This is a genomic window from Sphingomonas yabuuchiae (assembly GCF_001477495.1).
Lineage (GTDB): Bacteria > Pseudomonadota > Alphaproteobacteria > Sphingomonadales > Sphingomonadaceae > Sphingomonas > Sphingomonas yabuuchiae_A.
Window position 1 is genome coordinate 1 of record NZ_LDTF01000031.1, and the last position, 40,753, is coordinate 40,753.

The window sequence follows — 40,753 nt, forward strand, 5'->3', positions numbered from 1 at the left end:
CGCTTGCACCTTCATCGGCATGGCCAGACCAAGGACGATCGCCGTCCATGCCGCGCCCGCGTGCAGGCGCGCCCTCCCCTTGAAACGCATCGTCAAGCCACTCCCATCGCCGACGTGAAGATTTATGAATACTGTGGCGATGATGTCACAATTAAGGCTGAAAACCGGACGAGTTGCCATGTTGGCGGGATAACCGCATGTTTCGTGTTCAGCCGTCGGCAAAGAAGGCATCGACCTCAATAGCTTGGCCCCCGACCATAATGTTGCGGATGCGGATCGATTTAAGGATCCTTCGCCGGGGCCGTATAGGTCGGTATGACGTCGGCCCTTTCCCCGCTGCCGACTGCCTCGCTGCGGTCGCAATCAACCTCGCTCGCGCTGCCCAAGCCCGAGGGACTGGCCGCGCCCGATGCGCCGCAGGATGCGGACGGTGTGGCGATGCGTGCGAAGAACGACGCGACGGTCCGGGCGAAATCGCGCAATCCTCAGGGCGACATGCCCGGCGGGGGCAGGGGCGGCCTGGACGGCCGTCACGTTGTCGACGAGCGCGTGATCGAGAGCGGTGACATGCGGATCACCGTCATTTCGTATAGCGACGGATCGGTCGACCGGCTGAGCGCGATGAAGAACGCAGGCACCGCTCCGCCCCCGGCTCTCACACCGGCCGAGCCCAGTGGCGCCAAGGGCTGGGGCAACAGGGGCATGATGGTCGACCGCATCGGCTGACGCCCGATCAGAGAATCGGTAGCGGCTGTTCACTGATGAGCAGCGCGGCCGACGCCGTAGCGCGTGCCTCGGCCCGACGGCTCAGCACACTGCGCATCAGCCGGACATAATGATCCGCGCCATGCTCGATGGTGAAGCGCCGTGCCTGGTGCAGCGTGCGCTGCGCATTCTGCGTCTGGGGCCGGGCGGCCGCGATCGCGGCGGCAAAGCCCGCTTCGTCGCCGACCGGGACCAGCGTGCCCAGCGTGCCCTGCTGCAACAACGCGCCCATCGAGCGGCTGCAATCGGTGGCGACGATGCCGATATTGGCGGCCAGCCCCTCCAGGATGACGGCGGGCACCCCCTCATAATGCGAGGACAGGAGGAGCGTATCATATCCCGACAGGAGCCCCGCCGGATTGGCGACATAGCCCCGGAAATCGACGCGATCGGCGATCCCCAGCGACGCCGCCAGGGCCTCCAGCGCCGCGCGCTCCGGCCCGTCGCCGAACAGGGTCAGCGTGTCGTCGGGTGCGCTGCCGCGGGCGAAACCGCGCAGCATCAGTGCGAGATTCTTCTGCGCGGCCAGCCGGGCGATGGTGACGAAGCGGCGGCCCGGCGTCTTCGGGCGCTCCGTGGAAGGCTCGCGCAGGGACAGGATCTGCGCCTCGGACAGGGCCGGGTCGGGGATGATCGCCACGCGGGAAGGGGACACGCCGACGCATTGCACGATCTCGGCGCGCATCGGCTTTTCCATGCCGACGAAATGGTCGATCGCCAGCCCCTGGATACGCAGCCAGATCCGGTAGAAGACCCGGTAGAACCAGGACGCATCGGCGCGGTCGAGATTGTTGCTGATCTTGGCGATGATCGGCGGACAGTCGCGACCCAGTATCAGCTTCAGCATCACCGCGACGACGGCATAGGTGTTGCCCGCGCAGAACAATATGTCGGGCCGCAGCGTCCGCACCGCGCGTGGCAGGGTGGCGATCATCCAGATCGTCTCCCAATGCGCGATGCCCGGCCAGCGGCGTTTCGGGGTCACGAAGTCCAGATCGGCGCCGACATCCTCGGCCATCGCGCCGTCGGTGCGCCCCAGGAACAGCGGCGCATCGACCCCGGTCGCGCGCCAGCGCCGGACGAGGCGCAACGCGATCCGTTCGACCCCGCCGGGCTCGAAGCTGTGCAGGAAGGTCAGGACGCGCAAAAAGCCGCACGCCCTGTACGAAACCGATATCGCCCGGAATTCCCGCCCATAATCTGCCCCCGATAGCATGACCGGCGGGGGAAACGATACCCCATCGTGACGTATTGGTCAGGCCTTGGGCGGCGGGGATCGTGACGGGGCCGCCTCCTTGATGTCCAGTGCCTACGGCCCCGTCAAGAAACAGGTCACGCGGTCCATGCCTTGCTCGGCCAGGACGGCCGTTTCCCGCTTCCAAGGTCCAGAAAACGGTTCGGTATAAGCCGGTTGACGTGGCTTGCGGTACCGTCCTTTTGCCGTCCGTCCTCTTGTTTCGATCTTCGGTCAAGAAACGTTCGGCATCACCCCGCCGCAAGAACAGTTTCAGCGGTATCGTACAGCATTTTTACGTCTCAGATCATCAACACAAACCGTATTTCGACAGCGCATGATCCGATCCGATACAATCTATGGCTAATAATGGATGATTTTGAACTATGCGACCAAGCATATCCCCCGTAAGTCGGCCGCTCAGGGCCATTTTTACGGGGGATTAACATATGTCGAGAATGAAGAATATTGTATGTGCAGGAAGTATATCGTTGGCCGTCCTACTAGGGGCATGCGGAGGCGGCGGAAGTTCTGACAGCGGGACCGTACCGGTGATTACGGCGCCGAATCCCACGCCTACCCCGACCGCCACATCGACCCCGACGCCGACCAACACGGCTCCGGTCGCCAATCCCGGCCCCAATCAGAATGTCCTGACCAAGACGTCCGTCACGCTGGACGCCAGCGCCAGCATCGATGCCAATGGCGACGCGCTGACGTACAAATGGGCACTCAAGGCGCGGCCATCGGGTAGTGCGGCCGCCTTGTCGTCCACCACGGACGCGAAGCCGACCTTCACGGCCGATGTCGCCGGCACCTACGTCGCGACCCTGATCGTCAATGACGGCAAGGTCGACAGCGCACCCGTCGACGTCACGATCATCGCTGCGGTCGCCAATGCGGCCCCCGTCGCCAATGCCGGACCGGATCAGAACGTCAAGAACGGTGCGCTCGTGACGCTCGACGGCAGCGCCAGCAGCGATGCTAATGGCGATGCGCTCACCTATCAGTGGACGATGGATGCGCGTCCTTCGGGCAGCACGGCCGCCTTGTCGTCCGCCACGGTCGCAAAGCCGACCTTCACGGCCGATGTTGCCGGAAACTATGTCCTGTCGCTGATCGTCAGCGACGGTGCGCTGAAGAGCGTGGCCGACAGCGTGACGATCACCGCGGCCCGGGCCAATGCCGCGCCCGTCGCCAATGCGGGCAAGGACCAGAATGTCCTGACCGGGGCGACCGTCACGCTGGACGGACGCGGCAGCAGCGACGCCAATGGCGACACGCTGAAATATGACTGGAATCTGACGTCGAAGCCCGCCGGAAGCAGCGCGGCCCTGTCGACGAACGCGCAAGCGGTCACCAACTTCGTCGCCGACAAGGCGGGGACCTATGTCGCCACGCTGGTCGTCAACGACGGCACGGTCGACAGCGCTCCCGTCACGGTGGCGATCACCGCGGTGGCGCCGAGCCTGTCCCTGTACCGCGTCGGCAGCTTTTCCAACGATCTGCTGAAGCTGCCCTTCACGACCTCGTCGTCGATGCAGACGTCGCAGAGCTGCGTGGGATCGGGCTGCCCGACCATCGTTTCGGTCGACAAATTCCGGTTTGTTGCCAGTGGCGGCAGCTTCACCATTCAGAATCTGACGGCGGTCAATCTGACGACCGGCTCGAAGGTTGCGGCCACCTTCAACGGTCTGGCCAACGGCACGGTGATCGCCAATGGGCAGACGGTCAATTTCAGCCTCGAGTCCGACTTCACGCGGGGTCAGAGCGTCAACCTGCGCTATGAATTCACCATCAAGGAGACGGGTGACAAATTCTCCTACACGGTCGAGCTGAAGACCAACTGATCGCCGCCAGGTGATCGGATCAGGGCGGGGTTTTTCCCCGCCGTGACTTTATACGCGGCATCGAATTCAGTCCGCGTGGGCGTCTTCCCCCTTGCCTTTGCCCACAAAGCGACCCACCCGCGCGTCCCATGGACAGGACACAGGCGCAGGACAGGGGGATCAACCAGAGCCGCGTGTTTTTACTGCTGGCGCTGGTCGCGCTGGTGGTGCGGGCGCGGACGTTCGGGAATCCGGTGATCGGGTTCGACGAGCAATTCTACCTGCTGGTCGGCGAGCACATGCTGCATGGCGCCTGGCCCTATGTCGACATCTTCGACCGCAAGCCGATCGGGTTGTTCCTGCTCTATGCGGGCGTGCGGCTGCTGGGGGGCGACGGGTTCCTCGCCTATAAGCTGCTCGCGACCGGCTTCGTCATCGCCACCGCCTTCGGCATCCAGCGGGTCGCGCGGTGCTTCGCCGGGGCGGGGGCGGGCCTCGTGGCGGCGATCCTCTATATCCTCTGGCTGAATGTGATGGAGGGGGAGGGGGGCCAGTCCCCGGTCTTCTACAATGCGCTGATGCTGGTCGCAGGCGCCGCGACCTTGCGCGTCGTCGAGCGGCGGGGGCGGTTGCTCCCCTGCGGCGCGGTGGCGATGGGCGCGGTCGGCGTCGCGCTCCAGATCAAATATTCGGTGCTGCCCGAAGGGTTCGTGTTTGGCTGTGTGCTGTTGTGGCAGGGCTGGCGCGCGCGGGTGCCGCTGGGGCGGTTGGCGGGCATGGCGCTGGTCTGGGTCGCGCTGGCGCTGCTGCCGACACTGGTGGCGTTCGGGGTCTATGCCGCTGCCGGGCAGGGGCAAGCGTGGCTCTTCGCCAATTTCCTCTCGGTCGGCGGACAGGCGGCGCGGCCGTTCGCCGACGAGCTGGAGGGGCTGGCGACCTGTCTCGGCATCCTGTCACCGCTGTTGCTGGTCATCGGGTTCGGGCGGCCCTGGAGACATTTGAGACGCGACGTTCCCGCCGAGCGGCGCGCGGGGTTTCGGTTCCTCCTCATCTGGCTGGCGGCCGCGGGGGCGGCGGTGCTGTTCTACGGCCGGTTCGGCAGCCCGCATTATGCGCTGCCCATCGTCTTGCCCGCCGTGCTGGTCGCCGCGCCCGCGCTGGCCCGCTGGCGGCGGGGCGGGACGGTGGCGTTCGTGCTGGCGATCTTCGCGGCGGGGCAGATCGTGCTGGTCTTGAGCGAGCGGACCAAGGGTGGCGCGGCCGAGGCGCGCGCAGTGGCGCAGGCGGCGAGACCGGCGCGCGGCTGCCTCTATGTCTATGACGGTTATCCGGCGCTGTACCTGCTGACGCAAAGCTGCCTGTCGTCGAAATGGGTGTTCCCCGGCCATCTCAATACGCAGGACGAAGCCAGCGCCGAGGCGATCGGCGTCGATCCGGTCTCCGAAATCCGCCGCGTCCTGGCGACGCGGCCGGGCGCGATCGTCGACGATTATCCGCGTTTCGCCTTCGGCAACCGTGCGACGCGGGCCGCGCTGCAAGAGGTGCTGGCGCGCGACTATCACCTTGCCGCCTGCGTGCCCACGGGGCCGAGCCGGGTGCGTCTGGTCTATCGACCGGGGCCGGGGCCGGTTCCGGCGGGGTGCCCGAGCGCCGAGGCGCTGGCCGCGATCCCATAAAAAATCCCCGCCGGCATCGCCGACGGGGACAGGCATTCCATCGCGTCTCGGATCAGAAGTTCGTCGTGACCGAGAACTGGATGTAGCGGCCGTAGATGTCGTAGAAATTGACCGGCGAATTCTGCCAGCCGTTGATCGAATAGGTGTTGTTGCCACCCCGCGCCGGGATGATCGGCGGATCCTTGTCCAGCAGGTTGTTGATCGTCACGCCCAGCGTCATCCGCTTGGCGATGTTCACATTCGCCGCCAGATCGAAATAGCTGTAATTCGGGATGCGTGCGAACGTGTTCTGCACCGTCCGGCGCAGCGTGCCGCTCTGCGTAGCCGAGATGTAGCGCCAGTTCAGCGAGAGCTGAACCAGGCCCTCCGCCCCGGTGAACGTGCCGCGCAGATTGTGCCGCCACTTTGGAATGGGATTGCCCACGCCGTCACCGAAGTAACCGACGCTGCCCGACTGGTTGGAGATCGACGCGGCGCTGGTCACGAGACCGCCGTTGAAGTCGGTGGCGAAGGTGCCGCTGCCGACCGGCAGGTCATAATGCGCCTGGAAGTCATAGCCGGTCGTGCCGATCTGATTGGGCACGTTGAGCACCAGCGAGCTGACATAGCCCGAGCTCGGATTGTTGATGTTGCCGAACAGCGTACCGTTACCGTTGCGCACGAACTGCTGGCACGAAATCCGGTTCAGTTCGGTCGGATCGGTCGCGTAGTTGACGCAGTTGTTGACGATCGTGTCCTGATCCAACCCGACGATCTGGTTGGTGTAGCGGATCTCGTAATGATCCACCGAGAAGCTGAAGCGCGGCAGGAAGCTGGGCGTCAGCACCAGGCCATAGGTCAGCGTGTTGGCGGTCTGCGGCCCCAGGGCCGGATCGACCGCGCCGTTGCGATAGATACAACCCGCTTCGGGGCAACGGATGGTCGTGCTGCCATAGCTGGCCGGGTTGAAGCCGGGCTGCAGCTGGCACGCGGCCAGGCTGGCGAGCGGGGCGCCGCCCGCTGCGGTGGACGCGCCGCAGATGTCGACGAAGTTCAGGCTGCGGGCGAAGTTGATGTTCTCCGTCGCCTCGAACACGTTCGGCGCCCGCGAGGCGAAGTTGCGCGCTACGCGGAAGCGGATGTCGCGGACGGGTGCCCAGGTGCCCTCCAGCTTCCAGGTGCTGAAGAAGGTCCGTGACGACGTGTCGTAGTTGGACGCACGATAGCCCCCGCTGAAGCCAAGCAGGTGGGTCCAGGACTGGTCCTGTATCAACGGCACCTGGATTTCGGTCGCCAGTTCCTTGGCGGTCTGGGTGCCGCGCGCGAAGGAGGACGGGTTCGGCGTTCCCTGGATGATCGTGTTATAGTCAGCGCTGGTGAAGTTGTTCGCGATGTCGCGACGCAGTTCGGCACCGAAGCTCACCTGCACGCCGTCGGTCGCCAGCGGCGAACGCACGCCATATTTACCGAGATCGCCGCTGATATTGGCCTGCACGTCGAAGAAATAGCCGACATTGCGACGCGGCCCGTTGGGGCCATAAGCAAAGATATAGTTATAGGCGGCGGGATCGTTCGAGTCCCCGCGGAAGATGTCCAGCGGCACGCAGTTCGGATCGGTGCCGTTGACCTTGGCCACGCAGGTCGGCACGCCGTTGACGTTGACGACATTCAACGCGCGCGCGATGTTGGTGCCCGACGGAGCCCAGTTGCGGTTGATCGCGCTCTTGGTCAGGTTGTTGGCCCAGACGCCCCCGACATCATAATGCCAGGCGCCAGCGAAATCGCCGCGCACGCCCAGCGCCGCACGGTGATAGACCTGCTCATAGTCGATCGTACGGGTCGGGTAATGCTGGAAGCGATAGCCAAAATCGATCGGCACGGTCGCCCCGGTACCCGCCAGGGTTCCGCACAGCACCTGCGCCTGCTGCGCCGACATCAGCGGGTTGTTGCAGTTCAGCTGGTAACCACCCGCGCCATTGGTCTGCTCGCCGATCGTGGCGGGCAGGTACGTCCCCTGGCTGGTGTTGTGGGTGTACATGTAGCTGCCGTAGATTTCGGCCCAGTCGGTCGCCTTGAACGACAGGAAGCCGCCCGCATTGTACCGCTCATTGGCGCGCAGCATCTGATAGCTGTCGTCCATGCGGTTCTGGCGATCGGTGGTCGCGTCCTGCGTGTTGCGATAGGGGCGGAACACGCGGCTGCCGTCGGCGGCATTGATCTGCGGCGTCCCCGGCGTACCGTTGTTCAGCCGATAGATATAGCCGTAACGCGAATAGAGCGTGCTGTCGCAGCTGAGCGGACCGTCGATCCCGTTCTGCAACAGGTGGCACGCCTGGGTCGAACGCGAATTGTACGGCAGGTTGTCGGTCTGGCGATAGCTGAAATAGCCCGACAGCGACAGCCGGTCGTCGAACAGCTGGGTGCCCGCCGTCACGTTGATCGTCGCGCGCGCGCCGTCATTGGTCCAGCCCAGCGGGGTCGGGAAGCCGCGCGACTTGGCGGTGTCGGTGACGATGTTGGCGCGGTTCAGGTGATTGAAGAACCCGTAATTGGCGTCGACCTGCACGCCCTTGAAGTTCTTCTTCAGGATGAAGTTGACCACACCGGTCAGCGCGTCGGGGCCATAGACGGCCGCGGCACCGCCGGTCAGCACGTCGACCCGCTGGACGAGCGCGGGCGGGATGGAGTTGATGTCGGCCGCCACCTGACCGCCCAGGCGCATACCGTCGAGCAGGATCAGCGCCGCGCCGCCCGAACCACCGATGTTGCGCAGGTTGATGCGCCCGGTGCCGTTGCCTTCGTCATCGGCCTGGGGCGCGTAGGGCACGACCTGCGGCAGGCGGTTGAGCACGTCCTCGATATTGACGGCGCCGCTCAGCTTGATCTCCTGCGCGGAGACGGCCTGGATCGGCGCGGCCGAGGCGAGGTTCGGATTGACGATGCGCGAGCCGGTGACGACGACGTCACCCGATGCCGTATCGGCACTCTCGGTGCGGTCGGCGGTGTTCAGCCGGGCGTCTGCGCGCTCGGCCGCCTTCTGGCTTTCGGATTTGGCGGTTCCGGAAACGGCGTCAGCGGACGTATTGGTCGCCTCGTTCGTCGGCTGCATCGTCTGCGCAGCGGCCGGTGCCGCGACAATCGCCAGAACGGCGCTCGTGGCCAACAAGAATCCCGTGTTCTTCATATACTCCCCCCTTTTTTTCAGGCGATGATTCGGCCCCCGCCATCCGTCCGACCTGTCCGGCTCGCGATCGCCCGCGACCCATACCCCTTGGACGTAAACCCTTGCGTGGGACGGATTTTCCGCCTCCCCGCTTGGGATGACAAAGACCTTATTTGGTATCTTTACGCTGATGCCAATGGTTACAGAGCAGTCATATTTTTTCAATACTCGACGACCACTGCATGACTGCGGGCGTGGGACTGTCTTGAATAAACCTATGAAAGTCATGGATTTCCCAATATAAAAAAATAGGTTTGGGATATTCAGGGCGGATTGATCACAAATTGGTATCACCAGTGCCAATACCTTCGACGGCGGAACGGCATTTCTGTCGCCCGTCCCGCCCGGGCGGGACCTCCCACCATAAGCCTTGGCCGCACCGTCCCGCTCCCAGCCAAGACGGTATACGATATCGACAAGTAGCCGGGTTGCGATCAGGATGAGGCCATGACCCCGCTGATCGTCCTCGCCGCGCAGCTCGCCTCCGAAACCGTCCATAGCCGGGGCAATCCGATCCTGGCCGACGGGCGCTATTACTCGACCGATCCCGCGCCGCTGGTCGATGGCGACACGCTCTGGATCCTGGCGGGGCGTGACGAAGCGCCGGATGGGGTGAACGACTTCATCATGAACGAGTGGCAGCTGCTCTCGACCCGAAACCCGGCGAGCGGTGTATGGCGGCATTACCCCGCCATCGCCCGGCCGGAGGCAGTCTTTGCCTGGGCCGAGCCGGGCCGCGCCTATGCCGGGCAGATCGTGAAGGGGCGGGACGGGCGTTTCTATCTCTATGCGCCGGTGCTTCAGCGGGACGGCGACGCGAAGGACAAGTTCGCGATCGGCGTGGCGGTGGCCGACCGGCCGACGGGGCCCTGGCGCGATGCGCATCCGGCGGGGCCGATCATCTCGCAGCGCGTGCCGGAGCCCAACGATATCCAGAATATCGACCCGACCGTGCTGATCGATGATGACGGCCGGGTATATATCTATTGGGGCACGTTCGGGCGGCTGCGCGCGATGGAACTGGCCCCCGACATGGTCACGCCCAAAGGTCCCGAGCAGGTCGTGAGCGGCGCGACCGGCTTTTTTGAGGCGCCGTGGCTCCTGAAGCGACGCGGCACCTATTATCTGCTCTACGCCGCTAACAATACGGGACCCGACAGCCCGTGCACCCCGACGCTCTATCATGCCTGTCAGGCCTATGCCTCCGCGCCTTCGCCGATGGGGCCGTGGACCTATCGCGGCGTGGTACTGCGCCCGGTGTCGTCGACCACCTCGCACGCAGGCGCGGTGGAGTTTAAGGGACGCTGGTATCTGACCTATCACACGGCGGATGCGAAGGGCGGGGGGCATTTCCGCCGCTCGGTCGCGATCGATCCGATGACCTGGGACGACAGCGTCTCGCCCCCCGCCATCCGCCCCGTGCAGCCGACCAAGGCGCCCACGCCGCCCCCCGCGCCGACCCGCAATGTCGCGCTCAGCGCCTGGGCCACCGCCTCCAACGCGCCCGGTCCGGTGCAATATTGGATCGCCGCGCTGAACGATGGCGTGGTGCGCACGAGCCCGCTGCCGCCCGACATGTGGGGCAACTGGACCAAAGCGAACCCGGCCAGCGCCTGGATCGAATATCGCTGGCCCCGGCCCGTCACGCTGAACGGCGCCCGCATCCGATTCTTCGCCGACCACCCCGCGGGCGCGGACGAAGGCGTCGCCCCGCCCGCTGCCTGGCATCTGGAATATTGGGGGCAGGGACGCTGGCGGCGGATCGCGGCCACCTATCCGACCGGGGTCGACGGGTTTCAGACGGTGCGCTTCGCCCCCATCACCACGCGCTGTCTGCGCGCGGTGATGGACGCATCGGGGACCGGGGAGCGCCATGCGGGCCTTGCGGTCGAGGAATGGGAAGCTCTGTCGCCGACCCCCGCGCCGGTAAGCCCGCGCCCCGTCGCAGCCCCGGCCGGATGCGCGGGCGACAGAGCCGCAACATTATAATCGGACATTTCGACATGCGTCCGTTCCGCGTGCGGCCCGTCCCCCATGCCCTCCACGACATGACCAATTTGTCATTTGTCTAACAATATAAAATTGCCGCATTCGTCCCCCAAGCCAACGCGATTGGTACGAGAGGGGAGAGATGATGAAAGCATATTACGCCCAAATCCTGTGTGGTGCCTCGGTCGCCGCGCTGTCGATCGGCACGTGCGGCAGCGCCGAGGCGCAGACCGCCGGTGCGCCCGTCCAGGCGACCGGAAACGTTACCGCCGATCAGGCCGCGCAAGGGACGGTCAGCGATCAGGACATCGTCGTCACCGGCGTGCGCGAATCCCTCCGCTCGGCCCAGGCGATCAAGCGCAACGCCAACCAGATCGTCGATTCGGTCAATGCGCAGGACATCGGCAAGCTGCCCGACGCCAACACGGTCGAGGCGCTCCAGCGCATCACCGGCGTCCAGATCCAGCGCCGCTACGGCGAGGGCGCGACCGATTTCGACCATCGCACTACTCCCGCCATCACCGTGCGCGGCCTGACCCAGGTCAGCAACTTCATCGACGGCCGCGCCGCTATCTCGGCCTCGGGCGGCCGCACGCTCGACCTGGAGGCGATCCCGCCCGAGCTGCTGGCGGGCATCGACGTCTACAAGAACCCGCCCGCCAGCACGATCGAGGGTGATATCGCGGGCGTGGTCAATATCCGCACCCGCCTGCCCTTCGACCAGCCGGGCCAGCTGATCAGCGCGACGCTGAAGGGCAATTATTACGACCGTGCCGATAAGTTCGGCGGATCGGGATCGGCGCTCTACAGCAACCGCTTCCAGACCGGCATCGGCGAGATGGGCTTCCTCCTCAACGCCAGCTATGCGCGCAGCTCCTACCGGCAGGACGCGATCCTGATCGGCGCCTTCGGCCCTATTCCGTCGGGCATCACCATCCCCGGCGCGCCCGCCAATGCACAGGTGCCGTATGGCGAGCAGATCTATGACGATGGCGGCGACCGCAAGCGCATCGGCCTGGCGGGCGCGTTCCAGTGGCAGGCCGCCGACAATCTGCTGATCACGGCGCAGGCGCTCTATTCGCGCTACAACTTCTACCGCCAGGGCAAGTACTTCTACTACAACAACAACGGCAACACGGTCACGACGCCGCAGGCGGGCGCGGCCTTCACCTTCGACAAGGCGGGCTATGCGACCTCCGGCTCGCTGGCCAATCAGGTGTTCGAGTCTGCGCGCTTCGACCAGGACCTGACCAACACCACCGGCAACTACACGCTGAACGCCAAGTGGGACGTGTCGGACCGGCTGCACGCGACGTTCGACGGCCAGCATTTGAAGTCGAGCTACAATGCCGACCGCAACGGCTTCGTCATCTCGCTCTACGACCAGACCGGGCAGACGCCCTATAACGCCAAGAACCAGAGCATCGTTGATTTCGACCTGCGCGGATCGCGCCCCGTCTGGAACGTGCAGAACCCGGCGCTGCTGTCCGATCCGAACAACTATGCCTTCACCTATATGGCGGACTCGATCACGCGGAACGACGCGGACCAGCTCTCGCTGAAATATGATCTGGAATATGATGTCGAGGGCGGCTTCCTCCAGAAGCTGCGCGGGGGGCTTCGCTATTCGGACAGCACGATCGACCTGCGCGGCACCTGGAACGGCTTCTGCCTGTTGCCCTCGGGTCCCAACCCCAGCTGTTCGTCGGCCGCAGGCCTGCCCTTCGTCCGCCTGTCGCAATTCCCCGAGCTGGCGCTGAAGGGGCCGACGCCCAATTTCTTCGACAACCGCACCCTGACCGGCGGAATCCTCTATCCCAATTTCGAGCCGGGCAACTCGCTCTGGGACAGCCTGACCAAGACCGAGGCCAAGTTCGGCGCGACGCCCAAGAATAGCTTCTCGCCCGGCGACCTGAACCACCAGACTGAACGCACGCTCGCCGCCTATATCGCGGCGGATTATGAAGGCGTGTTGGGAGGGATCAAGATCGACGGCAATGCCGGGGTCCGGCTGGTCCGCACGGATACCGGGTCGGCGGGCACCATCTTCAACAGCGACGGCACCCAGGCGCCGATCGATGTCGAGCGCCGCTATATCAAGGCGCTGCCCAGCTTCAACATCCGCGCGCATCTGACCGATACGCTGCAGACGCGCTTCGCCTTCTCGAAATCCTTCGCGCGGCCCAATTTCGACCAGATGGCGACCAACGTCACGCTCAACAATCCGACCGAGCGGACCTTCATCGTGCGCGACAGCAACAACAATATCATCGGCCAATATCCGACCGGCGGATCGGGCAATCCGTTCCTGCGGCCGATCACCTCGGACAATTACGACGTGACCGCCGAATGGTATTTCGCGCCGACCGGATCGTTCACCATCGGCGGCTTCTACAAGAAGGTTGACGGCTTTCTGGCAGGCGGCACCACCTTCCAGAATTTCAACGGCGTGACTTACGCGATCGGCACGACGGTCAACACCGGCAAGGGTACGGTGAAGGGCTTCGAGGCGGCATACCAGCAGTTCTTCGACTTCCTGCCGGGGCCGCTCAGCGGGCTGGGGGTGCAGGCCAACTATACCTATGTCGACAGCAGCGTGACGAACCCGTTCGCGACCACGGGGTCGAACGTCCCGACGACGGTGCCGCTCGAAAAGCTATCCAAGCACAGCTATAATCTCGTCGGCCTGTACGAAAAGGGACCGATCACCGGCCGTCTGGCCTGGAGCTGGCGCGGCAAATATTTCGACACCACGCAAGGGAGTGGCGCGAACGGCATCCCGCAGTTCCAGAAGTCCTATGCTTCGCTCGATGCGTCGGTCAGCTATAATCTGAACACGCATATCGCGGTGTCGCTGGACGCGGTGAACCTGACCAACCGCATGAACCTGACGTACATTGGCACGATGAGCCAGCCGTTGCAGTACACGCTGAACGACCGGCGCTATGGCTTCTCGCTGCGCGCCACCTATTGACTTGGGGCCGATGGGGTCGTGAGGACGGCCCCATCGGTTTCGGTCGAACCCGATGATGGAGTAGCGCCACGCCCCGGATCATCCTCCACCATGTCGGGAAGGAGCAGGAGCCGGTCGTCGTCATCGATGACGCGACCGGGCTGCTGGGGTCGTTGCGGACCCTTGCGGCGAAGGCGGGGTTCGCGCCCGCCGCCACGGTCGACAGCCATTATCCCGGCCTGCTCGCGCCCGCGTCGGTCGCCTATCTGGACGGGCTGGTCCGCTTCGCGCTGCCGCTGATCACGGCGCATTTCGGCACCGGTCCGGTCGTCCCCGCCCGCGCGCGCGGCAATTTCTCGCTGGTCACGACCCCGCCCGACGCGCTGTCCCCCGACCAGCGCGTGCCGCATGTCGACGCGGCCGACCGGATGCAGTTCGCGGGCGTCCATTATCTGTCCGATCATCCGGCAGGCACCGGCTTTTTCCGCCACCGCGCCACCGGGTATGAGACGATCGATGCCGATCGCCTGGCCGTCTATCGTCGCCATCTCGACGCCGAACTTGCCGCATCCGGCCCCGGCCGGTACGTCACCGGCAACCACACTCATTTCGAGGCGATCGGGGCGGTCGAGCCACGACCAGACCGGCTGATCCTCTACCGCGCCGCCTTGCTGCACAGCGGGCTGATCGCCGCGCTTCCGCCTCATGCCGACGATCCTTCGCGAGGGCGGCTGACGGGCAATCTCTTCCTCCAATGCCGGACCACCGCATGACCCCCGACGCCCCGTTACGCAGCATCGCGATCATCGGCGGAGGGACCGCTGGCTGGATGGCCGCAGCCGCCTTGGCCCGCGTGCTGGGGCCGCAGGGACCGACCATCACCTTGGTCGAATCCGAAGAGATCGGCACGGTCGGCGTCGGCGAGGCTACGATCCCGCCGATCCAGGCGTTCAACGCGCTACTCGGCATCGACGAGAAAGACTTCGTCCGCGCGACAGGCGGCACCTTTAAGCTGGGTATCGAATTCGTTGACTGGTGGCAGCGGGGGCAGCGTTATTTCCACCCCTTCGGCGTCTATGGCATCGACGTGGGCGCGGTGCCGTTCGAGGCACTATGGCGTCGCCTCCACCAGATGGGCGAGGCCGAGCCGCTCGCCGCCTATTCGATCTGCACCGCCGCGGCGATGGCGGGGCGCTTCGGCCGCCCCCAGCCGGGCAACACGCCGCTCGCCCAGATCGGCTATGCCTTTCACTTCGACGCAACGCTCTACGCCGCCTTCCTGCGCCGCCATGCCGAGGGGGCAGGGGTGGCCCGCATCGAGGGGCGGGTGGTCGAGGTCGGCCTGCACCCCGAGACCGGCTTTATCGAGGGCGTGACGCTGGCCGACGGCGCGCGCCTGTCCGCCGATCTGTTCATCGACTGCTCGGGCTTCCGCTCGCTGTTGCTGGGGCAAGCGCTGGGGACGGGGTTCGAGGATTGGGGGCACTGGCTGCCCAACGACCGCGCCGTCGCGGTGCCCAGCGCCGTCACCGGCCCGCCTGCGCCCTATACCCGGTCGACCGCCAAACCCGCAGGCTGGCAATGGCGCATCCCGCTCCAGCACCGGATCGGCAACGGCCATGTCTATGCGAGCGCGCATATCTCCGACGACGAGGCGGTCGCGACCCTGCTCGAAGGGCTGGACGGTGAGGCGCTGGCCGACCCCCGGCTGCTACGCTTCCGGACCGGCAGGCGGAATGCCTTCTGGGTCCGCAACTGCGTCGCGCTCGGCCTGGCGAGCGGCTTCATGGAGCCGCTGGAATCGACCAGCATCCACCTGGCCCAGGCCGGGATCGCGCGATTGCTGGAGATGCTGCCGACCCGCGCCTTCGAGGGCGCGGACATCCGCCGCTACAACCGCCTGATGACCGCCGAGTTCGAAAGCATCCGCGACTTCCTGATCCTGCACTTCCACGCCAATTCGCGCGGCGACACCGCCTATTGGCGCGACCTGGCCGCCATGCCGATTCCCGAGAGTCTCGCCGAACGCATCGCCATCTACCGCCGCACGGGCCGCGTCTACCGCGAAGCCGACGAGCTGTTCAGCCGCACCAGCTGGCTGGCGGTGATGGACGGACAGGGGTTGAACGCGGACAGTTCCGACCCGATCGCGCTGGGGGTTTCGGTCGAGGCGGCGAGGGCACGGTTAGGCCGGATCGCGGAGATGACGCGGGCGGCGGTGCAGCATTTGCCGGCGCATGAAGAGTTTATCGCGCGGCATTGCGGGGTGCGATAGAAGCCAATTGAAAAACCAGATTTCAATTTACTAGCAAATACGTCTTCTCCGGTTCGAGCTACTACGATCGATAGGGCTAGGCAGCAAGAGCAATCTCAAAACGATTATTGAGGTTTGAACTGAACCGAACGTCACTCCGCGCGTGGGATGGAAGGGGCGTCGCCGGCGCCACGGTGACTGACGGTGGTTTGGGCAATTGGATGATCGCGTCGAGAGCGATCTGCGTGTTTTCGGTCACGATCCTGCCGTGATCGCCGTCGTCGTCGAGGCTCAGTTTCGGGCGCGCCGCGTCTGCATCTGGCAGGAAGAACCGGCCGGTGATCTGCAGCTTGGGCTTCGCCTTAATCCCGATGGCGTGCTCAAGTTGGAAGTCGCCAACGGGAACGCCATCGTCCTGCTCACCAGCCTCGGTCTTGACAAGGAATCGTGCAAGGCCATCCTGCTGTCCCTGCTCCGACAGAGGCTCATGGATCCACGCATCCGGCGACGGCTCGATGAAGATCCCCAGATCTCTCGATACGTCGAAGCGCTGACCACCATGGCGGCGCTGAAACCGGTTGAGGGAGAATACCACCTCGCGTGGGCCTGACGGCCCAGCGAGGCGCGCTCAGCGACCCGCAGGGACGCCCAGCCTATCGGCTGGCGCGTCCCTTTTTTTGCCTGCCATTCTCAGGCCGGCTGCGCCGCGTCCTGACCAGAAATCAGAATGGCCGCATGAGGTAGCAGCCCCATGCGGTCATCGCCGTGACTATCGGCCTCGAACCGGCTCAGGCTTCCGCCATGAGCCGCTTCTCGACCTCATCGACGCCCAGCGTCTTCACCGCCTTCATCAGCCCCTCCAGTCGATCGAGCGGGACCTTGAACAGCCCTGCCTTCTCGACTGCTCCGACAGCCGCCTCCCGCACCTTCACCTGATGCGCCTGGCGGCGCTCGGCGAGCTTGCGTTCGTCGGCCGCGATCGCGGCCAGTTCAGCGTCCAGTGACTTCGCCATAGTGTGTCCTTTTCGGTACGGCCTATCGGCTCTGAACGGGACCGATATACCGACCGATTGGCCGCACAGGAAGCCACTAGCGCGACCATGGAGCGAACCCTCGGCTCCTACCCTGCCAGAGGACCTTGATGCCGGCGCGCAGCGCCTTTCAGGCAGCTGCTTTCCGCCTAGCGGCGGATGGGGTCCCGGCGGAAAACCGAGGCGGTCCCGAGCCGTCACGAAGGGCTGGAACACCCAGAGCAATACGACGGAATCGAGACTACAGTAGAGCACACCCTACGCAAGCTGCGCTTGCCTTTTCACGTGCATTTTCAATGGGTTAGCAACCGGCAATTGAGGGTCACAATGTGTTACGCTTTGTGGCACAACGTAACACACTTAAAAACCGCAGAAAACCGCGCTTTTTGCGTGTTACGACGTGACACGAAATCGGGGCAGAAATCAACGATCTGCTTGAATGCGGGTCGGAGAGCCGCTAGAAACCACCCCGACGAAGAGCCCACCAGCCCCCCTGCTAGGGAGCTGGTTCTTAAGTACCAAAACACACTGCACGGTCCGGATCCCGCGGGATTTGCGCGACCAGGTCGATGCGGTAGCCGCACGCCAAAATCGCAGCACGTCGGACGTGATCCGACTTGCGATCGAGCAATTTGTCGCCGGTGCGAAGCGGGCCGACGACAGCCAGCTCCGGCACATGCGTGTAACCGAATATAGACAGATCGCACTCGATGCGATTATCCGCGAAAATCACCCCGAATTGCGCGACCATTTGATCGCCCAGACCGACCTTCGGATGGAGCAGTATCATGGCACGCGATGACCCCAAGGGCATGCGGCGTGACATCCGGAACGATGGCCGTCCCATCCCCCAGGAACACCACTCGGCGCGAGGCGAGCTTCCCCGCAATTCCGGCAACTTCACGCGTGGTTCGCAGCTCCTGAACACCCAGGTGCTGATGTGGCTGCAGGGGGCCAAATTGCCGATCCTGATGTGGCTCGGCGTGTTCGTTCTGGCCTACGTCATCATCCTCTCCATCACGCTCGACGAGAACAACGTCCAGCTGATCTGCATGCGGGTGCTGGCGGGCCTCTGGAATTGGGTCGCCCTCGACAACCTGAAGCAGGTCGATCTGCGGATGCCAGCGGACGTCCGGAAGCGCCTTGGCCTGAGTGGCGGTGGTGCAGTCTATCTCGACGAGACGGAGGACGGCGTGGTGTTGCGGACGGCAGGCCAGGCGGTGGCACGTGCCCAGGCTCTGGCCAAGCAGTACACCGACGGTAACCCTGACGCATCCGTGGACGCATTTCTTGCCCGACGTCGGGAGGAGAGCGGCGAATGAGCGTGGTGCTGGACGCGTCTGCGATCATTGCGATGCTCAAGGGTGAGCGTGGAGCGGCAAAGGTCGCAGCGGAGATCGGTGGGGCGCGGGTGAGCAGCGTCAACTATGCCGAGGTCGTCAGCCACTTCGTCCATGCTGGCATGCCCGAGCGCGAAGTCGATGCGATGCTCGATCCATTGCCGCTGACGGTGGTTCCGGTTGGCAGCATCCGACTATGCATCAGAACTTCCAAATACCGCTTGCAACCGAAGGGGCGTCCACAGATGGAAAGCTGCCTGCCTGCCTTCGGTGACGCCCCCCTGTTCTTTAATCCAAGCTGGGTGAGAGTTTTCCGGCCCTTTTGAAGCCTGCGGGCAAGGAGCTGGGACATGAAGAAGTCGAGGTACACGGAAGAGCAGATTGCGTTTGCGCTGAAGCAGGCGGAGACGGGCACGCCGGTGGCCGAGGTGATCCGCCGGATGGGCGTTTCGGAGCAGACATTTTACCGCTGGAAGAAGGTGTATGGCGGGCTGGGCGTCGGCGAACTGCGGCGGGTCAAGCAACTCAAGGACGAGAACCGCAAGCTAAAGCAGCTCGTCGCGGACCTGAGCCTGGACAAGCATATCCTGCAGGATGTCTTGGCAAAAAAGCTCTGACGCCTGGGCGACGGCGCGAGATCGTCGCGCACGTCCAGGCGTCCCACGGCGTCAGCGAGCGGCGCAGTTGCCTCGCGCTCGGGGTCGACCGCTCATCGGTGCGATACGTGTCGCACAAGCCGGACCAAGCGCCGCTGCGACTGCGCATTCATGATCTGGCGGCAGCACGGGTGCGCTATGGCTATTTTCGGATCTACATCCTGCTGCGCAGGGAGGGCTGGCTGGTGAATCACAAGCAGGTTTACCGGCTATATCGGGAGGATGGATTGAGCCTTCGGCTCAAGCGTCCCCGTCGAGGGCGTCAGCGCGGCGAACCGCGAACGCCAGCCTGCGGCCTCGGCGCCCAACGAAATGTGGTCGATGGACTTTGTCTCGGATGCCTTGTTCGATGGCCGGCGGCTGCGGGCGTTGACGGTAGTCGACGCGTTCACCCGCGAGGCGCTGGCGATCGAAGTCGATCAGGGTATCAAGGGCGAGCAGGTTGTCGCGGCGGTGACGCGCATCGCGTCAGTGCGTGGTGCACCGAAGACCATTCGGGTCGACAACGGTCCGGAGTTCATTTCGAAGGCGCTCGACCGGTGGGCGTATGAGAACGGCGTCACGCTTGATTTCTCGCGGCCGGGCAAGCCAACCGACAACGCTTTCGTCGAGCTTCAACGGCCGGCTTCGCGACGAGTGCCTGAACAGCCACTGGTTCCTGTCGCTGGCGGACGCTCGTGCCAAGATCGAGGCCTGGCGCCGGGACTATAACGAGAGCCGTCCTCACACGGCGCTTGGCTGGCACACGCCAGCCCAATATGCTGCATCCGTCGGGGTGAACCCCGACGGATGCAAACCGGAAACTCGCAGCATGCCCGGATGACAAACCGGGGGACCGTCAAACACCGGTCGGTCTCTGGTTGCCGCTGGATGAAAGACCGGGGTCACGTCATCTTGCCTGTATTCGCCAGCGGCCGATGCTCCACTGGGATGTAGCCGTCAGCCGGGGACCCGCAGAACAATACGCAACCGATAGCCAACACAGGCGTAACAGCAGCATCCGATAGAGCGACAGCAGCCCCTCTCACCGCCACACCGATAGCTCTTACCGTACGAGTCTCGGTTGCCACGATCTCTGGACCAGCCGCCGCCTTGAATTTAGGCGGACAGCCGCTTGATTGCGGTCCCACACATGCCATCCCCCTCAGATCGGCATGATTACCAGATCATTTGCGGCATAGGCCATATAGTTTGTTCAGTTTCATGCCTGTGAACTTAGACATCAGCCGCTCTATTACGCCGAACAGCAGAGAGAAGAGCTTCTCCATAAAGCCGCCCGGCATCACCAAAGCCGATTGCACCTAGCGCAACGCGTCGGGCAAATGATCTTTCAATCCGGCTTTCCACATACCGAGGCATGAGTTCTTTCTCCGATATTAGTGCGCATACACCATCTCTAGGGGAACAATAAGCGACTACTGCTCTCTCAGCGCAAAACACAAACAGGTTCAAGCCGGCGTAGTTGTCTATGATGAAGTTAAAAACCTCTCCTAGACCGACATCGCTTAAAGTCTCAACCTCTCCCGCTTCCGGGGCGAGGATCACAACCGAGACATGGGAAGCATCCCTCCAAAGCAGCGAAATAATTCTGAATGCTCGATATATGTCTGGCATCAGAATGACGAACGCTGTGTCTCCAGTGATCGAGGAAAGATCAAAGGGGTCTACCCTGTAGTCAATTTTTAATGACACGCATGAAGTCCTCGCGAGTGCCTACAATCGTGTTACCACGTGATCCTTGTATCTTGATCGTAGGTCCGTCTGTCGTAGCAGAGTTATCGTAGCCGATTGCCTTGGTTCCATCTGGAAAGACGACCATCGGCTTACCATCCTTAGTGGTAGTGGCTTTCACGCCAGCTTCAGCAGCAGCATCACCAATGACACCTTCAACGCTTCTTCCTTTACCACGGTTATCGATCCCAAGTTTCCCATCGGGTTTTTGGCCTCCGGTGATCACCGTCTTGCCGTCACGGCTGCGCTCTGCATTAGAACGTGGGTCATCGGCAGGCTCTGGGGTTGAGGCCTCCTCGGTGCGGGTAATCAGGCCCTGAAGACCGACAACCGATAGCAACCTAAAAGCGGCTGCGCTGACCTGATTGTTACAGTAGGTAGTCGTAGTTCTAGTAGGCGCCTTACCTCCCGTGGAAAATACGGCTGAGACGCAGCTTTCCCCACTCGGATCGCGTCCATTGACCGGATCGTTTGCGACGTAGGCATAGAGGTTGATCTGGTCGTCATACCCGATTGGGTCGGTCTGGAGGAAGCGGCCGAGCGTCGGCGAATAGACCCGCGCCTTGTAGTGATACATGCCCAGTTCCGGCAGGAATGCCTGGCCGGTATACTGGAAACGCCCCAGATTGTCGGACTTCGGTATGCCATATTCGTCATAGGCATTGATCCGGACCGGATTGCCACTCGCATCCACCACCGCGACAACCGAACCTTGGTGATCCGCCATCAGCGAGCGCCGGTCGCCAAGACCTGCGCCTTCATACCACACGAATGGGTCATCTTCACCCACGCCGTGCACATAGCGCCGCAGCATGGTGCCATTGGCGTCATACTCTGCGGTCAACTGGTCGCCGTCATACAGGAACCGCGTCGTTCCTGACGGCCCCGACACCTGCCACAAACGCCCCAGCGGGTCGTAGCGCAGGCTAACCCCCGTTGAGCTCGACACCAGCCGGTTCTCGCCATCATAGGCATAGGTGGTCGACCCGTCTGACACCAGATTGCCGTTCGTATCATAGGTGAAGCTGGCAGGCCCAGCGGTTGTATACTGGTTCTGCCCGTTAACCCCGTACCCGCGGCTTACATTGTAACGTCCGGTAAAGGCATAGGCATCGTTGTTGCGGCTATCACTCGCGATCTGACTCGCCGCGTTATATTCGAGCCTCGTTGTCACGCCGTTGCTAGCCAGGGACTGAACCTGCAAATTCAGGCGCCCCATGCCGTCATACTCATATGACGTCTTCGCAGCGACCTTGTTGAGCGTGTCCAGCAGCCCTTTCGCATTCCAATCAACACTCGTGATCCACGCTCCGTCCGGCTGTCGGACGGCTGCCAGACGGTCGAGCCCATCATAGCTCATGTCGAACGCCACATTGTCAGGATGGGTGATCTTGGTGCGGTTGCCGTCGGCGTCATACTGGTAGGACAAGGTCCGGCTCTGCCCATCCATGACCGTCGTGCTTGAGACTACAGCCCCGAAGCCGTCATAGGCCGTCGTCACCCCCTCGCCGGTAATATTGTCAAATCGCGCGTAGGTCTGCAGGCCACGGAGGTCGTAGCCGTAGTACACGTCTCGCGTCGTGTCCAACGGCGCGCACGCCCCCATCTGGATCGGCGCACAACCGTCCGCCACCACCTTCGACGTTACCCGGTTCAGCGCGTCATAGCCAAAGGTGAGCGTCCGCCCGTCGCGCCGCCTCAGGCTCGTTCGGTTGCCGTTCGCATCATAGCCATAGGCCTCATAGTCGTTGCTATCGACCTGACCGGTGCTCGTCTTGGACGGGAACACCCAGCTCGTCTGACGGTCGAACCCGTCATAGTCCATCTGCGACAAATTGCCGTTGGCATCCTTCACGCTAGTCCGCTTGCCATTCGGGCTGTAGGTATAAGTAGCATAAGTCTGCTGCAGGTCGGTACCATAAGCTCGAATCACCCGCAGCAGCTGGCCAGCCGCGTCATATTCGTTGCGCGTGATCCGATCAGGTCCGGCGTCTCCCGGCGTACCCAATGTACACGCCGAAGCTGGCAGCGAATTGAATGCGGCCGGGTTCATCCGCACTGCCGTGCATTCCACTAGGCCGCGGTTGTTGTAACTATATTGCGTGAGGGTCTGCACGCCACCGCCGCTCGCCCACTCCACCGTCTTGCGATCCATCGTATCGTAGAGGATATCGACCTGGGAAAATATGGTGAAGCCTGACCAGTTCGCTGGCGCGACATTGTCCGACTGCCAATCCTGCAATTGCCCCCTGTCGACGCGGATCAGCCGACCATTCGTGTCGTAGCTGTTGCGCACTGCCAAATAGCGAAGCGAACCGTTCCCGTCGGGGTCCGGCGCGATCGTGCCTGTAACACGGCGCGCCGCGTCGTAGCGCGTGGCAGAGGTGAAGTCGGACGGGCTTGCCTGGCCCCAGCCCGCGCTCCCCACCATCAGCGCACCACACAGCAGCGCTGCCTTCGTCAAGCCCCGCATCGCAACACCTCCCCCAATAGGCTTCACGCTTCCCCGCACCTCGCTCACAGGCAACCCCCAAGCCCGGCACGCGGCTTCGTCTCCGAGACCCGGTTGCCAGCATAGTCGTAGCCAAAGCACGTCCGACGAGTCTGGCCGTCCGCCGTGACCGCGATACCGCGAACCAGCAAATTGCCCCCAACGCCGTCAGGTCCGTACTCATACTTTGTTGTGAACTGGGGCGATTTACTATCGCACTTTGCAGGTCTGCTATCCCTTTCGGCCTGGCAGACGGTTTCCGAGTCCTTCATCCAGATTGGGCTGGCAGCCGGCACAACACCACCCGCACCGCTCTGCACATAGGCATATTTCTGTACATATGTGTATTTCGTCAGACGGCGTAGCTCACCCGGCGCAGGCGCCGGCTGTAATTCAGAATCGATACTTCCAAAGCTGGTATATGTGTAGTCGGTTTGTGCTGAATTTGCGTCTTTTTCCCAAATAGGCTTTGCACACGTTTGGGGAGACGTGGAGCAATTCGAGCTAAAATCATAGCCATAGCTTTTTGTTAATGTGCTGCCATCCGTTCCCGTTAAAACACGTTTGGAAACGGCGCGCCATGGACCCGAATACTCAATTGCAATTTTATTTCCTCTTGGTAACGTTACGGACTTCAGCGTCGATCCAAAATTCGTCGGATATTCTGCGGGAGAATCGTAACTTTTACCGCCCTCAAATAAATATTTGGTTTCGTTTGAATTTGCATCGACAATGCTGACCGGGGATGTTTCCATAAAGTTGTATCGCGAAACGTTACCTGCTGGGTCAGTCATGTCGGTTGTCGACGTAGCTGTCGCATCCGCATATATGTCAGGGTCCCTGACACCGTCATATCTTCCGTAATATTGATATTTCCATATAGCGCCATCAGCCATTTTTTGCTGGGAAACCATCCAGCTCCCATGTGAGTCCTCATATGTGTTTGCGATCTGACACGCCTGCTTTGCGGTGGAAACACATGTAATTCTGTCAACGGACCAAGTATATGATTTCGATTCACCTGCCGCATTCACCACTCCTGACAGATGACCATTGTCATATGAATATGAAGATTTTAGCTTTGCGGTGCTGCACCCAATATTCACACTTACAAACGTAACTCCTGTATTATATCCACAAGCCACACTTATAAGATTTGAGGCGTTATACTCAAAAGCAAGTGCATAACCCGATGAGTCAGTTACAAGTTTTAATCGGGATGAAGAGTCATAGAAAAACGTCTGTCTACGACCATCTGCAAATGTGATATTTTCAATCCTGAACGAATTGCCAGGCCCGCCCAAAGGGGCGATGGTGCCAAATTCGTACCTAGTGCCACTTTGATCTAAATAATTATATACGCCATTACCAATACGAGACAGGGACCCTTTTAAGCTGTCGTCATCATTGCCAAAAGCAAGATTTTGGGAATAAGATGTGGATGCTACGTCGCTATATTGCCCAGAAGCAGAATTACCCATGTGGACTATAGGGCGCCTATTTACCACGCAGGAATTGCTGCCGCCATTTGAAGGGCAGCGCCGCTTCGAATTAGCGGCGGTATATATAGAAAAATTGTGCGTGGTCCGGGGGCCAAAAGGCGGGCTATTCGGATCGCGCCTGCCGCCAATATGAAAGCGTTCAAAACTTAGGGGGCCGATAGATAAGTCAACATCTGACATCATAAAGCTTCCGTCAGATAAACTGACGCCCCCGGGTGAGTTTGTGGTAACCTTGGGGGGCGTGAAATCCTGAGAGATGGCATCAGTTGGCGCCAACATCACGGCTAACGGAATCAAATAGGATATCGATTTCACTTTTTCTCTCTGAATAGACACATGCATTCATCATGCAATTATAAAAAGAGTCAGCTTGATATAACGATCAAGGACGGTCAATTTATCGGAATTATGGTAAATCCATTCAAAGGTATTACTACAAATCTTTTGACGCTAGGCAATCCGGCAGAAGCGCCCGGGTCGCCGGAGCTATTCGTCGCACCGGCGACCGTGTAATTGGTTCGATTGCCCGCCGCGTCATATTTTATATCTGTCGTAACATTTTGCGAGCCGGTAGTTTTTGAACTGACCAATCGACCTAGTGCGTCGTATGTATACTTCGTTGTATCTTGAGCTTTTGCTACGCCAGAAGCACCAAGGCCCGCGCAGAGCATCAAAATCCTTACTTTCAAGGCAAACTCCTTGGGTTCTAGGTGGCTGTCCATCCCGGTGGACCTGAATCGCGTCAATATGGCATTGATCGGTAAATTTTGACAAGACAGTCATTGTAATGTCATCGGAATTATAGAAATGACAGCGTGCAGGCGCTTTCGCTATGAGGCGTGCACGATAGGGTTTTGGTTGGGGGTGGACAATTTGCTAAGGCGCATGTTTAGCTTCGCTTTGTGTACAGGCTCGGGTTTCTGGTTGTCTGCGGCGCAAGCTGACTATTGTGCCGTTAGGCCTACGGCGGTCATCGTTCATACAAACCAGATTGTGTATTTCACGGCAGAAAATGTTTGCATTGACTGGTGTCAATTGCCGCCGGGGTGGTCTGACGCAACGAAGGACCGGGCTTTCTCGCTTCTCACAACGGCGATCGCCCAAAATCGAGTTGTTACTCTATTCTTTGCATCGGGGTGTGGCAGGCAGCCAGTGTACGCTGAGCCCGAGGTCGTCATACTTAACCGAGATCGGTGAAATTGTCCTGTTCACGTTAAACCGTTTTCGTGGAGTTATCCAAATGTGGCGCGCCATAAAATATTGTCAAATCTGTGCAATCGCCCTGGCTGCGGTGGGGTGGCCAAATGTCGCGTTTGCGGAAGGAGCCGTGTCTGGAAAAATTGCAGTCATTCAGTCTTATAAAGGGCATAATGGCTTGCTGGTTCAGATAAGCACGGCTCCGGTAAACCCGGACGGATGTCCATCCTCAAGCTGGTACATATTTCCCGATGATTCACCAAGATCTGCATTTGTCCAGGGTGCAATGCTAACTGCAATGCACAGCGGAAGGCCAATATGGGTGATGCTCTCAGGGTGCTATGAGAACTATCCCATGATCAAACATATCAGCCTTCTGCCGTAACATATTGGTGCTTAGATATGGTTTTTCATATTTTGTTCACAGGTGGGGCGATGTGGCGGCGTTTTGGATTGTCTAGCGCCTTTCTGCTTTCGTTCATCGCGATGACCAATTCCGCATCGGCGGAAGTGTTCACGTGCTTGGCGGACCCTTCAAAGCGGCTTTCGATTGACTCCGGCGGCAGTGTCCTGGTGGATATCGATGGGGCGGGGATCATCAACATCTGTTCTTTGTCGAATGGTGATCGGGGTGTTACCAAGGAGGCTTGTGCCGGTTGGTATAGCACGCTCCTGACATATCGCTTCCAGAAGGCCAAAGCGCGTTTGTATTTCAACCAGGAATATTATGGGATGGCCGGCGTAACGAGCTGTCCGGCATTGGGCGATTGGCATGCTCGCACGCCTTATTACATCGAGCCGGGCTGACATTCTGGCCTTTATCGTCCCGGCATATGGCAATAAAGGCTTGCCGGGTAGCGGCGTGGCTTATTTGCGGTCCCCGCTCTACGTCATTCAATACAAGGGGTGGGTTGCATGCGCCTTATAAAGTCCGGTCGCTTTTCGATTGCGACGATCACTTTTGCCAGCGCCTCGCTCGCTCGCGCGCAGGAATTTGGTGGCGATCCGGCAGGGTCGGGTGTGATCGTCGGCGCTGTTCACTGGCTTCAGGGTACTCTCCTCGGCACCGTTGCCACCGTTGCTGCTGTCATCGCCGTCGCGGTCGTCGGCTTCATGATGCTGACGGGGCGCATCAACTGGCGCTATGGCGCAACGGTTATTCTAGGCTGTTTCATCCTGTTCGGTGCGGCCAGCATCGTCGCCGGAATTCAGTCGACTGCCACGCTGGGTGGGTAAGCCATGAGCGACCTTGACCAGGACCATTTGTTTGTCGCCTTGACCAGGCCACAGATGTTTGCCGGTGTCACCTATAGCTATTTCACAGCCAATGCGGTGGTTGCGACGGAATTATTCCTGCTGTTCCGTTCCATCTGGGTGCTTGTGGCTGCAGTCTCGATCCATCTCGTTGGCGTCTTGCTTTGCGTACGCGAGCCGCGCTTCTTCGACCTTTGGCTGACCAAAGTCGGGCGATGCCCCCGCGTACGCAATCATCGCATCTGGTCTTGCAATTCCTATAAACCGTAGATGTACGGAATTTCATTATTTAAGGGATACCACGGGGCGCAGCATGAAATTTGTAAAATCTCGATTTTTGGCCGGCATGCTGTTGACGGCTGCAGTCCAATCTGCGGCCTGCGCCGATGGTGGTAGCGGAGCCATGATTCCGACCGGCGTGACCGCAGAAGGCGGCAATATTTACATATCTGGCAAGAATCTCAACCCAGACAAATGCGCCATGGATACGGTCGCAATTGTGCGAGCCGCCAACACGGATGAAGCCAATCGCATGATGAGCCTGGCTGTTTCGGCCATGCTCTCAAGGCATAAGATTTCCATGTGGTTCATTGGGTGCGCGCCCGTTCCATGGGCTCCTTCAGCGCCGCAGGTGGTCTCGGTCGCGCTGAGCGATGGATGAGGCGTGCCGGGGCAAAATGGATAGTTTCAATGCTAGGGGGGGCATATGTCGAAGTGGAAGGTTTTCGCGACTGGGTCATTGCTAGCGCTTGCCAGTATTTCGGAGCCGGCTAGCGCGTTCGGCTTTGCCGGTTCGATAGTGCCCAAGTCGGTTCACGCGGAGGGCGGCTGGATCTACCTGTTCGGCAGCTTCAGCAACCCCGATAAATGCGCCACGAGCGATGTACTGATCATCAACGCTGCCAATTCGGAGGAGTTGGCGCGAATGACCAGTATGGCGATTACAGCGAAGACAACGGGCAAGCCGTTGAGTATCTGGGTCGACGGCTGCCAATCGGTGCCCTGGTTCCCCAATGCGCCCAAGGCCTATGCCATGGCGATGGGCGACCGGTAGAGCGATAGCAAAGGCCTGCCTGTTTCAATGCCGGATCACATTATGACAGGTCTATTGCCTGCCCTGACACGAGACCCGAAGGTCGTAAGCCGGGAGAAGCCGGTCGGCGCGCATCTTCCCTACGCCCGGCAGGTCGATCCCCATACGCTCGAGACGCGCGATGGCCTGCTCATGCAGGTCATCCACCTACGTGGCCTGTTGTTCGAGACGGCCGACACCGACGAGTTGAACTATCGCAAGCGGTTGCGTGATGCGATGTTGCAGGCGATCGGATCTTCGAACTTCGCCATTTACCACCATATCGTACGGCGTCGCGTCGATGTGTCGCTGGATGGCGAATTCACCGACCCATTCTCCGCACGATTGGACACCGCCTGGCAGGCCCGGCTCGCCGGGCGACGCCTATACGTCAACGACCTGTATCTCACGCTGGTGCGTCGCCCACTCCAGGGGCGCATCGGCGTTCTCGACAAGATCCGCGCGAGCTTTTCGAAGCAGGGGTCAGAGGCGGGCGCCCATGATCTACGCCAGCTCGATACCGCCCGGGATGCATTGATCGCAGCGCTGGGGAGCTACAGCCCCCGATTGCTCGGTACCTATGATACGCCGGAGGGGACGTGCTCCGAGCCTTTGGAGTTCCTGTCCGATCTGCTCAACGGAGAGATGCGGCCCGTTCTCCTGCCCATGCAGGATGTTGGGCATTATCTGCCCTATCGTCGCATCAGCTTTGGTCAGGAAACGGTCGAACTGGGGCCCGCAGGGCGTTCTGATCGCGGCTTTCTGGGGCTGGTGTCGATCAAGGATTATCCGGGACAGACCAGTGCCGGTATGTTCGACGAACTGCTCCGGCTTCCGCTCGAACTTGTGCTGTCCCAGTCCTTCGGCTTCACCGACCGCCAAGCGGCGCTCGGCCGGATGAACCTGGCGCTCCGGCGCATGCGATCGGCGGAAGACGAGGCCGTCAGTCTGCGCGCGAACCTGTCGGAGGCCAAGGACGAGGTGGCTGCTGGCCGTGCCGCCTTTGGCGAACACCATATGACGATCGGAGTGCGTGGCGACACGCCTGCCGAAGTCGATGCTGGCATTGCCGAAGTACAGGCCACGCTCGCGGAATTGGGCATTATCGCCGTACGCGAGGACATTGCACTCGAACCCGCCTTCTGGGCGCAGTTTCCGGGCAACTTCAAATACATTGCCAGGCGGGGTCTGATATCCACAGCCAATTTCGCCGGGCTGGCGAGTGGGCATAATTTCGCGCTGGGCCAGGAACAGGGCAATCACTGGGGGCAGGCCATCTCCCTGCTGGAGACGACCGCCGCAGGCCCCTATTATTTCAACTTCCACCAAGGCGATCTGGGCAACTTCACGATCATCGGCCCGTCGGGTTCGGGCAAGACCGTCGTCCTGAACTTCCTCTTGGCCCAGGCCCGTAAGGTCGATCCCCGGATCGTGTTCTTTGACAAGGACCGCGGCGCCGAGTTGTTCGTGCGAGCGATTGGCGGGCGCTATGATGTGTTGCGTCCCGGACTGCCCTCCGGGCTCAACCCTCTGATGCTCGGCGATACGCCTGCCAATCGCCAGTTCCTGATCGAATGGCTGTCGCAATTGGCTGGCAATGTCGATCTTGAGGAGGTCGGACGGATCAAGGATGCAGTCGACGCCAATTACCGTGCGCCTGCCGATTTTCGGCGCCTGCGTCATCTGGTCGAGCTGTTCCGGGGCGATCGGCGCCCGCAGTCGGGAGATTTGTGGTCACGGCTTCGCCCATGGTGGGGGGAAGGCGAGCGTGCCTGGCTGTTCGACAATGCGGTGGACACAACCGACCTTGCCGTGCGGGCTGTCGGCTTCGACATGACGCAGATCCTAGACGATCCCACCGTCCGCACGCCGGCCATGATGTATCTCTTCCACCGGGTCGAGGACCGGCTCGATGGCACGCCGGCCATCATCGTCGTCGACGAAGGCTGGAAAGCGCTAGACGACGACATCTTCGTGCGGCGGATCAAGGATTGGGAAAAGACGATCCGCAAACGCAACGGCATCGTCGGCTTCGCCACGCAAAGCGCGCAGGATGCACTGCAGAGCAAGATCGCCAGCGCGATTATCGAGCAGGCCGCGACGCAGATCTTCATGGCCAATCCAAAGGCCCAAGAAGCGGATTATGTCGGCGGCTTCGGCCTGTCGGCGCATGAGTTCGAACTGGTGCGCTCGCTGCCTGACAGCGCGCACTGTTTCCTGATCAAGCATGGCAATGAAAGTGTCGTCGCGCGTCTCAATCTCAGTGGTGAGCGGGAAATGCTGACCATTTTGTCCGGGCGAGAGCGTACGGTGCGTCTGCTCGATGACATTCGCGCAGAGGTTGGCGACGATCCCGATGCATGGCTGCCGCGCCTTCTGGAGAAGGCCTGATGGCCATAGGCTGCGCGATCTCGCCCGCTCCCGACAGCTTTGCTTCGAGCCTGCTGGGGTATCTCGATTGTCAGGCGGTCACTCTGGGGGCACAAGGCTTTCAGGCGCTGGCGGCACCGGGATCGAGCGTCTCGTTGCTCCTGGCAGCGCTGCTGACGATCTTTGTCGCGCTGATCGGCTACCGCATGCTGTTCGGCGAGACGCCTGGCGTGCGGGAAGGCGTACTCAGCATCGCCAAGATTGGCATCGTGCTGGCCTTTGCGACGAGCTGGCCTGCCTATCGCACCGTCGTCTTCGATGTAGTACTTCGGTCCCCAGCCGAGCTTGCCGGCGAGATCGGCAGGCCTGCTGGCCTGCCCGGCGCTACCGGGGGACTTGCCGCGCGCATGGACGAGGTCGATCGGTCCTTGCGCATACTTGCAATCTACGGCGTCGGCGTGCCCACCCGTGAGCAGGTGGAGCAGGCCAATGGGGTGGCACCACCCCTGTTTGCAAATTTCGATGTCTTTGCGCTCGGCGCAGCGCGCGTCGCCTTTCTGATCGGCAGCCTTGGCGCCTTTGCGTTAGTGCGTCTCGTTGCCGGTCTGCTGCTAGCGCTGGGGCCGCTTTTCATCGCCTTTTTGCTGTTCCCGGTAACGCGGGGGCTGACCGAAGGCTGGGTCCGGGGGCTGCTGACGGCGACGTTGGGGGCCGCTGCTGCGGCCATCGTGTTGGGCATTGAGCTCGCCCTTCTCCAGCCATGGCTGACGGATCTCGTCACGCAGCGTGCCAGTCGCATTGCTATTCCCGGCATTCCGGTCGCCTTGTTGGCGACAACGATGATCTTTGCCCTTACCACGGCTGGTGTGCTTGCCGTGATCGCAAAAATCGCCTTCACGGTGCGGTTTCCTGCCCTAGCCTGGCGAACCTTCGAACCTGCCCCGGCATCCGCAGGCGACGCGAACAAGATGATTAGGGATGTCAGCACGCCAGGGCCAGCGAACATGGTTTCGCGGTCCCGGGCGATGGCTATCGCTGACAGCGTAGCGGCTTCGCAGCGCCGGGAGGAGAATGGGGCAAGCTCCGGAATCTCGCGTGCCCATCTGGTCGGGGGGAGTCTGCAAAAGGCTACCAATACGTCAGAAGTCGTTACCCGGCCCCTCGGCCAGAGTTTCCGCCGGAGGGTGCAGGGCCGCGTTTCAGGCAGTGTGGTACGGCGAAATACTGGCTCTTAGTCCGGCGATTTGAGCAATTACCGAAGGGGGGCATTTTGTGATTTTGAGAAGACTGAGGTGCAGCTTAAAGCTGTTTACTACGCTTTTGGTAGCTAGCTTCGCAGCAGCTCCTGTTTTGGCGGGGCGGCAAGCGGGAAGCGTCGTCTACGTATCCGCAGATCGGACCTTTGGTAAGGGTGTCATCACTTTTAGGTTAGCCGGGGGGGCGCCGACGGAAAAGCCATCATGTGCCTCGGCTGACGATTTGCGGTGGGCCCTAAATGTGGGCAGCGGTTCGACGGCGGACCAGTATATATATATATTCCTCTCTGTTGTCGGCTATGGCCGGTGGGTGGAAAGTTACTATTGTTGGAACCGGGCAATGCTCTACGGCATCATGGCTCGAAGACATAGCGTACGTAGAAGTCAGTAAGTGAACATTGTAGAAAGTTGGAGGCACTCATCGGGGTGCACGGGTAAGGGCGTTTGATTATGACGAAGGCTGCCAAGCGGTCCGAGAAGGCCTATTTCGCACAGGGCGCGACCTGGGCGCAGGATCGTCAGGATGCTTTGCAGACGTCGCGGCGCGTGGCGTGGATCATTGCGTCCGTCGCTGTCGTCATCGCCCTTTGCGAAGCCCTGGCGCTCGTCATCCTCATGCCGCTGAAAACGGTAGTACCCTATACATTGATGGTCGACCGGCAGACGGGATTTGTGCAAGCGCTCAAGCCGCTCGATACGCAGCTCGTGTCTGGTGACAAGGCGCTGACCCAGTCGTTCCTCGTGCAATATGTCATTGCGCGTGAGGGCTATGACCGGGACACGCTGCAAGCCGATTATCGCAAGGTCGGGCTCTGGTCGACCGGTCAGGCGCGCGCCGATTATGTCGCTGCGATGCAGGCATCGAACCCCGACAGCCCCCTTGCCCGGCTCCCGGCCTCGACGCTGATCGACGTCCAGGTGAAGAGCGTCACGCCGATCGGGAAGAATGTCGCGATGGTACGCTTCGAAACCCGGCGCCGCGATGCTGGCGGGCAGATCCAGCCCGGCCGGGCCTGGGTCGCTGCGATCCGCTATGGTTATTCCGGCGAGCCGCTGAGCATCGCCGATCGCTTCGTCAATCCGCTCGGGTTCCAGGTGCAGCGCTATCGCCGCAGCGAAGAGGTTCTGCCTGCGCCTGACCCGGTCACCGTACCGTCACCGGTCACCCTGGCCCCGGTGCCGAACAACGTGGCGCAAGCCCCGCTGCGAGCGCCGCAGCCGTGACCTGGCGCATCCTTGCCGTTGCCCTGACACTGAGCATCGCTAGCGGCACTACACAGGCGCAAATGATGGCGTGGTCGGGCGGGGGGGATAACCGCATCCAGTCGATCGAGTATCGCAACAATCAGGTCGTGCGCATCCGGGCCGCGCCGGGATATCAGGTGACGATCGAACTGGCGCCGGACGAGCGGATCGAGAGCGTCGCCTTAGGCGACAGCGGTGCTTTCCAAGTGACCGCGAACAAGGCAGGCAACCTGTTGTTCGTCAAGCCGGTCCAGGCCGACATCTCTACGAACCTCACCGTCGTGACCGATGTTCGGACCTATAATTTCGAACTGGTCGGCGTGGCGGAAGCGGGGGGCGATCTGCCCTACGCCATCCGTTTCAGTTACCCATCTGCTGGCGGCATGAGCCCGCAAGGCATGCCCGGTGGGGCGGTGCAGGGCAAGGTGATCGGCAAATACAAGCTCTCTGGCCATCGTACACTCTTGCCCGAAGCCATTAGCGACGACGGCACTCGGACCTTCATCGAGTGGTCGGCCGATGGTCCGCTCCCTGCGGTCTACAGCGTTGACACTGACGGCCGGGAGACACTCGTCAATGGCAATATGCGGGGCAAATTCTTCGTGATCGATGGTGTCTCCCCGCGTCTGGTCTTCCGGGTCGATCGGCATCGCGCGCGAGCCGATCGGATCGACATGACCGAAGAGGAAGAAGGAAAGTAAGCATGGCAGACCCCAGCCAGGCTGCCGACAATGTGAGCAGCGATCCTCGCCAAACTGCCGATACGGCTGCGGAGCGGGATGTTCGTCCTGTCGTCCAGCGACCGCGTACTGGCTTGTCAGGCCCGGCCATCGGCGGGCTTGCCGCCATTGCAGGCCTTGGCCTTTTCGGGGTGCTGGAGGCACGACGCCAGTCCACCAGCGCTCCGGCGACGACGGCCGCCTATACTGCTCCATCGACCAGCGCAGCGCCCCCGCCGCTATACATTCCTCCGGCGCCACCTGAAGTGCCGGCCACCATGGTCGCTCCCATAAGCCCCACCCGTGAGGTTCCGGTCTCATCACCTGTTCGGTCATCTCCGGCACAGGTCTCGGTCGTGCCGAGCATCCCACCCAGTGCCTCACCGCCGTCGGATTATAGCAGCGGTCAGGCACCTGCTTACTCCGCACCATCGAACCCTGTGCGCCAAGCGCCGCGTAATGTTAGCGGCCAGGCCTTGATCGTCGATAGCTCTTCACAGGAAAGCCCAAGCACGCCCGAAGCGCAGAATGGCAATGACGCAAAGGGAGGCGACAACAAGCGGGTCAGCCTGTCGACCACGCGCGCGCGCGCCGCGATGCTGGCGAACCGCGCGACGACTGTCCCGCAAGGGACGCTCATCCCGGCTGTGCTCGAAACGGCGTTTGATTCCACCTCACCGGGCTTTGCCCGCGCGTTGGTTCAGAAGAACATCTATGGCTTTGACGGCACCCAGATCCTGATCCCGCGCGGCAGCCGGCTGATCGGTGAATATGGTGCTGACACGGCGCGTGGCCAGCGACGCGCCGTCATCGTCTGGTCGCGGCTAATACGGCCCGATGGGGTCACGATCGCGATCGGCTCGCCTGCGGCTGATACCCTGGGGCGGGGCGGGGTTAGTGCGGACGTCAACTCCCACTTCCTCGAGCGGTTTAGCGGTGCGATCCTGCAGTCGGCACTCGATGTCGGCGTCAATTTGGCCGCGCGCAACAGCCGTTCGCCTGTCATCGTCGCGCTGCCCTCGACAAGCAACGCGGTGTCGAACGTTGCGACAGCACGCACGAACGATATTACGCCCACCCTCCGCGTGCCCGCAGGCCGCAGTGTCAGCGTCTTCGTGGCGCGCGACCTCGACTTCACCGCAGCCGGGGCAGCACGATGACAATGGATGGCTGGCGGTATCTCCACAACCACCTGGCACCCATCAGCCATCTGCTCGCCCGAGAGGACATCACAGACCTTTACGTCAATCGTCCACGGGAAATCTGGGTAGAGACATTGGGCGGCGCGATCGAGCGCCATGATATCGACGAACTCGATGCGGCCATGCTCGCACGCCTGGTCAGCCAGATTGCCGCCTGGTCCCATCAGGGTATCAACCGGGAACATCCGCTGTTGTCCGCGACGCTGCCCGATGGCTCACGCGTCCAGGCGATCGCAGCGCCGGCCACCAAGGGGGATCTGGCGCTCGCCATCCGTAAACATGTGTCGGCCGATCTGTCGCTCGACGATTATGTCGAAAGCGGTGCCTTTGCCGGCATCGCAGCAAAGGCGGTCTCATCCGTTTCGGTGGCCGCATCCTCAGCTGCCGAGGTAAGCCGAGGCGACTTAGCCACCACCTTGCGGACCGCAGTCAGGGACAGGCGCAATATCCTCGTGTCGGGGGGTACCTCGACTGGCAAGACCACGTTCCTCAACGCCCTCATCCGCGAAATCCCAACCCACGAGCGTCTGATCACGATCGAGGATACGCCGGAACTCCAGATTACCCAGCCTAATGCGATTGGCCTCCTGGCCGCACGTGGCCAGCTCGGCGAAGCCCAGGTCACGGCGGACGACCTTGTCTCTGCATCCCTGCGCATGCGGCCGGATCGCATCATTCTGGGCGAACTGCGCGGTAGCGAGGCCTATGCCTTCCTGCGGGCCATCAACACAGGCCATCCGGGCTCCATGGCGACAGTGCATGCCGATAGCGCCGCTGGTGCCGTCGAGCAGATCGCATTGTTGATCCTGCAGGGCGGCACCCGCCTGACCCGTCAGGACGTCCTCGAATATGTCCGCAACTCGATAGGCGTCTTCATCCAACTCGCTCGGGTTGGCGGGCGCCGATACGTCAGCGAGGTCGTCTGCGCATGATGACGCCCGGAATGGCATTGACCGATCCGGCGGGGCAGGGGGCCCTGCTTCAGGGCGCCAATTGGGTCCGCAGCCTGCTACTAGGCACGCCAGCGGTGGCGATCGCGACGATCGCCATTGCAGCGATAGGGTTTCTAATGCTGCAGGGCCGCCTTCCGATCAGGCGGGCTCTCGTCGCAGTGTTGGGCTGCTTCATCATTTTCGGGTCGGGGTCGATTGCGCGCGGCCTCCTCGCGATCGACGCCATGGCGGTCGACCCCGCGCCACCGCCTGCATCGGTGCCCAGTCCGGTATCGACGCCCATGGCGCCGCCACCTCAGCCAACTGTCTACGATCCTTATGCCGGCGCATCCGTACCGGTTCGTTGACCGACGATCAATGTAGCGGCAATATTGGTCATGATGATCAGGTGACTGTATTGAAGCGTCGGTAAATTAAAATTTGTAAGTGTGGCGATTCGGATCGTCTATCTGGCTTGGGGGTGTATTATTTCTTGCTATTTCAAGGCGATCACTGCGATCGCCGCACTGTCTTTGGCATATCCATCGGTCGCGGGAGCTGATGCCTATTGCTCAGATGCCAAAACTCCCTTGAGGCTTTTGACATATCATGACGGCGGGGTTCTGTTGCTAACCGACTGGCGTGGCAATTTCGTCCAGATATGCAACTCAAGCCAAAGCTGGAAGGTGTCCCTCCCAGCGTTTGCTTCGCCTGGATGTCGAAAATTGCAAGTGCAATCAATTCAGGAAAAGCTGTCGGAATCTACTATGGCGGGGTTTCCACCGATGCGTGCAAAACCCTTCCTCCCTCTGGAGCAGCGCCCGCTCCGGTTTACGTCGACGTACACAATTGATCCAATTCAGTTCTGAATTTTCCTAAAGGGGGCAGAAATGCTGAAAAAGCTGATCATGGGCGTAGCCCTGATTTGCGCATCATCGCAGGCCTATGCTTGGGATGGCATGAAGTCCGGTAAGCTAACTCGCGTAGACGTCGTGACAAATGGCGATAATTTTGGCTTTCGGGTTTATCAGGATGGATCTCCGATGTGCGGCACCAGCGAGAGCTGGGGCTTCATCAACAAGGGGGATTCCAATTATGACGGCATGGTCGCGCTTCTTATGTCGGCATATATGAACGGCAAATCAGTTACGCTGCTTTCTACTAAAGAAGGGGCGTATTGTCATATTGGCTACGCTATATTGCAATAGGGGTGGGGGACCAGAATGGCTCAAATACTATATGAGAAAATGAAAAATTGCACATCGCGATGTGCACGCCTCATTGCGACAGCAGGCTTGATATGTGCTGGTACCAGTCACGCGGCCTATAATGATAACTTTACTACCCGTATCACTGAAGTCCTCACTTATGACAACGGGCTCTTTCTGATTGCGACCGCGACGATGCCGAATGGTCAGCCCTGCGGAAACTACTGGATCGTCCCGGGAGACGTTCCGACCGACGCGAGACAAATGCTCCTGTCACGAGCTCTGATTGCTCGCGAAAAAGGAGAGCCCATTAATATTGGCTATGACCACGCGACATGCGTCAACGGCTGGTATCGCGTTCATCGGCTGGGGTGATACCAACTCAGGGGGACAGGGGAGTGTGATGACGTTGAGACGGAGCCTCTCACGGTAGAGAATAGCGCTCGCATTGACAGCAATGTGCAATAGCAGCGTGACTGCTCAATATTACGAAGCGGGTTGTGGCGAGTCACCGGCTACCGCGTCGGTTCTGATGGCAGTCGCTTTACGCTCAGTCCGCCGCCTCAAGCTTGTGGCGGTGGCTCTAATAATGGTGAAAACATCGTGATCCCTGCGGGCGCGCCAAACAGGCAGGAAATTATTGCTTCCCTGATGAGCGCGTACTTTTCCGGCGAGAAGGTCAGCGGAATATGGTTTAGCAATGCCGGTCCCTGCAATGAACAAACGGCAATATCGGTCACGATGATTAGAATGGGGGCAAAGTGAAATGATGAAATCGAGCCATAAGCTGGTAGCGCGCTGTGCGATTGCTGCGGCAGCCTGGTGCTTCGCTATGCCGGCTCAGGCGGCTTTCATATGCCCAGCCTACCCCAAAGAATATCTCGCCGTTGGCGGAGATGGTCTCGTTTACACGGCCGTCAACAATGGGACCTCGAATGTTGTCACGGCGATATGCAGCGTGACGGCAAACGACGATGGTGTTTCCCCGCAAGCTTGCACGGCCTGGTATTCGTTATTGCTCACTTTGCGTAATACGGGCGGTCATGCCCTGCCTCACTTCAACGAAGCGGCATTGACAAATTCATCCGTTAAAGGGTGCGCGGGTCTGAACAGTTGGGAGCACCATGTTCCTTATTTCTTGCTAGCCCAGTAATGATGCATCTTTAAAATATAAAAGCAATTCACAAGGCTGTACCTTTTAGTATGGAAGTGGTGTATATGAATATGGCATCGCCTATCAGGCATATTGGAATTTTTTGCGCCTTCGCTGCGTCGATTATGCCAATTGCCGCTTCGGCGGAAACTATAGGTAATGTAAAAATCAGGAATGTCGGCAACCAGGGAACGCAGCTCTACGCACTTTTGGAAGTTGTGCCACCCGGCTGTGCGAACAATGTCGCCTATCACTCGTCAGAAACACAGGCTGGCCAATATGTGATGAGCATTTTGCTATCTGCCAAACTGACACAGCGCCCGATCAGTCGAATGGATTATACTGTCCGCGCTGGTGGTATATGCTGGATAGACCTCGTCGAAATATGATCGGCATCTATCCAGCTGATTTGTGAGGCGCCACTCATACGGCATGAGCAATAATCGCATCTTAGGTGCCATCGAAAAGTATGAGAGCCTCGCCGCGTTATTCCGAATGGCTGCAGCGGACGTATTGCACGATTCTTGTTTCTGTCGATTGCCTGTGATGCTGCTGCCGGCGGCAGAAGGCATGCCATATATTCCTGTCCCTGAGCCCCTATATTTCCTCACATTGTCAGGCGTAGTTTGTGCGAGCTTTATGTAGGGCATGGTGATATTCAGATAGGCGGATGTGTTCGAACGCAGGTCTAAAAAATAGGGCATGAGGTGGGTTATGTCGTTAAAATCGCGGGATATGATATTCATTGTATTTGCCGCTTTGTTCGCTGCGGTGCCTACATCGGCGGCATTAGGGCAATCAGGTATAGTTAGCGGCAGGGTAGTAAAAATATATGCTGACCCGAGTGATGTCGTTGTTGTTACGGATAAGGTCGGCCCATGTGGATCCGCTCTTTATCACTTTAGAAGGTCTAATGAGAACTTTAAGGAGATCGTATCTCTCATGTATCTCGCCGCTGCTTCTAAAAACGTTGTCGAAATAGTTGTCAGCGGCTGCGCCAACGAACGCAATATTGCCAGTCATGGCAGTGTTGCGTTTTGAAGACGATTTTCTTGAATTTACGACTCTCGGCGATGCCCGCCAAGCATTTGTCCTATTGGCGAGTTAATCATGAGGGTAAAATTCGAGCGGATTAGATCGAAATGATGATATGGCGTGTGAATATTAAGGGGTGTGGGAGCATTTTTTAGGGGTGCGGCCAATGCGATCATATCTGGCGGTTTTTGGTTTGTTTGGCGCGATTGCTGTGCCGGCGTCGGCTGGAACGGGCGGATTTCAGGGGCCTAGAGCTGTTGTCGGGTACGATGTTGGAGATACAGATTTGCTCTATATCCGCTTTGCGGACGCAGGAAGCTGCAGGGCGCTGGGTATTGTTCCGAAGGGCAAGCCTTATTACAATGATATGCTGGCGATGACGATTAGTGCTTATAATGCGTCGAAACCACTCAATGTCTATTTTGCTACTTGCCCCGATGACGGAAGACCCGCTGAAATTGTAAGAATGGTTCAGGGAGCAGTTTTCTAAATCGATAAAGATGGGCCGTAGCTCTGAGCAGTCGGACATGATGGGATAATCATTTCGGCGAAAATTTGTGCCAGTTTTGATAAAATGCGGCTTGATCACTGCATATGCCTTGCCAAGGGGCAGAAAGGTTTTAGCTGCGTGCATAAGGCCCTTGACTGCATCGGATTGAGTTGCTTGGCGCGGGAATGGGCCTAGGTACGAGGTAAATAAATCATTTAAACTATCAGGCATTTGAGAGGGGGCGGGAATGCATTTATACTTCCGTGCTAAGCAATATTTAAAAAAGATTCACCCGAACGTAAAAATTCTAGCATTGGGTATGATGTGCTTTAGCCCTTCGAATGCGTCGGCGAGTCAAGCGTATGGGTACTATATTCACGGTGATATAAAAGACGTCACGTCGGTTCGTGGCGCGCTCATGGTTAGAATTGATGATGACAAAGTGCCGACCGTGTGTGCGTCATCTGGTTCAAGTTGGATGAGGATCGATCAGTCAGATACTGCGATGACCAGTTTGGTTTTGTCATATTGGTTGCAATCAAAAAGAGGATTCACCTTCTATTCTGACGGTCTCTCTTCCGGGTATTGTTCGATAAATCAGGCCGATCCCGATGTATAGAGCAGTCTTTAATTGATCTGCGTTGTGTCCGCAGACTGCGAAATAGTTAGCGTATTCTCGTGGTAAATAGAGATAGGCGATTGTGACTGACGCGCTCCATGCGCCAAATTTCGTCCGCTCGGCGGCTTTTTGCGCGTGTGCCTTAAGCCTCGAGAAGGTGGGCTCGATCAGGTCGGATTAAAGTTTGTGATGCGGAAGAAACGGGAGCGTTGTGCCGATGCTCTCCGCTGGGCTTTTCATTTTGAGGGGGGGGCTGGCAGGGGGCGCCGCGCTGAACAATAGCGCGGGCATGGGCACGGTTGATCATGGTGATCTCCGCGGTGCGCAGTGACGTGCTCCCCAAAGCTC

At 60.5% G+C, this 40,753-nt stretch carries 34 protein-coding genes and 1 pseudogene; 29 read left to right on the top strand and 6 right to left on the bottom strand.

Annotated elements, in window-relative coordinates:
• Window positions 1-315: 315 nt before the first annotated feature.
• Window positions 316-726, top strand: a complete 411-nt coding sequence (locus NS355_RS07635; protein WP_058745161.1) for a hypothetical protein — start codon at window positions 316-318, stop codon at window positions 724-726.
• Between the two features lie 7 nt (window positions 727-733).
• Here the strand turns inward: NS355_RS07635 and NS355_RS07640 are convergent, their stop codons facing one another.
• Window positions 734-1,912, bottom strand: coding sequence for a glycosyltransferase (locus NS355_RS07640; protein WP_058745162.1), 1,179 nt, complete (start codon window positions 1,910-1,912; stop codon window positions 734-736).
• A 638-nt stretch (window positions 1,913-2,550) separates the two neighbouring features.
• On the opposite strand from NS355_RS07640, the gene NS355_RS07645 reads away from it, so the two are divergent.
• Entirely contained in the window at window positions 2,551-3,849 is a 1,299-nt protein-coding gene (locus NS355_RS07645; RefSeq protein ID WP_058745163.1) for a PKD domain-containing protein, read from the top strand.
• Window positions 3,850-4,022: 173 nt separating this feature from the next.
• The gene (locus NS355_RS07650) at window positions 4,023-5,504 is read left to right on the top strand and encodes a hypothetical protein (RefSeq protein WP_153008109.1); all 1,482 of its coding nucleotides are present in this window, start codon (window positions 4,023-4,025) and stop codon (window positions 5,502-5,504) included.
• Window positions 5,505-5,556: 52 nt separating this feature from the next.
• On the opposite strand, the gene NS355_RS07655 is transcribed toward NS355_RS07650, so the two are convergent.
• Complete coding sequence (locus NS355_RS07655) at window positions 5,557-8,646, bottom strand: TonB-dependent receptor plug domain-containing protein (protein ID WP_167345423.1); 3,090 nt, start codon at window positions 8,644-8,646, stop codon at window positions 5,557-5,559.
• 507 nt (window positions 8,647-9,153) lie between these two features.
• On the opposite strand from NS355_RS07655, the gene NS355_RS07660 reads away from it, so the two are divergent.
• The 5 genes from NS355_RS07660 to NS355_RS07680 all read left to right on the top strand — a co-directional run bounded on the left by NS355_RS07660 (window position 9,154) and on the right by NS355_RS07680 (window position 16,512).
• The gene (locus tag NS355_RS07660) at window positions 9,154-10,695 is read left to right on the top strand and encodes a family 43 glycosylhydrolase (protein WP_058745166.1); all 1,542 of its coding nucleotides are present in this window, start codon (window positions 9,154-9,156) and stop codon (window positions 10,693-10,695) included.
• Window positions 10,696-10,840: 145 nt separating this feature from the next.
• On the top strand, window positions 10,841-13,669 hold the full coding sequence (locus NS355_RS07665; RefSeq protein ID WP_058745185.1) for a TonB-dependent receptor: 2,829 nt from the start codon (window positions 10,841-10,843) through the stop codon (window positions 13,667-13,669).
• A gap of 80 nt (window positions 13,670-13,749) precedes the next feature.
• Entirely contained in the window at window positions 13,750-14,421 is a 672-nt protein-coding gene (locus NS355_RS07670) for a DUF6445 family protein (protein ID WP_275934717.1), read from the top strand.
• On the top strand, window positions 14,418-15,923 hold the full coding sequence (locus NS355_RS07675) for a tryptophan halogenase family protein (protein WP_084787688.1): 1,506 nt from the start codon (window positions 14,418-14,420) through the stop codon (window positions 15,921-15,923). The genes NS355_RS07670 and NS355_RS07675 overlap by 4 nt, the downstream gene beginning before the upstream one ends.
• 196 nt (window positions 15,924-16,119) lie before the next feature.
• Window positions 16,120-16,512 carry a hypothetical protein gene (locus tag NS355_RS07680; protein WP_153008110.1) on the top strand — a complete coding sequence of 131 codons (393 nt, stop codon included), beginning with the start codon at window positions 16,120-16,122 and terminating at the stop codon, window positions 16,510-16,512.
• A 178-nt stretch (window positions 16,513-16,690) separates the two neighbouring features.
• On the opposite strand, the gene NS355_RS07685 is transcribed toward NS355_RS07680, so the two are convergent.
• Window positions 16,691-16,915, bottom strand: a complete 225-nt coding sequence (locus NS355_RS07685) for a hypothetical protein (protein WP_058745170.1) — start codon at window positions 16,913-16,915, stop codon at window positions 16,691-16,693.
• A 457-nt stretch (window positions 16,916-17,372) separates the two neighbouring features.
• Here NS355_RS07685 and NS355_RS19470 point away from each other — a divergent pair, with 457 nt between their 5' ends.
• From NS355_RS19470 to NS355_RS18190, 4 genes and pseudogenes are all read left to right on the top strand, one after another.
• Window positions 17,373-17,735 (top strand): ribbon-helix-helix protein, CopG family, encoded by a 363-nt coding sequence (locus NS355_RS19470; protein ID WP_084787683.1) that lies wholly within the window; start codon window positions 17,373-17,375, stop codon window positions 17,733-17,735.
• Between the two features lie 316 nt (window positions 17,736-18,051).
• Window positions 18,052-18,255 carry an AbrB/MazE/SpoVT family DNA-binding domain-containing protein gene (locus NS355_RS19205; protein ID WP_209445040.1) on the top strand — a complete coding sequence of 68 codons (204 nt, stop codon included), beginning with the start codon at window positions 18,052-18,054 and terminating at the stop codon, window positions 18,253-18,255.
• Window positions 18,252-18,599, top strand: a complete 348-nt coding sequence (locus tag NS355_RS19285) for a PIN domain-containing protein (protein ID WP_244489595.1) — start codon at window positions 18,252-18,254, stop codon at window positions 18,597-18,599. The genes NS355_RS19205 and NS355_RS19285 overlap by 4 nt, the downstream gene beginning before the upstream one ends.
• A gap of 24 nt (window positions 18,600-18,623) precedes the next feature.
• Window positions 18,624-19,752: pseudogene (locus tag NS355_RS18190) on the top strand (IS3 family transposase).
• A gap of 852 nt (window positions 19,753-20,604) precedes the next feature.
• Here the strand turns inward: NS355_RS18190 and NS355_RS07715 are convergent.
• The gene (locus NS355_RS07715; protein WP_058745173.1) at window positions 20,605-23,133 is read right to left on the bottom strand and encodes an RHS repeat domain-containing protein; all 2,529 of its coding nucleotides are present in this window, start codon (window positions 23,131-23,133) and stop codon (window positions 20,605-20,607) included.
• Between the two features lie 44 nt (window positions 23,134-23,177).
• On the bottom strand, window positions 23,178-24,968 hold the full coding sequence (locus tag NS355_RS18655) for an RHS repeat protein (RefSeq protein WP_153008111.1): 1,791 nt from the start codon (window positions 24,966-24,968) through the stop codon (window positions 23,178-23,180).
• A gap of 1,284 nt (window positions 24,969-26,252) precedes the next feature.
• Here NS355_RS18655 and NS355_RS07720 point away from each other — a divergent pair.
• From NS355_RS07720 to NS355_RS07775, 13 genes are all read left to right on the top strand, one after another.
• Window positions 26,253-26,657, top strand: coding sequence for a hypothetical protein (locus NS355_RS07720; RefSeq protein WP_153008112.1), 405 nt, complete (start codon window positions 26,253-26,255; stop codon window positions 26,655-26,657).
• A 108-nt stretch (window positions 26,658-26,765) separates the two neighbouring features.
• Complete coding sequence (locus NS355_RS07725; protein WP_058745175.1) at window positions 26,766-27,086, top strand: TrbC/VirB2 family protein; 321 nt, start codon at window positions 26,766-26,768, stop codon at window positions 27,084-27,086.
• 3 nt (window positions 27,087-27,089) lie between these two features.
• Entirely contained in the window at window positions 27,090-27,374 is a 285-nt protein-coding gene (locus NS355_RS07730) for a type IV secretion system protein VirB3 (RefSeq protein ID WP_058745176.1), read from the top strand.
• Between the two features lie 43 nt (window positions 27,375-27,417).
• Window positions 27,418-27,765, top strand: a complete 348-nt coding sequence (locus tag NS355_RS18660) for a hypothetical protein (RefSeq protein ID WP_153008113.1) — start codon at window positions 27,418-27,420, stop codon at window positions 27,763-27,765.
• A 45-nt stretch (window positions 27,766-27,810) separates the two neighbouring features.
• Entirely contained in the window at window positions 27,811-28,158 is a 348-nt protein-coding gene (locus tag NS355_RS07735; RefSeq protein ID WP_153008114.1) for a hypothetical protein, read from the top strand.
• A gap of 27 nt (window positions 28,159-28,185) precedes the next feature.
• On the top strand, window positions 28,186-30,567 hold the full coding sequence (locus tag NS355_RS07740) for a VirB4 family type IV secretion/conjugal transfer ATPase (RefSeq protein ID WP_153008115.1): 2,382 nt from the start codon (window positions 28,186-28,188) through the stop codon (window positions 30,565-30,567).
• On the top strand, window positions 30,537-31,781 hold the full coding sequence (locus NS355_RS07745; RefSeq protein WP_084787686.1) for a type IV secretion system protein: 1,245 nt from the start codon (window positions 30,537-30,539) through the stop codon (window positions 31,779-31,781). The genes NS355_RS07740 and NS355_RS07745 overlap by 31 nt, the downstream gene beginning before the upstream one ends.
• 471 nt (window positions 31,782-32,252) lie before the next feature.
• A complete protein-coding gene (locus tag NS355_RS07750; RefSeq protein WP_058745180.1) occupies window positions 32,253-33,026 on the top strand; it encodes a virB8 family protein in 774 nt (257 codons plus the stop codon).
• A complete protein-coding gene (locus tag NS355_RS07755) occupies window positions 33,023-33,748 on the top strand; it encodes a TrbG/VirB9 family P-type conjugative transfer protein (RefSeq protein WP_153008116.1) in 726 nt (241 codons plus the stop codon). The genes NS355_RS07750 and NS355_RS07755 overlap by 4 nt, the downstream gene beginning before the upstream one ends.
• A gap of 494 nt (window positions 33,749-34,242) precedes the next feature.
• Window positions 34,243-34,926: a TrbI/VirB10 family protein gene (locus NS355_RS07760; RefSeq protein ID WP_244489596.1), complete on the top strand. Its 684-nt coding sequence runs from the start codon at window positions 34,243-34,245 to the stop codon at window positions 34,924-34,926.
• Between the two features lie 2 nt (window positions 34,927-34,928).
• Window positions 34,929-35,900 carry a P-type DNA transfer ATPase VirB11 gene (gene virB11, locus NS355_RS07765; RefSeq protein WP_058745182.1) on the top strand — a complete coding sequence of 324 codons (972 nt, stop codon included), beginning with the start codon at window positions 34,929-34,931 and terminating at the stop codon, window positions 35,898-35,900.
• A gap of 11 nt (window positions 35,901-35,911) precedes the next feature.
• On the top strand, window positions 35,912-36,268 hold the full coding sequence (locus NS355_RS07770) for a TrbC/VirB2 family protein (protein WP_167345424.1): 357 nt from the start codon (window positions 35,912-35,914) through the stop codon (window positions 36,266-36,268).
• A gap of 522 nt (window positions 36,269-36,790) precedes the next feature.
• Window positions 36,791-37,108 (top strand): hypothetical protein, encoded by a 318-nt coding sequence (locus NS355_RS07775; protein ID WP_058745184.1) that lies wholly within the window; start codon window positions 36,791-36,793, stop codon window positions 37,106-37,108.
• 563 nt (window positions 37,109-37,671) lie between these two features.
• On the opposite strand, the gene NS355_RS18965 is transcribed toward NS355_RS07775, so the two are convergent.
• On the bottom strand, window positions 37,672-37,848 hold the full coding sequence (locus NS355_RS18965) for a hypothetical protein (RefSeq protein WP_167345425.1): 177 nt from the start codon (window positions 37,846-37,848) through the stop codon (window positions 37,672-37,674).
• Window positions 37,849-37,874: 26 nt separating this feature from the next.
• Between NS355_RS18965 and NS355_RS18665 the strand changes: the two genes are divergently transcribed.
• The 4 genes from NS355_RS18665 (at window position 37,875) to NS355_RS18680 (ending at window position 39,786) form a co-directional block, all read left to right on the top strand.
• Window positions 37,875-38,261, top strand: coding sequence for a hypothetical protein (locus NS355_RS18665; protein ID WP_153008117.1), 387 nt, complete (start codon window positions 37,875-37,877; stop codon window positions 38,259-38,261).
• Between the two features lie 50 nt (window positions 38,262-38,311).
• Window positions 38,312-38,650 carry a hypothetical protein gene (locus NS355_RS18670; protein WP_153008118.1) on the top strand — a complete coding sequence of 113 codons (339 nt, stop codon included), beginning with the start codon at window positions 38,312-38,314 and terminating at the stop codon, window positions 38,648-38,650.
• Between the two features lie 313 nt (window positions 38,651-38,963).
• On the top strand, window positions 38,964-39,302 hold the full coding sequence (locus tag NS355_RS18675) for a hypothetical protein (RefSeq protein WP_153008119.1): 339 nt from the start codon (window positions 38,964-38,966) through the stop codon (window positions 39,300-39,302).
• Between the two features lie 160 nt (window positions 39,303-39,462).
• Entirely contained in the window at window positions 39,463-39,786 is a 324-nt protein-coding gene (locus NS355_RS18680; protein WP_153008120.1) for a hypothetical protein, read from the top strand.
• Window positions 39,787-40,753 lie beyond the last annotated feature (967 nt).

What these genes read in the sequence shown, in the direction of transcription:
- NS355_RS07675 (WP_084787688.1), top strand. Translation starts at nt 14,418, where the DNA reads ATGACCCCCGACGCCCCGTTACGCAGCATCGCGATCATCGGCGGAGGG.
- NS355_RS18675 (WP_153008119.1), top strand. Translation starts at nt 38,964, where the DNA reads ATGAGGTGGGTTATGTCGTTAAAATCGCGGGATATGATATTCATTGTA.
- NS355_RS19285 (WP_244489595.1), top strand. Translation starts at nt 18,252, where the DNA reads ATGAGCGTGGTGCTGGACGCGTCTGCGATCATTGCGATGCTCAAGGGT.
- NS355_RS18660 (WP_153008113.1), top strand. Translation starts at nt 27,418, where the DNA reads ATGAAATTTGTAAAATCTCGATTTTTGGCCGGCATGCTGTTGACGGCT.
- NS355_RS18680 (WP_153008120.1), top strand. Translation starts at nt 39,463, where the DNA reads ATGCGATCATATCTGGCGGTTTTTGGTTTGTTTGGCGCGATTGCTGTG.
- NS355_RS18670 (WP_153008118.1), top strand. Translation starts at nt 38,312, where the DNA reads ATGGAAGTGGTGTATATGAATATGGCATCGCCTATCAGGCATATTGGA.
- NS355_RS07725 (WP_058745175.1), top strand. Translation starts at nt 26,766, where the DNA reads ATGCGCCTTATAAAGTCCGGTCGCTTTTCGATTGCGACGATCACTTTT.
- NS355_RS07665 (WP_058745185.1), top strand. Translation starts at nt 10,841, where the DNA reads ATGAAAGCATATTACGCCCAAATCCTGTGTGGTGCCTCGGTCGCCGCG.
- NS355_RS07735 (WP_153008114.1), top strand. Translation starts at nt 27,811, where the DNA reads ATGTCGAAGTGGAAGGTTTTCGCGACTGGGTCATTGCTAGCGCTTGCC.
- NS355_RS07715 (WP_058745173.1), bottom strand. Translation starts at nt 23,133, where the DNA reads ATGCGGGGCTTGACGAAGGCAGCGCTGCTGTGTGGTGCGCTGATGGTG.
- virB11 (WP_058745182.1), top strand. Translation starts at nt 34,929, where the DNA reads ATGGATGGCTGGCGGTATCTCCACAACCACCTGGCACCCATCAGCCAT.
- NS355_RS07750 (WP_058745180.1), top strand. Translation starts at nt 32,253, where the DNA reads ATGACGAAGGCTGCCAAGCGGTCCGAGAAGGCCTATTTCGCACAGGGC.
- NS355_RS07730 (WP_058745176.1), top strand. Translation starts at nt 27,090, where the DNA reads ATGAGCGACCTTGACCAGGACCATTTGTTTGTCGCCTTGACCAGGCCA.
- NS355_RS19470 (WP_084787683.1), top strand. Translation starts at nt 17,373, where the DNA reads ATGCGGGTCGGAGAGCCGCTAGAAACCACCCCGACGAAGAGCCCACCA.
- NS355_RS07720 (WP_153008112.1), top strand. Translation starts at nt 26,253, where the DNA reads ATGGTTTTTCATATTTTGTTCACAGGTGGGGCGATGTGGCGGCGTTTT.
- NS355_RS07685 (WP_058745170.1), bottom strand. Translation starts at nt 16,915, where the DNA reads ATGGCGAAGTCACTGGACGCTGAACTGGCCGCGATCGCGGCCGACGAA.
- NS355_RS07775 (WP_058745184.1), top strand. Translation starts at nt 36,791, where the DNA reads ATGCTGAAAAAGCTGATCATGGGCGTAGCCCTGATTTGCGCATCATCG.
- NS355_RS07660 (WP_058745166.1), top strand. Translation starts at nt 9,154, where the DNA reads ATGACCCCGCTGATCGTCCTCGCCGCGCAGCTCGCCTCCGAAACCGTC.
- NS355_RS07745 (WP_084787686.1), top strand. Translation starts at nt 30,537, where the DNA reads ATGGCTGCCGCGCCTTCTGGAGAAGGCCTGATGGCCATAGGCTGCGCG.
- NS355_RS18665 (WP_153008117.1), top strand. Translation starts at nt 37,875, where the DNA reads ATGATGAAATCGAGCCATAAGCTGGTAGCGCGCTGTGCGATTGCTGCG.
- NS355_RS07635 (WP_058745161.1), top strand. Translation starts at nt 316, where the DNA reads ATGACGTCGGCCCTTTCCCCGCTGCCGACTGCCTCGCTGCGGTCGCAA.
- NS355_RS07770 (WP_167345424.1), top strand. Translation starts at nt 35,912, where the DNA reads ATGGCATTGACCGATCCGGCGGGGCAGGGGGCCCTGCTTCAGGGCGCC.
- NS355_RS19205 (WP_209445040.1), top strand. Translation starts at nt 18,052, where the DNA reads ATGCCAGCGGACGTCCGGAAGCGCCTTGGCCTGAGTGGCGGTGGTGCA.
- NS355_RS07740 (WP_153008115.1), top strand. Translation starts at nt 28,186, where the DNA reads ATGCCGGATCACATTATGACAGGTCTATTGCCTGCCCTGACACGAGAC.